At 60.1% G+C, this 56,793-nt stretch carries 55 protein-coding genes (1 of these 55 only partly in view); 54 read left to right on the plus strand and 1 reads right to left on the minus strand.

The window, feature by feature from the left end; translation table 11 throughout:
* The first annotated feature begins 405 nt into the window (after positions 1-405).
* The 42 genes from rfbF (at position 406) to flhB (ending at position 41,883) form a co-directional block, all read left to right on the plus strand.
* On the plus strand, positions 406-1,179 hold the full coding sequence (rfbF, locus tag ACRC4F_RS28035; protein WP_438662263.1) for a glucose-1-phosphate cytidylyltransferase: 774 nt from the start codon (positions 406-408) through the stop codon (positions 1,177-1,179).
* Positions 1,161-2,243, plus strand: a complete 1,083-nt coding sequence (rfbG, locus tag ACRC4F_RS28040) for a CDP-glucose 4,6-dehydratase (RefSeq protein WP_438662264.1) — start codon at positions 1,161-1,163, stop codon at positions 2,241-2,243. The genes rfbF and rfbG overlap by 19 nt, the downstream gene beginning before the upstream one ends.
* On the plus strand, positions 2,240-2,800 hold the full coding sequence (locus tag ACRC4F_RS28045) for a dTDP-4-dehydrorhamnose 3,5-epimerase family protein (RefSeq protein ID WP_438662265.1): 561 nt from the start codon (positions 2,240-2,242) through the stop codon (positions 2,798-2,800). The genes rfbG and ACRC4F_RS28045 overlap by 4 nt, the downstream gene beginning before the upstream one ends.
* Positions 2,797-4,023, plus strand: coding sequence for a methyltransferase domain-containing protein (locus tag ACRC4F_RS28050; RefSeq protein ID WP_438662266.1), 1,227 nt, complete (start codon positions 2,797-2,799; stop codon positions 4,021-4,023). Before ACRC4F_RS28045 ends, ACRC4F_RS28050 begins: the two co-directional genes overlap by 4 nt.
* Positions 4,020-4,877: an NAD-dependent epimerase/dehydratase family protein gene (locus tag ACRC4F_RS28055; protein ID WP_438662267.1), complete on the plus strand. Its 858-nt coding sequence runs from the start codon at positions 4,020-4,022 to the stop codon at positions 4,875-4,877. The genes ACRC4F_RS28050 and ACRC4F_RS28055 overlap by 4 nt, the downstream gene beginning before the upstream one ends.
* Positions 4,867-5,937 (plus strand): class I SAM-dependent methyltransferase, encoded by a 1,071-nt coding sequence (locus ACRC4F_RS28060; protein WP_438662268.1) that lies wholly within the window; start codon positions 4,867-4,869, stop codon positions 5,935-5,937. Before ACRC4F_RS28055 ends, ACRC4F_RS28060 begins: the two co-directional genes overlap by 11 nt.
* Before the next feature lie 17 nt (positions 5,938-5,954).
* Complete coding sequence (locus ACRC4F_RS28065) at positions 5,955-6,692, plus strand: cephalosporin hydroxylase family protein (RefSeq protein ID WP_438662269.1); 738 nt, start codon at positions 5,955-5,957, stop codon at positions 6,690-6,692.
* 51 nt (positions 6,693-6,743) lie between these two features.
* Positions 6,744-9,677 carry a TIGR00180 family glycosyltransferase gene (locus ACRC4F_RS28070; RefSeq protein ID WP_438662270.1) on the plus strand — a complete coding sequence of 978 codons (2,934 nt, stop codon included), beginning with the start codon at positions 6,744-6,746 and terminating at the stop codon, positions 9,675-9,677.
* 29 nt (positions 9,678-9,706) lie between these two features.
* Complete coding sequence (pseB, locus tag ACRC4F_RS28075; protein ID WP_438662271.1) at positions 9,707-10,708, plus strand: UDP-N-acetylglucosamine 4,6-dehydratase (inverting); 1,002 nt, start codon at positions 9,707-9,709, stop codon at positions 10,706-10,708.
* A complete protein-coding gene (pseC, locus tag ACRC4F_RS28080) occupies positions 10,705-11,871 on the plus strand; it encodes a UDP-4-amino-4,6-dideoxy-N-acetyl-beta-L-altrosamine transaminase (protein WP_438662272.1) in 1,167 nt (388 codons plus the stop codon). The genes pseB and pseC overlap by 4 nt, the downstream gene beginning before the upstream one ends.
* A gap of 3 nt (positions 11,872-11,874) precedes the next feature.
* Entirely contained in the window at positions 11,875-12,570 is a 696-nt protein-coding gene (gene pseF / locus ACRC4F_RS28085) for a pseudaminic acid cytidylyltransferase (protein ID WP_438662273.1), read from the plus strand.
* Complete coding sequence (gene pseG / locus ACRC4F_RS28090; protein ID WP_438662274.1) at positions 12,567-14,072, plus strand: UDP-2,4-diacetamido-2,4,6-trideoxy-beta-L-altropyranose hydrolase; 1,506 nt, start codon at positions 12,567-12,569, stop codon at positions 14,070-14,072. Before pseF ends, pseG begins: the two co-directional genes overlap by 4 nt.
* On the plus strand, positions 14,065-15,117 hold the full coding sequence (gene pseI, locus ACRC4F_RS28095) for a pseudaminic acid synthase (protein ID WP_438662275.1): 1,053 nt from the start codon (positions 14,065-14,067) through the stop codon (positions 15,115-15,117). Before pseG ends, pseI begins: the two co-directional genes overlap by 8 nt.
* Before the next feature lie 228 nt (positions 15,118-15,345).
* Positions 15,346-16,272: a ketoacyl-ACP synthase III gene (locus ACRC4F_RS28100; protein WP_438662276.1), complete on the plus strand. Its 927-nt coding sequence runs from the start codon at positions 15,346-15,348 to the stop codon at positions 16,270-16,272.
* Between the two features lie 96 nt (positions 16,273-16,368).
* Positions 16,369-17,661: a motility associated factor glycosyltransferase family protein gene (locus ACRC4F_RS28105; RefSeq protein ID WP_438662277.1), complete on the plus strand. Its 1,293-nt coding sequence runs from the start codon at positions 16,369-16,371 to the stop codon at positions 17,659-17,661.
* Positions 17,658-17,927 (plus strand): hypothetical protein, encoded by a 270-nt coding sequence (locus tag ACRC4F_RS28110; RefSeq protein WP_438662278.1) that lies wholly within the window; start codon positions 17,658-17,660, stop codon positions 17,925-17,927. Before ACRC4F_RS28105 ends, ACRC4F_RS28110 begins: the two co-directional genes overlap by 4 nt.
* 254 nt (positions 17,928-18,181) lie before the next feature.
* The gene (locus ACRC4F_RS28115; protein ID WP_438662279.1) at positions 18,182-19,033 is read left to right on the plus strand and encodes a flagellin domain-containing protein; all 852 of its coding nucleotides are present in this window, start codon (positions 18,182-18,184) and stop codon (positions 19,031-19,033) included.
* Positions 19,034-19,107: 74 nt separating this feature from the next.
* A complete protein-coding gene (locus ACRC4F_RS28120; protein WP_438662317.1) occupies positions 19,108-19,473 on the plus strand; it encodes a flagellar protein FlaG in 366 nt (121 codons plus the stop codon).
* A gap of 82 nt (positions 19,474-19,555) precedes the next feature.
* Positions 19,556-20,962 carry a flagellar filament capping protein FliD gene (gene fliD, locus ACRC4F_RS28125; RefSeq protein ID WP_438662280.1) on the plus strand — a complete coding sequence of 469 codons (1,407 nt, stop codon included), beginning with the start codon at positions 19,556-19,558 and terminating at the stop codon, positions 20,960-20,962.
* 128 nt (positions 20,963-21,090) lie between these two features.
* Positions 21,091-21,486 (plus strand): flagellar export chaperone FliS, encoded by a 396-nt coding sequence (gene fliS, locus ACRC4F_RS28130; protein ID WP_438662281.1) that lies wholly within the window; start codon positions 21,091-21,093, stop codon positions 21,484-21,486.
* Positions 21,487-21,496: 10 nt separating this feature from the next.
* Positions 21,497-21,793: a flagellar protein FliT gene (locus tag ACRC4F_RS28135; RefSeq protein ID WP_438662282.1), complete on the plus strand. Its 297-nt coding sequence runs from the start codon at positions 21,497-21,499 to the stop codon at positions 21,791-21,793.
* A 172-nt stretch (positions 21,794-21,965) separates the two neighbouring features.
* Positions 21,966-23,441 carry a sigma-54 dependent transcriptional regulator gene (locus ACRC4F_RS28140; protein ID WP_131061623.1) on the plus strand — a complete coding sequence of 492 codons (1,476 nt, stop codon included), beginning with the start codon at positions 21,966-21,968 and terminating at the stop codon, positions 23,439-23,441.
* A 128-nt stretch (positions 23,442-23,569) separates the two neighbouring features.
* Entirely contained in the window at positions 23,570-24,775 is a 1,206-nt protein-coding gene (locus tag ACRC4F_RS28145) for a sensor histidine kinase (protein WP_438662318.1), read from the plus strand.
* 5 nt (positions 24,776-24,780) lie between these two features.
* Positions 24,781-26,160, plus strand: coding sequence for a sigma-54-dependent response regulator transcription factor FleR (gene fleR / locus ACRC4F_RS28150; protein WP_438662283.1), 1,380 nt, complete (start codon positions 24,781-24,783; stop codon positions 26,158-26,160).
* A gap of 254 nt (positions 26,161-26,414) precedes the next feature.
* Complete coding sequence (gene fliE / locus ACRC4F_RS28155; protein WP_010456962.1) at positions 26,415-26,744, plus strand: flagellar hook-basal body complex protein FliE; 330 nt, start codon at positions 26,415-26,417, stop codon at positions 26,742-26,744.
* Positions 26,745-26,758: 14 nt separating this feature from the next.
* Positions 26,759-28,546, plus strand: coding sequence for a flagellar basal-body MS-ring/collar protein FliF (gene fliF, locus ACRC4F_RS28160; protein ID WP_438662284.1), 1,788 nt, complete (start codon positions 26,759-26,761; stop codon positions 28,544-28,546).
* Complete coding sequence (fliG, locus tag ACRC4F_RS28165; protein WP_007894195.1) at positions 28,539-29,558, plus strand: flagellar motor switch protein FliG; 1,020 nt, start codon at positions 28,539-28,541, stop codon at positions 29,556-29,558. Before fliF ends, fliG begins: the two co-directional genes overlap by 8 nt.
* 7 nt (positions 29,559-29,565) lie before the next feature.
* Positions 29,566-30,366 carry a flagellar assembly protein FliH gene (fliH, locus tag ACRC4F_RS28170; RefSeq protein ID WP_438662285.1) on the plus strand — a complete coding sequence of 267 codons (801 nt, stop codon included), beginning with the start codon at positions 29,566-29,568 and terminating at the stop codon, positions 30,364-30,366.
* Positions 30,356-31,714, plus strand: a complete 1,359-nt coding sequence (gene fliI, locus ACRC4F_RS28175; protein WP_438662286.1) for a flagellar protein export ATPase FliI — start codon at positions 30,356-30,358, stop codon at positions 31,712-31,714. The genes fliH and fliI overlap by 11 nt, the downstream gene beginning before the upstream one ends.
* 6 nt (positions 31,715-31,720) lie before the next feature.
* The gene (gene fliJ, locus ACRC4F_RS28180) at positions 31,721-32,170 is read left to right on the plus strand and encodes a flagellar export protein FliJ (protein WP_438662287.1); all 450 of its coding nucleotides are present in this window, start codon (positions 31,721-31,723) and stop codon (positions 32,168-32,170) included.
* 211 nt (positions 32,171-32,381) lie between these two features.
* Positions 32,382-32,687 (plus strand): STAS domain-containing protein, encoded by a 306-nt coding sequence (locus tag ACRC4F_RS28185; RefSeq protein WP_438662288.1) that lies wholly within the window; start codon positions 32,382-32,384, stop codon positions 32,685-32,687.
* Positions 32,688-32,692: 5 nt separating this feature from the next.
* Positions 32,693-34,396, plus strand: a complete 1,704-nt coding sequence (locus ACRC4F_RS28190; protein ID WP_438662319.1) for an ATP-binding SpoIIE family protein phosphatase — start codon at positions 32,693-32,695, stop codon at positions 34,394-34,396.
* A 30-nt stretch (positions 34,397-34,426) separates the two neighbouring features.
* Entirely contained in the window at positions 34,427-34,774 is a 348-nt protein-coding gene (locus ACRC4F_RS28195) for an Hpt domain-containing protein (protein WP_438662289.1), read from the plus strand.
* A 105-nt stretch (positions 34,775-34,879) separates the two neighbouring features.
* Positions 34,880-36,256: a flagellar hook-length control protein FliK gene (locus ACRC4F_RS28200; RefSeq protein WP_438662290.1), complete on the plus strand. Its 1,377-nt coding sequence runs from the start codon at positions 34,880-34,882 to the stop codon at positions 36,254-36,256.
* 223 nt (positions 36,257-36,479) lie between these two features.
* On the plus strand, positions 36,480-36,977 hold the full coding sequence (gene fliL, locus ACRC4F_RS28205) for a flagellar basal body-associated protein FliL (protein ID WP_438662291.1): 498 nt from the start codon (positions 36,480-36,482) through the stop codon (positions 36,975-36,977).
* A 9-nt stretch (positions 36,978-36,986) separates the two neighbouring features.
* Positions 36,987-37,955, plus strand: a complete 969-nt coding sequence (gene fliM, locus ACRC4F_RS28210) for a flagellar motor switch protein FliM (protein ID WP_438662292.1) — start codon at positions 36,987-36,989, stop codon at positions 37,953-37,955.
* Positions 37,956-38,021: 66 nt separating this feature from the next.
* Entirely contained in the window at positions 38,022-38,477 is a 456-nt protein-coding gene (gene fliN, locus ACRC4F_RS28215) for a flagellar motor switch protein FliN (RefSeq protein ID WP_438662293.1), read from the plus strand.
* A complete protein-coding gene (gene fliO, locus ACRC4F_RS28220) occupies positions 38,478-38,927 on the plus strand; it encodes a flagellar biosynthetic protein FliO (RefSeq protein ID WP_438662294.1) in 450 nt (149 codons plus the stop codon).
* Positions 38,927-39,685 (plus strand): flagellar type III secretion system pore protein FliP, encoded by a 759-nt coding sequence (gene fliP / locus ACRC4F_RS28225; protein WP_007948917.1) that lies wholly within the window; start codon positions 38,927-38,929, stop codon positions 39,683-39,685. Before fliO ends, fliP begins: the two co-directional genes overlap by 1 nt.
* The gene (gene fliQ, locus ACRC4F_RS28230) at positions 39,682-39,951 is read left to right on the plus strand and encodes a flagellar biosynthesis protein FliQ (protein ID WP_219095676.1); all 270 of its coding nucleotides are present in this window, start codon (positions 39,682-39,684) and stop codon (positions 39,949-39,951) included. Before fliP ends, fliQ begins: the two co-directional genes overlap by 4 nt.
* Positions 39,952-39,954: 3 nt before the next feature.
* The gene (gene fliR / locus ACRC4F_RS28235; protein ID WP_438662295.1) at positions 39,955-40,740 is read left to right on the plus strand and encodes a flagellar biosynthetic protein FliR; all 786 of its coding nucleotides are present in this window, start codon (positions 39,955-39,957) and stop codon (positions 40,738-40,740) included.
* 3 nt (positions 40,741-40,743) lie between these two features.
* Complete coding sequence (gene flhB / locus ACRC4F_RS28240) at positions 40,744-41,883, plus strand: flagellar biosynthesis protein FlhB (RefSeq protein ID WP_438662296.1); 1,140 nt, start codon at positions 40,744-40,746, stop codon at positions 41,881-41,883.
* Positions 41,884-41,973: 90 nt separating this feature from the next.
* Here flhB and ACRC4F_RS28245 read toward each other — a convergent pair whose 3' ends face one another.
* Positions 41,974-43,080 (minus strand): hypothetical protein, encoded by a 1,107-nt coding sequence (locus ACRC4F_RS28245; protein WP_438662297.1) that lies wholly within the window; start codon positions 43,078-43,080, stop codon positions 41,974-41,976.
* Between the two features lie 460 nt (positions 43,081-43,540).
* On the opposite strand from ACRC4F_RS28245, the gene flhA reads away from it, so the two are divergent.
* The 12 genes from flhA to ACRC4F_RS28305 all read left to right on the plus strand — a co-directional run.
* Positions 43,541-45,670 (plus strand): flagellar biosynthesis protein FlhA, encoded by a 2,130-nt coding sequence (flhA, locus tag ACRC4F_RS28250; protein WP_438662298.1) that lies wholly within the window; start codon positions 43,541-43,543, stop codon positions 45,668-45,670.
* A gap of 11 nt (positions 45,671-45,681) precedes the next feature.
* Complete coding sequence (gene flhF, locus ACRC4F_RS28255) at positions 45,682-47,016, plus strand: flagellar biosynthesis protein FlhF (RefSeq protein WP_438662299.1); 1,335 nt, start codon at positions 45,682-45,684, stop codon at positions 47,014-47,016.
* A 116-nt stretch (positions 47,017-47,132) separates the two neighbouring features.
* On the plus strand, positions 47,133-47,963 hold the full coding sequence (gene fleN / locus ACRC4F_RS28260; RefSeq protein ID WP_003222917.1) for a flagellar synthesis regulator FleN: 831 nt from the start codon (positions 47,133-47,135) through the stop codon (positions 47,961-47,963).
* A complete protein-coding gene (gene fliA, locus ACRC4F_RS28265) occupies positions 47,960-48,700 on the plus strand; it encodes an RNA polymerase sigma factor FliA (protein ID WP_007894214.1) in 741 nt (246 codons plus the stop codon). The genes fleN and fliA overlap by 4 nt, the downstream gene beginning before the upstream one ends.
* 168 nt (positions 48,701-48,868) lie before the next feature.
* The gene (locus ACRC4F_RS28270; RefSeq protein WP_003183998.1) at positions 48,869-49,240 is read left to right on the plus strand and encodes a chemotaxis response regulator CheY; all 372 of its coding nucleotides are present in this window, start codon (positions 48,869-48,871) and stop codon (positions 49,238-49,240) included.
* Between the two features lie 22 nt (positions 49,241-49,262).
* Positions 49,263-50,051 carry a protein phosphatase CheZ gene (locus ACRC4F_RS28275; RefSeq protein WP_438662300.1) on the plus strand — a complete coding sequence of 263 codons (789 nt, stop codon included), beginning with the start codon at positions 49,263-49,265 and terminating at the stop codon, positions 50,049-50,051.
* Between the two features lie 46 nt (positions 50,052-50,097).
* Positions 50,098-52,326, plus strand: a complete 2,229-nt coding sequence (locus ACRC4F_RS28280) for a chemotaxis protein CheA (RefSeq protein WP_438662301.1) — start codon at positions 50,098-50,100, stop codon at positions 52,324-52,326.
* A gap of 50 nt (positions 52,327-52,376) precedes the next feature.
* Entirely contained in the window at positions 52,377-53,516 is a 1,140-nt protein-coding gene (locus ACRC4F_RS28285) for a protein-glutamate methylesterase/protein-glutamine glutaminase (protein ID WP_438662302.1), read from the plus strand.
* A complete protein-coding gene (locus ACRC4F_RS28290) occupies positions 53,516-54,256 on the plus strand; it encodes a flagellar motor protein (protein WP_438662303.1) in 741 nt (246 codons plus the stop codon). The genes ACRC4F_RS28285 and ACRC4F_RS28290 overlap by 1 nt, the downstream gene beginning before the upstream one ends.
* A gap of 15 nt (positions 54,257-54,271) precedes the next feature.
* The gene (gene motD, locus ACRC4F_RS28295) at positions 54,272-55,162 is read left to right on the plus strand and encodes a flagellar motor protein MotD (RefSeq protein WP_438662304.1); all 891 of its coding nucleotides are present in this window, start codon (positions 54,272-54,274) and stop codon (positions 55,160-55,162) included.
* A 40-nt stretch (positions 55,163-55,202) separates the two neighbouring features.
* On the plus strand, positions 55,203-55,991 hold the full coding sequence (locus tag ACRC4F_RS28300; RefSeq protein ID WP_109628602.1) for a ParA family protein: 789 nt from the start codon (positions 55,203-55,205) through the stop codon (positions 55,989-55,991).
* Position 55,992: 1 nt separating this feature from the next.
* Positions 55,993-56,793 carry the 5' portion of a CheW domain-containing protein gene (locus tag ACRC4F_RS28305; RefSeq protein ID WP_438662305.1) on the plus strand. It continues 96 nt past the right edge of the window, so only the first 801 of its 897 coding nucleotides appear in the window; its start codon is at positions 55,993-55,995; the stop codon falls past the right edge of the window.

Below are 56,793 nucleotides of genomic sequence, written 5' to 3' on the forward strand. Positions count from 1 at the left end.
CCCCTGATGGACACCGTAGCGAGGGAACGCGGAGCCTCAGCGAGGCGCCGTACGCCGGGGCGAAGCCTTTTGGTTCCTTTTTGGCGTTTGAAAAAGGGACTCGCTGTAAGAGCGAAACCATAAGTAGCCGTTACCGCAGAAACGGATATGTACGCAAATCCCAAATCCCAAATCCCAAATCCCAAATCCCAAATCCCAAATCCCAAATCCCAAATCCCTCCAAACCCCACCAGTCGCCGACCCCAGACAATTGGCTCACTTCCTGCAAGTCCCCCGCATATCGCCATAAAACCTTCACCTAAAAACACGTGAAGGCCCCAGTGGCTGCGGGTAAATGATGTGCATCTGACGGTTCGCCAACCCTCGCGGGGGTAGCCGGGCCGCGCGAAGAGCAAGAGGACAGCGATGAAGGCAGTAATTCTGGCAGGTGGTCTCGGTACGCGGATCAGCGAAGAGTCGCACCTCAAGCCCAAGCCAATGATCGAAATCGGCGGCAAGCCAATTCTTTGGCACATTATGAAACAGTACTCCGCCCACGGGATTCACGACTTCGTGATCTGCCTTGGCTACAAGGGCTACGCGATCAAGGATTTCTTCGCCAACTACTTCCTGCACACCTCCGACGTCACCTTCGACATGTGCAACAACCGCATGGACGTTCACCAGAACTACAGCGAACCGTGGCGCGTGACCCTGATCGACACCGGCGAAGACACCATGACCGGTGGCCGCCTGCGTCGCGCCGCCCGGTACCTGGAAGGCGAACAAGCGTTCTGCTTCACCTACGGCGACGGCGTCTCCGACCTCAACATTGGCGCGTTGGTGGACTTCCACCTGACCCACGGCAAGCTCGCGACCGTGACCGCCGTGCAGCCACCAGGCCGTTACGGCGCCCTTGAACGCGACGGTGACAGCGTCAAAGGCTTCATTGAGAAGCCGCGCGGTGACGGCGGCTGGATCAATGGCGGCTTCTTCGTGTTGTCGCCCAAAGTGCTGCCGTACATCGCCGACGATCAGACCTCCTGGGAAGCCGAGCCGCTGGCAGCGTTGGCCAGCGAACAGCAACTGCAAGCCTTCCAGCACGATGGCTTCTGGCATCCGATGGACACTCTGCGCGACAAAAACCACCTTGAGCAACTGTGGCTGAGCGGGGAGGCCCCATGGAAACAATGGGACTGAGTCCGGAGTTCTGGCGCGGCAAGCGGGTTCTGCTGACCGGCCATACCGGCTTCAAGGGCAGCTGGCTGACGTTGTGGTTGCAAAGCCTGGGCGCCAAAGTCAGCGGGTTTTCCCTTGATCCTTCGACCGAGCCAAGCCTGTTCGAACTGGCGCGGGTGCACGAAGGCATCAACGATCAGCGCGGTGACCTGCGTGACCTCGGCGCGTTACTGGAACTGATCGCCGAGACCCAGCCGGAAATCGTCATGCACCTGGCGGCCCAGCCGCTGGTGCGCGAGGGTTATCGCGACCCGCTGGGGACTTATTCCAGCAACGTCATGGGCACCCTCAATCTGCTCGAAGCGATCCGCCAGGTCGGCGGTGTGCGCGCCTGCGTGCTGGTGACCACCGACAAGGTCTACGCCAATCAGGAATGGCTGTGGCCGTACCGTGAAAACGAAGCCCTTGGCGGACACGATCCTTACAGCAGCAGCAAAGCCTGCTGCGAGTTGCTGGCGCAGTCTTACGCCGCTTCGTTCTTCCCGGCCGACAAATATGCCGAACACGGTCTGGCCCTGGCCACGGCGCGTGCCGGCAACGTCTTGGGTGGTGGTGATTTTGCCCCGGAACGTTTGATTCCGGATGTGCTGAAAGCCTGGTCCGCCGACGAACCCGTGACCCTGCGCTACCCGCAAGCCGTGCGCCCGTGGCAGCACGCGCTGGAGCCGCTGGCCGGTTACCTGCAACTGGCCGCCGGCCTCTATGAAAAAGGTCCCGAGTTTGCCGGTGCCTGGAACTTCGGCCCGAGCGAAGCGGACATGTGCAGCGTCGGCGAAGTCGTCGAATTGCTTGCCAACCGCTGGCCGCAAGCTCGTGGTTTGCGCATCGAGCCGAGTGATTTGCATGAGGCCGGTCTGCTGCGCCTGGACAGCAGCCGTGCCCGTCAACTGTTGGCCTGGCAACCGCGCTGGTCATTGCAGCAGTGCCTGACCCAGACCCTCGACTGGCACCTGGCGTGGCAAAACGGCGACGACATGCGCGCCATCACCCTGGGCCAGTTGAACCTGTACCGAGGCGCGCTGTGAGCGAGTTTCTGTTGAAAGCATTGCCGCTCGCCGGGTTGTTCAGCGTGCAGCACAAACGCTTCGAAGATGAGCGTGGACACTTCGCGCGGCTATTTTGTGAAGGCAGCCTCAGCGCGTTCGGCGAGCCGTTTCATATCCGTCAGATCAACCATTCCTGCACCCGCGAACGCGGCAGTGTGCGCGGGCTGCATTACCAGAACGCCAGCGCGCCGGAAGCCAAGTTGATCACCTGCCTGCGCGGTGAAGTCTGGGACGTGGCGGTGGATTTGCGCCCCGACTCCGAAACCTTCCTGCACTGGCACGCCGAACACCTGCACGCCGGTGACGGTCGCAGCCTGTTGATCCCGGCCGGCTTCGCCCATGGCTTCCAGACCCTGACCGACGACGCCGAACTGCTCTACCTGCACAGCGCGGATTACACGCCTGCGCACGAGGGCGGTTTGAGCGTGAACGATCCACGGCTGGCGATTGCCTGGCCGTTGCCTGTCAATAATCTGTCGGCCAGGGATTCCAGCCATCCCTTGCTCGATGAACACTTCGCTGGAGTACGCGTATGAACTGCCGTGGTTGCGGGACTTCTCTGGCCTTGCCGCTGATCGATCTCGGCACCTCGCCGCCGTCCAACGCCTATGTGCGCGCCGATCAGCTTGAGAAAGCCGAACAATGGGTGCCGTTGAAAGTGGCGGTGTGTCAGCAATGCTGGCTGGTGCAGACCGAGGATTACACCAGCGCTGACAGCCTGTTCGACGCCGAGTATGCGTATTTCAGTTCGTTCTCCAGCACCTGGCTGGCCCATGCCGATCAGTATGTGGCCGAGATGGTCGAGCGCTTCGGCCTGACCGCCGACAGCCGTGTGGTAGAAATCGCCGCCAACGACGGTTACCTGTTGCAGTACGTCGCCGGACGCGGCATCCCTTGCCTGGGCGTCGAGCCGACCCGCAGCACCGCGCAAGCGGCGCGGGAAAAAGGTCTGGAGATCCGCGAGCTGTTCTTCGGTCGCGACACGGCTTCGCAGTTGATCGCTGACGGTTGGTCTGCCGACCTGATGGCGGCCAACAACGTGCTGGCCCATGTGCCGGACATCAATGATTTCCTTGGTGGTTTCGCGACGTTGCTCAAGCCGACCGGCGTGGCGACGTTCGAGTTTCCGCAATTGCTGACCCTGATGGCCGGCCAGCAGTTCGACACGCTGTATCACGAGCACTATTCCTACCTGTCGCTGACTGCGGTGCAAACACTGTGCGAGCGCAACGGTCTGGAAGTGTTCGACGTCAGTCAGCTGTCGACCCATGGCGGATCGCTGCGGGTCTTCGTCCAGCGTGCCGATGGCGTGCGCCGCGACGTGCAGCCAGCGGTTGCCCAACAGTTGCAAGCCGAACTCGCCGCCGGGGTGAAAACCCCCGAGTACTACGCGACCCTCGCGCCCGCCGCCGAACGCATCAAGCACGAACTGCTGCGTTTCCTGTTGCAGGCGAAAGCCGACGGCAAGCGCGTGGTCGGCTACGGCGCTGCGGCCAAGGGCAACACCTTGCTCAACTACGCAGGCGTCAAACCGGACCTGCTGGCCTGGGTGGCCGACGCCAACCCGCACAAGCAGGGCAAGTATCTGCCGGGCAGTCGCATTCCGATTGTCCCGCCGGCGCAGATCGATCTGGAAAAACCCGATTACGTCCTGGTGTTGCCGTGGAACCTGTTGCACGAAGTCAGTCAGCAATTGGCCCAGGTGCGCGAGTGGGGCGGCCGCTTTGTCATCGCCGTGCCTGAGTTGACCGTCCTGTGAAGGTCCTGGTCACAGGGGCGACCGGGTTCGTCGGCCGTCATCTGGTCGAGGCCTTGCTCGCCCGTGGCTGCGAAGTCCGCGCCGTGGCACGCAACGCCGAGACCGCTGCGAACATGCCGTGGATCAATGCCGTGGAGTTTATCGCCGCGGATATTCACGCCGACGATGTGAACATCGCCGCGCTGACCGATGGCATCGATGCCTTGGCGCATCTGGCGTGGCCAGGGTTGCCGAACTATCAGGCGCTGTTTCACTTCGAGCACAACCTGATGGCCGATTACCGGTTCATCAAGAGCGCGGTCGAGGCGGGTGTATCGCAAGTGCTGGTCACCGGCACCTGTTTTGAATACGGCCTGCAGAGTGGGCCGCTCAGCGAGCAGACCGCGCCGCAGCCGAGTAATCCTTACGGCTTGGCGAAGAACACCCTGCGCCTGTTCCTCGAAAACCTGAAGCGGGTTCAACCGTTCACCCTGCAATGGGCAAGGCTGTTCTACCTGCACGGCGAGGGGCAGAACCCGAACAGTTTGCTGGCGGCGCTGGACCGGGCCATCGATGCCGGTGACGACAGTTTCAACATGTCCGCCGGCGAGCAGTTGCGCGATTACCTGGCCATCGAAACAGCCGCCGGCTACCTCGCCGACATCCTGCAACAGCGTGATTTCGACGGCGTGATCAATTGTTCCAGCGGCCAGCCGATTTCGGTGCGGGCGTTGGTCGAGCAACGACTGAGCGAACGTGGCGCAGCGATCCGTTTGAACCTCGGTCACTACCCATACCCGACCCACGAGCCGATGGCGTTCTGGGGCGTGGCGGACCGTTTGCAACAGCTACTGGGAGCAGAGCATGAGGCATGAGTTGTATCGGGTTGTCGACCTGCCGGTGTTGCAGAACCGCACCTTTGCCGACCCTGCGTCGGCGAAAGCTTCGGCGTGCGCCGACATGGTCTTGGTGCAGGACGAAAAGAGCGGGTTGATCTTCAACCAGGCCTTCGATGCCGACAAGCTCAGCTACGACGCTGACTACCAGAACGAACAGGCGCACTCGGGCCAGTTCCAGAAGCACTTGAGCGATGTCGAAGGCATCATTGCCCGCCACTTCAAGGGCCAGGAGCTGATCGAAGTCGGCTGCGGCAAAGGCTACTTCCTGGAGCTGCTGAAAAGCCTTGGCTACGCCATCACCGGCATCGACCCGGCCTACGAAGGCAACAACGCCGATGTGATCAAGGCGCCGTTCACTCGAGGCCTCGGGCTGGCAGCGGACGCCATTGTGCTGCGCCATGTGCTGGAACACATTCAGGACCCGGTGAGTTTCCTCGCCGAAATGACCGACGCCAATCAGGGCGGGCAGATCTACATCGAAGTGCCGTGTTTCGACTGGATCCTGGAGCACCGCGCCTGGTTCGACCTGTTCTACGAGCACGTCAATTACTTCCGCCTCGATGACCTGCGCCGGATGTTCGGCACGGTGCATGAAGCCGGTCACCTGTTCGGTGGCCAATACCTATACATCGTGGCGGACCTGGCGACCTTGCGCCTGACCCCGGATCAGCCGGTGCCGCGCCTTGAGTTGCCGCAGGGTTTCACCAGCAGCCTCGAGCGCGCGGTGCAGATTATCCAGGCCGCCCCCGAGCAAGGTTCGGCGATCTGGGGCGCGTCGTCCAAAGGCGTGATCTATTCGCTGTTCCTGCAACGGGCCGGCGTGGCGGTGGATCGCGTGGTGGATATCAACCCGGCCAAGCAGGGCCGATATCTACCGCTGAGCGGCGTGCTGGTGTCCTCGCCGCAAGAGGCGATGGATGCTCTGCCCGAAGGCGCCAACCTGTTTGTGATGAACTCCAACTACCTCGAAGAAATCAAGCGGATGACCGATGGACGCTACGTCTATCACGCCGTCGACAGCGCTTCGTTCCAGTGACTATTGAGATTAGAAAAATGACCGACAACACCATCAATACAGCCTTCGAAGCCGAATGCCAGGCAGAAATCGCAGCCCAGGGCGACGACCAGAAACTCACCGGCCTGGCCCAGGATTTCTTCAACCAGTCGGCCAAGCACAAGTACAGCTACCACTTCTCGTGGATGGGCCGTCCGATCATTCAGTTGCCGCAAGACATGATGGCGATGCAGGAAATCATCTGGCAGGTCAAACCCGACCTGGTGATCGAGTGCGGCATCGCCCACGGCGGTTCGATCATCTACTACGCGTCCTTGCTGGAGCTGCAAGGCCACGGTGAAGTGCTGGGCATCGACCTCGACATTCGCCCGCACAACCGCGAAGCCATCGAAAGCCACCCGATGAGCAAGCGCATCAAAATGATCGAAGGTTCGAGCATCGACGCCGCCATCGCCGAGCAAGTGCGCGCGGCGGCCGAAGGCAAGAAAGTCATTCTGGTGCTGGACTCCAACCACACCCACGACCACGTGCTGGAAGAGCTGCGCCTGTACGCACCACTGGTGTCGGTCGATAGCTACTGCGTGGTGATGGACACCGTGGTTGAAGACATGCCGGCCGACTTCTTTCCGGATCGTCCATGGGGCCCGGGCGACAACCCGAAGACCGCCGTGTGGAAATACCTGGAAGAAAACGCCGACTTCGAAATCGACCGTCAGTTGCAGAACAAGCTGCTGATCACCGTGGCGCCGGACGGCTACCTGCGTCGCATTCGTTAATTATTATTGAATCTGGGTTCTCGGCGCTTGGCCGGTTGTGGGGATAGAGATATGCGCGTTCAAAACACTGCTCGTAACGATGTGGCACCGCTGAAAGAACGGTTGACGGTGGTGGTGATTTCCCACAATCGCAACGCCTATCTGCGGCGCACCTTGCAGTATTACAGCAGCTATCCCTGCACGATTCTGGTCCTGGATTCTTCGCTCAAAAGCGACGACGACATCACCCGGGATTACCCGATGGTCGATTACCGGCACCTGCCGCAGTTCACCTACACCGGGCTTCAGGAAAAACTCGCCTATGGCGTGAACCAGGTGACCACGCCTTACATGGTGCTGGCGGCCGATGACGATTTCCTGATTCACGATGCGGTCACCGAGTCGCTGGAATTCCTCGAAGATAACGCCGACTACGGCATGGCTCACGGCTACGGAATCATGTACCTGGCCCGCGCCACGGAAGTGAATTACTTTCGCCGCGACCGCAAAGGGCCGGAAGATTATTGCTCGGATAAAGCCGAAGATCGCCTGACGCAATTCATGGGGCATTTCCTGCCGCCGTTCTATGCGGTCAGCCGCACCGAGCTGCTGCAAGACTGGCACAACGCGCTGCTGCCGGGCACCAGCTTCGAGTGGCAGGAAATAGGCCATGCCTATTACATGCTTGCACGGGCCAAGGCGCGAATCTTGCCGATCCCGTTTGCCGTGCGGGAAATCCCTTACGGTGTCTCGGAGCACAACACCAACGTCCTGACGGTGTTGACGCTCAAGGACGCGAAAACCGTGGCTGACCGCGAGCGCTTTGCCGAGTTTCTGGCTTCGCTGCCGACCGGCATGAGCCACAAGACGCTGGCCGAGGGCAAGCAGGTGGCGCTGGACAGTTTCGCCACCATGGCCGACTGCCTGACTAACATGCGTTCGTTGCAGGGGACGATGATTTTCACATCGGCCTGGCATGGGGCGGGTAAAGAGCCGGTGCGCCAGTTTGGTCAGCAGCAGTTCGTCGAAATGCCGTTCTACAACGAGCCGGTGTTTGACCTGCTGACCGAATTCGAATTCCTCCTGCACACCATGCCCGCCGGCAAATTGCAGTTGCAGGAACTGGAAGGCATTTTGCTCAAGCAGCATGAGCTGTTGCGCGTTCACCCTAACGACAATGACCGCACCCTGCGTGCCCGTTTGTGGGAAGCGCTGAGCCTTTATGCGTTCAACCGTACCGTGGTTGCGCGTCTGGCCGAGTCGTTGCAGGGCACCGAGGAAGAGGAAGAGGGCGTCAGGTTGCAAGCCTGGGCCAAGCGCCTGGCGTCGGTACCGGCCCAAGACGAACAGTCGTTGTTCGAGAACATGCCGTCCGGTCGCCTGCTGAGCTGGATCGACGCGCGCAACCCGGATGCCAGGCAACTCAAGTCAATCAGTGCGCACCTGGCCAAACACAACGGCGGTCCACAATTCGGCATTCTGTTGCTGGACCTGGACGCCGACATGGTCAAGTTGCAGGCCACCTTCGACAGCCTGGTCGGTGGCCACTGCAAGGCGTTCAAGCTGGTGGTGTTCACCACCGGCGATTTGCCGGCAACCACCACGCCGCGTGACACCGTGCACTTCGTTAAAGTCACTGCCGGCAACTACGTCGAACGCATCAACCAAAGTGTGACCCAGTCCACTGTCGACTGGCTGGTGCTGGCCGAGGCCGGTGATCAGTTCACCGCCAGTGGCTTGCTGCGTACCAGCCTCGAATTGCACGGTGCCGAAGGCATACGTGCAGTAGCCATGGACGAAATCCAGCGTCAGGAAAACGGTTCCCTGAGCGAAGTGTTCCGTCCGGGCGTCAACCTCGATCTGCTGCAAACCGTGCCGTCGCTGATGGCCCGTCACTGGCTGATCCAACGTGATGTATTGGCTGAGGTCGGTGGTTTCTCGACTGAATACGCGTCGGCGCTGGAATTCGATCTGGTGCTGCGCCTGATCGAAAACGGCGGCCTGGGTGGCCTGGCCCATCTGGCCGAGCCGCTGCTGATCTGCAACGCGCCATCTGTCGAGGAAAACCCTCACGAACGTCAGACCCTGACCCGTTCCCTGACGGCCCGCGGCTACCGCGGCCGGGTCAGTTCCGAGTTGCCGCAAACCTGGCAGATCGACTACCAGCACGCCAAGCGCCCGAAAGTGTCGATCATCCTGCACAGCCAGGACAATTTCGAGTCCCTGCAACGCGCCGTGGTCAGCGTGCTGCAACGCACCCGTTATCAGCAGCATGAAATCCTGATTGCCGATAACCACAGTCAGTCCGAAGAACTCGCCACCTGGTTGGCCAGCCTGGAAGGCAAGGGCGATCGCCTGCGTATTTTGCGCAGCGGCAAGCGCCTGAGCGCCTCGGCGCTGCATAACTTTGCGGTGCGTGAGGCCAAGGGCGACTACGTGGTGCTGATGTCGGCCGACGTCGAAGTGGTCAACTCCAACTGGCTCGATAGCCTGCTCAACCAGGCCCAGCGTCCGGAAGTCGGGATTGTCGGCGCCAAGCTGATGGATTTCCGCGGCGTCACCACTCAGGCCGGTCTGGTACTGGGCTTTAACGGTGTGCTGGGCTCGGTGTTTATCGGTGAGCGCAAAGATGCCAAAGGCTACATGAACGGTCATCAGGTGGAGCAGAACTACTCGGCGGTTTCCGGGGCTTGCATGATGGTTCGCAAAGACCTTTATGAAGCCGTCGGCGGTCTGGACGAGGAGCATTTCGACGAGGCCTTCGCTGACATCGATCTGTGCCTGAAAGCGGCCGACGCCGGTTACCTGATCGTCTGGTGTCCGCAGGCGCAAATGCTGCACCCGGGCTTGTTGCCTGACGCGCCGCAGACCGCCGCGGCCCTGCAAGACAAGTGGCAAGCGCGTTTCGCACAAGATTCGGCTTACAACCAGAACCTGGCCTTGACCGGCAAGGGCTTTACCCTCGGCGACGCTTCCAGTGTGAACTGGGCGCAGTTGCTTGCTTAAGCCTGCTGACAGGTAAAAGGACTCAAGGCATGTTCAACGGTAAATCGATTTTCATCTCGGGCGGTACCGGCTCCTTCGGGCGCAATTTCATCCGTCGCCTGTTGGAGCAATACCAGCCTAAACGAGTGGTGGTGTTCTCGCGCGACGAACTCAAGCAGTACGAGATGCAGCAGACGTTCAATGCACCGTGCATGCGCTACTTCCTCGGCGATGTGCGTGACGCAGAGCGTTTGCGTCAGGCCATGCGCGGTATCGATTACGTGGTGCACGCCGCTGCCCTGAAGCAAGTGCCGGCGGCGGAATACAACCCCACCGAATGCATTCGTACCAACGTCAACGGCGCGGAAAACATCATTGCCGCGGCCATCGATAACGGCGTGAAAAAAGTCGTCGCGCTGTCCACCGACAAGGCGGCCAGCCCGATCAACCTGTACGGCGCAACCAAATTGCTGTCGGACAAACTGTTCGTGGCCGCCAACAACATTGCCGGCGAACAGCAGACTCGGTTTGCCGTGGTCCGCTACGGCAACGTGGCCGGCTCGCGGGGCTCTGTCGTGCCGTTCTTCAGCAAGCTGATCAACGAAGGCGCAACAGAATTGCCGATCACCGATGAGCGCATGACGCGTTTCTGGATCACCCTCGATCACGGCGTGCAGTTCGTACTCGACAGCTTCGCTCGCATGCACGGTGGCGAAGTGTTTGTGCCGAAAATTCCATCGATCCGCATCGTCGATCTGGCGCTGGGCATGGCGGAACACTTGCCGCACAAGAACGTCGGTATTCGTCCTGGCGAAAAACTCCATGAATTGATGGTGCCGCTGGACGACGCGCGCATGACCCTGGAATTCGCCGACCACTACACCATTCAGCCGTCGATTCGCTTCACCAGCGTCGACGTGGATTTTGCCGTCGATAACACCGGCGAGCAGGGCCTGCCTGTGGGTGAAGACTTCGAATACCGCTCCGACACCAACCCGCACTTCCTGTCGGTGGGCCAGATCGCCGACCTGCACGCCGGGTTGCCGGCATGATTCCCTATGGTCGGCAATGCCTCGATCAGGCAGACATCGACGCGGTGGTGGCGGTGTTGCAGTCTGACTGGCTGACTCAAGGGCCGACCATCGAGCGGTTTGAGCAGGCCATGGCCGAGCGTTGCCAGGCTGATTTCGCGGTGGCGGTGTGCAACGCCACTGCCGCGTTGCACATCGCTTGCCTGGCAGCGGGACTCGGGCCGGGCGACCGCTTGTGGACCACGCCGAACACCTTTCTGGCCTCCGCCAATTGCGGTCGCTACTGCGGCGCCGAGGTGGATTTCGTCGACATCGATCCGCTGACCTGGAACCTCGATGCCTACGCGCTGGAATCGAAACTGGCAGACGCCGAACGTGACGGGACGTTGCCGAAGGTGTTGGTGGCCGTGGCGTTTTCAGGCCAAAGCTGCGACATGCGCAAGATCGCCGGACTGGCCGAGCGTTATGGCTTCACGGTCATCGAAGATGCCTCCCACGCGGTGGGTGCATCCTATGCCGGGCGTCCGGTGGGGTGCGGCGATTTCGCGGCAATGACGGTGTTCAGTTTTCATCCGGTGAAGATCATCACCAGCGCCGAAGGCGGCATGGTCCTGACCAATCGTGCGGACCTGGCTGAACGCTTGCAGCGCTTGCGCAGCCACGGCATGACCCGCGATCCGCAGCACATGACCGAGCCGAGCCACGGTCCCTGGTACTACCAGCAAGTGGAGCTGGGCTTCAATTACCGGATCACCGACCTGCAAGCGGCCCTCGGGCTGTCACAGCTGAACAAGCTCGACGACTTCATCGGGCGCCGTCGTGAACTGGCGGCGCGTTATGACCGGTTGTTGGCCTACTTGCCGCTGACCTTGCCCAATCCGCAGCCCGAGGCTGAGTCGGCATGGCATCTGTACGTGGTGCGGTTGCAGGCTGATCGCATCAATCTCAGCCATCGACAAGTGTTCGAAGGCTTGCGAGCGGCGGGTGTCGGTGTGAACCTGCACTATATTCCGGTGCACCTGCAGCCTTACTATCGCGACCTGGGTTTTGCTGAAGGTGACTTCCCGCAGGCGGAGCGTTATTACGCCGAGGCTATCAGCCTTCCGCTGTTTCCTTTGCTGACCGATGAACAACAGGATTATGTGGTCGAGCAATTGCGGCGGCTGGTTCTAGAGGAGGAGTGACTGTTGAGTTGCATCGCCATCATTCCGGCCCGGGGCGGCAGCAAACGCATACCGCGCAAGAACCTCAAGCCGTTCGACGGCGTGCCAATGATCGTTCGTTCGATCCGTACGGCGCTGGATTCGCAGCTGTTCGATCAGGTAATCGTCAGCACTGACGATGAAGAAATTGCCGCGGTCGCGCGGGCGCACGGCGCTCAAGTGCCGTTCATGCGTCCGGCGTCGTTGGCCGACGATTTCACCGGCACCGCTGCGGTGATGGTGCATGCCTTGAATGAGCTTCCGGCGTTCGACTATGCCTGCTGCCTCTACGCCACCGCGCCGCTGTTGCAGGCGCGGTTTCTGCGTCAGGGATTTGAATTGCTGGAGCAGCACCCGGATAAATCCTTCGCGTTTTCCGTGGCCGGTTTCGGTTTTCCCGTGCAGCGTGCCCTGACCCTCGACGAGCAGGGCGCATTGACGTCGCTGTACCCGGAATTTCGCAATAGCCGCTCGCAAGATCTGGCCGAAGCCTTTCAGGACGCCGGTCAGTTCTACTGGGGGCGCAGCGAGGCCTGGTTGCGCGGTGATGTGTTGTTTTCCCCGGCGAGTCTGCCGGTGATTCTGCCGCGGCATCTGGTGCAGGACATCGACACCCTCGAAGACTGGAAGCGCGCTGAATACCTGTACGCCGCGCTGAAGGCCGGGGGTGAATTGCAATGAGAGTGCTGATTCGCTCCGACGCTTCGCCGACCATTGGCAGCGGGCATATCGCTCGCTTGTTGCCCCTGGCCAGAACCTTGCGCAAGCAGGGCTCGCACGTTGCCTTTGCGTGTCGCCTGCTGCCGGGCCATCGGTTGGACACGCTGGCGGCCGAAGGTTTTGAAACCTTCGCGTTGCCAGAGCGTTATCCCGGTGAAGATCCGCAGCAAGCCATCGAATCCATGCTGCCGTGGCAGGCGGACATCGACGCGTTGGCGCACGCGCTGGAAAACCATCCGGTGTTCGACTGGATCATCGTCGACCACTATGGCCTCGACCATCACTGGCAGACGGCGGCCCGGCGCTGGGCGCCACGGATCGCCGCAGTGGATGACCTGGCCACTCGGCAATACGCGGTCGATCTGCTGCTCAACCAGAATCTGTCGGGCACGCCCGAGGCTTATGAGTCGCTGCTCGCGCCCGGCTGCCAGACGTTGTTCGGCCCACGTTTCGCAATGCTGCGCGATGAGTTTCGCTGCCCGGCAATTCCGATCAAGCCGCAAGCCAAGCGAGTGCTGGTGAACTTCGGCGGCTTCGATGCGGCGATGCAGACTCATCACGCGATGTTGGCGATGGCGGATTTCGATGCGCTGGAAGTCGATTTTGTGGCCGGTGCCGACAACCCGGCCTGGGACGCCATGCACGCCATGGCGGCGAAGCGACCAAACTGGCGCTTGCACAGTTTCGTCAGCGACTTCTACCGGCTGATGACCGAGGCCGACCTGTTTGTCGGTGCCGGCGGCGGCACCAGTTGGGAGCGGGCGGCCATGGGGCTGCCGACGATTTGCATTGCGGTGTCGAATAATCAGCAGGCCAACGGCGAGGTCATGGCGGCCTCGGGTGCCCATGTGTTTCTGGGGGCTCGCGAACAAGTGAGCGTCGAGCAACTGCGCGAGGCCATTGGTTTTGTCGCGGGCAATCAGGGGATACGCCAAAGCCTGGCCGACCATTCGCGGCAACTGGTCGATGGTCGCGGCGCGCAGCGCGTGGCGGCCGCCTTGGCCGGTGCGGTGCTACAGATCCGCCCCGCGACCGCTGACGATGCGCAGCTTCTGTTCGACGGACGCAATGCCGAGGCGGTGCGGCGCTGGTCACTGGAGACCGGGGTGGTCGAATGGTCGTCGCATCAAAACTGGCTGACCGCCAGTTTGAGCAATGCGCAGCGCTTGCTGCTGATCGCTGAGGCCGATGACGGCCCGGTGGGTGTGTTGCGTTATGACTTGCGCGGCGTTGAAGCCGAAGTCTCGATTTATCTGTTCGAAGATCGCATCGGCCTGGGCTGGGGCAGGGCGCTGCTGGCCCGTGGCGAGACGTTCGTGAGGGCCCGTTGGCCGCAACTGGCTGCCATCACCGCCCAGGTGTTGCCGGCTAACCAGCCGTCGTTGAAGGTATTTCGCGAAGCCGGTTTTACTCAGAGTGCCTGCGCGTTCACGCGCGTATTAAAGGATCATCAGAATGACTAGCTTCAAGATTGGCGACCGCTTGATCGGTGCCGACGCGCCGCCGTTTATCATCGCCGAGATGAGTGGCAACCATAACCAGTCGCTGGACATGGCGCTGCAAATCGTCGAAGCCGCGGCCAAGGCCGGCGCACATGCCTTGAAGCTGCAAACCTACACCGCAGAGACCATGACCCTGGACTTGGCCGAAGGCGAATTTTTCATCAAGGACCCCAACAGTCTGTGGGCCGGGACCTCGTTGTACGCGTTGTATGAGAAAGCGCATACGCCGTGGGAATGGCATGCGCCGATTTTTGCCCGGGCCAAAGAGCTGGGCATGCTGGCGTTCTCCACGCCGTTCGATGACAGTGCCGTCGACTTCCTCGAAAGCCTGGACGTGCCGGCGTACAAGATCGCCAGTTTCGAAAACACTGACCTGCCACTGATTCGCCGGGTTGCGGCTACCGGCAAGCCCTTGATCATTTCCACCGGCATGGCCAGCATCGCCGAGCTCGATGAAACCGTGCGCGCGGCCCGTGAGGCGGGGTGCAAGGATCTGGTGTTGCTCAAGTGCACCAGCACCTACCCGGCGACACCGGCCAACAGCAACGTGCGGACCATTCCTCATTTGCGTGAATTGTTTGGCTGCGAGGTCGGGCTGTCCGATCACTCCATGGGTGTCGGCGTGTCCGTGGCGGCGGTGGCGCTGGGGGCGACGGTGGTGGAAAAGCACTTCACCCTCGACCGTTCGGCCGGTGGTGTGGACGCCAGTTTCTCCCTGGAGCCCGCCGAACTCGAAAGCCTGGTGATCGAAACCGAGCGTGCCTGGCAGGCCATGGGCCAAGTGCATTACGGGGTGACCGAGGCTGAGCGCAAGTCCCTGGTGTACCGCCGCTCGCTCTATGTCACGCAAGACATGGCTGCCGGCGAGGCGTTTACCGATACCAATCTGCGTGCCATTCGCCCTGGCCTGGGACTGGCGCCCAAACACGCTGAAACCCTTCTGGGCCGCCGTGCTCGCCACGCCATCAAGCGTGGAACCCCGCTGGACTGGTCGTTGGTCGAATAACGCCTTGTCGGTCTGTTTCGGCAAAATAGCGTGACCTGCGAGTCATAACGCGCATCTTCACTGTATTGTATTGATCGGGAAGGTGGCGCCTGGCCTCTGTTTGGCCCAGTGATAGCCTTTTATTCTTCCCGTTGTTGCCTCCCTGGGGCGACATTTTTCTCTGTTTGTCGGCGCCCCTCGAATCATTACGAGCGGTGGTATTGGGCTGTTTATTATTGGGAAGCCGTAATGATTGGCATAAAAAGCATTGCGAGCTACGTTCCTGTAGCCGGCGTGGACAATTACGCACAAGGTGCAAAATTCGAAAAGGATGAAGAGTTCATCCTGGGCAAAATCGGTTCGGCCTTCCTGCCGCGCAAAGACGCCGGGCAAGAAACTTCGGACCTGTGTGTCGAAGCAGCCAATGCGCTGTTCGCCAACAACCCCGATCTGAAACGCGAATCCATCGACGTACTGATTGTCGTCACCCAGAACGGTGACGAAGAAGGCTTGCCACACACGGCCGCCATCGTTCAGGACAAGCTCGGCCTGCCGACCACCGTGGCCGCTTTCGATATTTCCCTGGGCTGCTCCGGCTACGTTTACGGCATCTATGCGATCAAAGGCTTCATGGAAGCCGCCGGCCTGAAGAATGGCCTGCTGATCACCGCCGACCCTTATTCGAAGATCGTCGACCCGGAAGACCGCAACACCACCATGCTCTTTGGCGATGCCGCCACCGCGACCTGGATGGGTGAAAACGCGCCATGGCAGCTGGGCAAAGCCAAGTTCGGCACCGACGGTTCCGGTGCGCCGCACCTGAAAGTCACCGACGGCGTGTTCTACATGAACGGTCGCCAGGTGTTCAACTTTGCCCTGCTCAAAGTCCCGGCGCATTTGCATGAACTGCTGGCTGACTCGCAACTGACCGCTGATGATATCGACGCCTTCTGCATTCACCAGGGCAGCGCAGCGATTGTCGACGCCGTGGCGCGTCGCTTCGAAGGCGAGCCGGAGAAGTTCATCAAGGACATGGTCGAGACCGGCAACACCGTGTCGTCGAGCATTCCGTTGCTGCTGGAAAAGCACGTGCTGGACTCCGACTGGAAGCGCGTTGCGCTGAGCGGTTTCGGCGTTGGCCTGTCCTGGGGCTCGGCGATCATCTATCGCCCTTGAACCCGGTGCTTCAGTCGAAGAAAGCCAGACACAAAAATAGCGCTCAAGGTGTAATCTTGAGCGCTATTTTTTTGCCCGAACCAAAAGCGAGGCTCCATGAGCGAGTTCTTTGAGCACAACTTCGATGTCATCCAGCAACGCTGGCCGGCGCTGGCTGTGCGCTTGCTGGTCGAAGACACGAGCCTGCTGCAGGCTGATCTGGTGGAAGGCCTCGGCTCGACGTTGAGCATCAACGGCATTCAGCTGACCAGCCGCCATGATCGCAGTCGCGAGGCCGTGCTTCAGGCCGACAGCTTGCCGGTCGACAGCCCGGTGGTGCATGTCTACGGCACCGGGCTCGGCGACCTGCAAATGGAGTTGCTGCAACGTGCCGGTCTTCAACGGTTGTACGTGCACATCCTCAACGGCGCCGTGTTTGCGCTGGTGCTGCAACTGCTCGACCAGCACACGTGGCTCAGCGATCCGCGGGTCGAGCTGCTGTATGCCGGCGATCAGGGAGAAATCCAGCTGCCGTTTTTTGCCCTGCCATCCGAGCTGGTACTGGCCGACGATTTCAACGCGAAGATTCGGGATCGGCTGATCAGCGAAACCCACCTGGCGTTCAATAATCGTGAGTTCGATCCGCAGTCGCCTGAAGTCATCGAGCGCCTGCAGGCCAGTCTCAAATGGGTGCAGGCCGATCACAACGTGGCCGAGTTGTTCGGTTCGCAGCCGGGGCAGGAGGTCTTTGTCATTGCCACCGGACCAAGCCTGGAACAGCACTTCACGACCCTGCGCGCGATTCGTAATGAAGCCGCGCGACCGTTGTTCATCTGTGTCGACACGGCCTATCGTCCGCTGCTCAAACACGGTATTCGCCCCGATATTGTTGTCAGCATCGACCAGCGCATTTCCGACCGGCACCTGCCGTCAGAAGGCACGGCCGACATCACGCTGGTGTACATGCCCATGCTGGATCCGGTGGTGATTGAAGCCTGGCAGGGCCCGCGATATGCCGGTTACTCCGCCAGCCCGATCTACCAGCAGTTGCGTCGGCAATTGCCCAGGGGCGAGTTGTATGTCGGTGGCAGCGTGATTCATCCGGCGGCGGACCTGGCGGTGAAGATGGGCGCGGCACAGATCACGCTGTTTGGCGCCGACTTCGCCTTCCCGGGCGACAAGACCCACGCCGGCTGGAGCGACGGGGATCTGGGGCCGCAACTGGGCGCCGCCAAACACTGGGTGCTGGACGGTCACGGTCAGCGCATCAAGACTCAGCTCAACTTCCGCAGCTATCTGTGTGAACTGGAGCGTTTTATCGCGGGCCATCCGCAGGTGCGCTTCTATAACAGCAGTCGGGCAGGAGCGATGATCGCCGGCACGGTTTTTCATCCGGAGTTCGCGTCATGAGCGTGCTTGAAACCTTCGTCGTCGACGCGCAGCACTGTGCAGCCTTGTTCCGTCTGGGGCGTGATGTGGAAGCCGGACTGGCGATGACCGAACTGGTCGCCGCCGTACACCCGACGTTCGATTCGGGATCGCTGGAGGCTCGGCAGCAGTGGGCATTTGTGCTCGGCGAACTATTCGCGTGTCAGGAGGCGCAGAACTGGCTCGCACTGGCGGATTACCTGGAATATGAGCTGGTCGAGATGCTCACCGAGAATCTGTCCGTTTAAGCAATTTATCTTCAGTCGGTGCCGGCGAGTCCTCGCCAACCTTTCGCCGACATTTCCCTGACGTCATTTTTTTCGCTGTCGGAACGTCGCCAACCCCTTGAATTACCGGGGGTGGCAACGTGATGGCAAATATTTTTGAAAATCCCCTAAAGCAAGTTGCGTTGGCGACGATAACTATTACGAAGGTTCTCTAGGCCATACCCGGCGGTTGCCAGGGCCGGAAGCCGCAGTACCCAACCAACGAGGAATTCGTCATGGCTTTAACAGTAAACACCAACGTCACATCGTTGAACGTTCAGAAGAACCTCAACCGTGCTTCCGACGCTCTGTCGACTTCGATGTCTCGCCTGTCTTCCGGCCTGAAAATCAACAGCGCTAAAGACGACGCCGCCGGCCTGCAAATCGCTACCCGTATGACTGCACAAATCCGCGGTCAGAACATGGCGATCAAAAACGCCAACGACGGTATCTCGATCGCTCAGACCGCTGAAGGCGCGATGCAGGAATCGACCAACATTCTGCAGCGTATGCGTGAACTGGCAATCCAGGCACGTACCGACTCGAACGGCACTGCAGACCGCGTCGCTCTGAACAAAGAGTTCATGGCTCTGTCGGACGAAGTGACTCGTATCGCCCAGTCGACCAACCTGAACGGCAAAAACCTGATCGACGGCACCGCCGGCACCATGACCTTCCAGGTTGGCGCCAACAGCGGTGCTTCCAACCAGATCACTCTGACTCTGGCCAGCGGCTTCGACGCTGCAACCTTGTCCGTTGGTTCGGCTACCCTGCAAATCACTGGTAACAGCTCGGCTACCGCTCAGGCTTCGTTCACCGCTGCTATCACCCGTATCGACGCTGCTCTGGCAACAATCAACGCCAGCCGTGCTGACCTCGGTGCTGCACAAAACCGTCTGACCAGCACCATCTCCAACCTGCAAAACATCAACGAGAACGCTGAAGCTGCTCGTGGTCGCGTACAAGATACCGACTTCGCTGCTGAAACTGCTCAGCTGACCAAGCAACAAACTCTGCAACAAGCTTCCACCTCCGTTCTGGCTCAGGCCAACCAGCTGCCATCCGCTGTACTGAAACTGCTTCAGTAATAGCTGATTGAGTTTTGGCGAGGGGTGTGCGCTGGTCGTGCCCTCTCGCTTTTTTACTTTTAGAGGTGATGGACATGGATATGAGCGTGAAGCTGAACTTGTCTTATCCGACGGCGAAGCACGCAACCCCGGTTGCCGAGACGCCTGCGGAAAAGCCTCGAGCGGAGCCCGCGAAAGTGGTCGACGTCAAGGAGGTGCGCAAGAGCGCGCAAGCCGAGCAGGACAAACTGAAAATGGCTGTTCAAGAAATTGAAAAGTTCGTTCAGTCGGTCAAGCGCAATCTGGAGTTCTCGATTGACGAGCCTTCAGGCCAGGTGGTTGTGAAAGTCATTGCCAGTGAGTCGGGTGAGGTGGTTCGTCAGATCCCCAACGAAGAAGTCCTGAGACTGGCCAACAGTTTGAATGATGCAAGCAGCTTGTTGTTCAGCGCTAAAGCCTGACAGCTGGCACGAATTTTGTTGTTATGTTCTTTTGGGCGTTGTAGTGGTCAAAAGACCGGCGACACACTGAAGGGAGTTCTACATGGCAAGTCCAATTTTACCGGGCACGGGTTTAGGCTCCGGCCTTGATACCGGTGCTATCGTCAAAGCCTTGGTAAACGCCGATAAAGCGGCCAAGCAAGGTCAGATCGACCGTGGGACCGCTACCAACTCGGCGAGTATTTCCGGGGTCGGTACCTTGAAATCGCTGCTGGCCACGTTCCAGGCCGCGCTCAAGGATCTGGGCAGCACGACATCCCCTCAGTTCACCGGTTTTGCAGCGACCTCCGCCAACACCAAGGCTGTCACCGCAACTGCGAACAACTCGGCGGTCGCTGGTACCTACACCATCGCTGTCACTCAACTGGCGACCAGCTCGAAAGTGGCCAGTGCCGCCTTCGCTGGCGGTGCAACCAGCCCGATCGCGCAAGGTACCCTGACGATCAATCAGGGCAGCAAGAGCTACGCCGTTGACGTTCCGGCGGGTGCCACCCTGCAATCGGTTCGCGACTCCATCAACAGTAAGTACCAGGCTGACGGCCTCAGCGCCAACATCGTGACCGACAGTTTCGGTTCACGCCTGGTGCTGGGTTCCAGCACCACGGGTGCCGGGTCCGAAATCAAGGTCAGCGGTATTGCCGGTCTGGACATGGACGGTACGGTGAAAATGGCGGCAACGCCGACTGCGACGTCTTCGGGCGCCATCGGCGAATTGCCCGTGGACGCGCTCTACAGCGTTGATGGCTTGGCCATGAGCAGTCCTTCCAACACCGTGAGCAACGTTTCCGGGTTGTCGCTGACGCTGCTGGCCAAGGACACCACCACCACCGTTACCGTCGCAGGCAACAACGATGGCCTGAAGGCTTCGATCCAGAAGTTTGTCGACGCGTATAACGCTGTCGCCAATGCTGTGACGTCCTTGACCAAGCCGTCGCTGGACGACGATGGCAAGCCGACCGTCCCGGCCGCGCTGACCGGTGATGCGATGCCGCGTGCGCTTCTGGCTGCTCTGCGTGGCCCCTTGACCACGGCCGGTGCCGGCGACAAGCTGACCGTGCTCTCGCAATTGGGGATCAACACTGACCAGAAAACCGGCGCACTGAACTTCGACACCGCCAAGTTCACCGCGGCCATGAATGACAAGAAGCTCGGTGGCGAGGTTCAGACCCTGTTTACCGGTACCAACGGTCTGCTCGAGCGCATGAACAATGTGATCAAGCCGTACACCGATACCGGCGGCATTCTGGATGCTCGCACCTCCAGTCTGAATAAGGCCAAAACCAAACTGGCCGATGATCAGGGAGCCCTGGACCGTCGAATCGAGACCCTGACCGCTGTACTGACCAAAAAGTACAACGACATGGATACACTCGTTGGTAAGTTGAAGGCGACCGCTAACAACATTACCTCGATGTTTGAGGCGATGGCTGCGCAGCAGAAGAACTCGTAACACGCATAACGCCAAAAGCCCGGCAGCGTTTTCAAGCGCTCCGGGCTTTTTGCATTTGAATCTAAAGTTTTTTGACGCGTCGTCGATACATTGGTTAGACGAACTACAGCATTTTGATGAGGTACAACATGAATCCAATGTTAGCCCTTCGCCAATACCAGAAGATTGGCGCTCAGGCGCAAACTTCAGAAGCCAGCCCGCATCGCCTCGTGCAGATGTTGATGGAAGGCGGTCTTGATCGTATCGCCCAGGCCAAAGGCGCGATGGAGCGCAAGGACATCCCGAACAAAGGTGTTCTGATCGGCAAGGCCATCGGCATCATCGGTGGTTTGCGTGAAGGTCTGGACCTCGAGAATTCCGCTGAAACGGTCGGTGAGCTGGACAATCTATACGCCTACATGATGAAGCGTCTGGCCGAAGCCAACATCAAGACCGATCCGAAGATCCTCGACGAAGTCGCTGATTTGCTTCGTACTGTCAAAGACGGTTGGGATGGAATTGCCGCACCGGGTCCGCAGTTTTAAGGAGATCACCATGAGTCTTGTATTGCAGCGAATCGAACACACCCGCGATGCCCTGGTCGGTGCATTGGCCGAGCGAAACTGGGAGGCCATCGGTGAGTTGGACCTGGCGTGTCGTTCCTGCATGGAAGACGTCTTGAGTGAAGCTTCGGTGGACGAAGCCGCGTTGCGCGATAACCTTGAGGAGTTGCTGGGGGTGTACAAGCAGCTTCTGGAGGCGGCGATGGGGGAGAGGCAGGCGATAGTCGACGAGATGTCGCAGATCCATCAAGCACAGAGCGCGGCAAAGGTTTACCATCTGTTTGGTTAATTAACCCTCAGTTAATCCAAACATAGTGCGCCATAAATTTGACTGTGCACGGTTTTTTGACTTAACTAGTGGCTGGTTCCAGATTTCAGGCGTCTACAGGCATAACGTGTCTGCAAGCGTCTAGCTTGCCCCATCATTTGGGCATTGAGTTGACTAGGGAAGTTGCTATTGCATGTGGCGTGAAACCAAAATTCTGCTGATTGATGACGATAGCGTCCGCCGCCGCGATTTGGCGGTGATTTTGAATTTTCTTGGCGAAGAAAATTTACCCTGCGGTAGCCATGACTGGCAGCAGGCTGTCGGCTCTTTGTCATCAAGTCGTGAAGTGATCTGTGTCCTGATCGGGACGGTGAATGCTCCTGGCGCGCTTCCGGGCTTGTTAAAGACACTCGCAACCTGGGATGAGTTCCTTCCGGTTTTGTTAATGGGCGATAATTCTTCCGTTGACTTGCCTGAAGACCAGCGTCGCCGAGTGCTTTCGACCCTCGAAATGCCACCCAGCTACAGCAAATTGCTCGACTCGCTGCACCGCGCCCAGGTCTATCGCGAGATGTATGACCAGGCCCGCGAGCGCGGTCGTCATCGCGAACCCAATCTTTTCCGTAGCCTCGTCGGCACCAGCCGGGCGATCCAGCACGTCCGTCAGATGATGCAGCAAGTGGCCGACACCGACGCCAGCGTGCTGATCCTCGGCGAGTCCGGCACCGGCAAGGAAGTGGTCGCGCGCAACCTGCACTACCACTCCAAGCGGCGTGACGCGCCGTTCGTACCGGTCAACTGCGGGGCGATCCCGGCCGAGTTGCTGGAAAGCGAATTGTTCGGCCACGAAAAGGGCGCCTTTACCGGTGCGATCACCAGCCGCGCCGGGCGTTTCGAACTGGCCAACGGCGGCACCCTGTTCCTCGACGAAATCGGCGACATGCCGTTGCCGATGCAGGTCAAATTGCTGCGCGTGTTGCAGGAGCGCACCTTCGAGCGCGTGGGCAGCAACAAGACCCAAAGCGTCGATGTGCGCATCATTGCGGCGACGCACAAGAATCTCGAAAGCATGATCGAGATCGGCACCTTCCGTGAAGACTTGTACTACCGCCTGAACGTGTTCCCGATCGAGATGGCGCCACTGCGCGAACGTGTCGAGGACATCCCGTTGCTGATGAACGAGTTGATCTCGCGCATGGAGCACGAGAAGCGCGGTTCGATCCGTTTCAACTCGGCGGCGATCATGTCGCTGTGCCGTCATGGCTGGCCGGGCAACGTTCGCGAACTCGCCAACCTGGTAGAGCGCATGGCGATCATGCACCCGTACGGGGTGATCGGCGTGGTCGAATTGCCGAAGAAATTCCGTTACGTCGATGATGAAGACGAGCAGTTGGTCGACAGCCTGCGCAGCGATCTTGAAGAACGAGTGGCCATCAACGGCCATACCCCGGACTTCACCGCCAACGCCTTGCTGCCGCCGGAAGGCCTCGACTTGAAAGACTATCTCGGTGGTCTGGAGCAAGGTCTGATTCAGCAGGCGCTGGATGATGCCAATGGCATCGTGGCGCGCGCTGCGGAACGCCTGCGTATTCGTCGTACCACGCTGGTGGAAAAGATGCGCAAGTACGGCATGAGCCGTCGCGACGGTGATGAACAGGCGGATGATTGACGCCTGTTTTTCAAGTCGTTCATTTGTAGGCGGTTTTTTTTAGGCACGGGTATTGCTACATCCCTCGCAACGTTCCGTTTAACTGACGGTCAGCCAAGCGAGAGAGCACGATGCCCCAAGCCGCCCAGATGTCTCCTGTCCCTGATGTTTCGGGGCAACCGTCGTCCGTAGAGCAGGCAAGCCGGCTTGGCCTTGAACAGGCGTTCTCGCTGTTCAACCAGATGTCGAGCCAGTTGACTGATTCCTACAGCATGCTTGAAGCGCGGGTCACTGAGCTCAAGGGTGAGTTGGCGGTGGTCAGTGCCCAGCGCATGCAAGAGCTGGCGGAAAAAGAACGCCTGGCCAACCGTCTGCAAAATCTCCTTGATTTGTTGCCTGGCGGCGTCATCGTCATCGACGCCCAGGGCATCGTGCGCGAAGCCAACCCGGCGGCCTGCGAGTTGCTCGGTCTGCCCCTCGAAGGCGAGCTGTGGCGCCATGTCATTGCGCGCTGCTTTGCCCCTCGCGAAGACGACGGTCACGAAATCTCCCTCAAGGACGGTCGGCGTCTGTCGATTGCCACTCGCTCGCTGGATGCCGAGCCGGGTCAGTTGGTGTTGCTCAACGACCTGACTGAAACCCGTCATCTGCAAGATCAGCTTGCCCGTCACGAACGCCTGTCGTCCCTCGGTCGAATGGTGGCGTCACTGGCTCATCAGATTCGTACGCCATTGTCCGCCGCGCTGCTCTACGCCAGTCATTTGACTGAGCAGGAATTGCCGGTCGCCACGAAGCAGCGTTTTGCCGGGCGCCTGAAAGAGCGTCTGCATGAGCTGGAGCATCAAGTTCGCGACATGTTGGTGTTCGCTCGCGGCGAGTTGCCGTTGACCGACCGTGTCACCCCCGGGCAACTGATGCAGTCGCTGCAATCGGCAGCGCTGACCCATGTTCAGGACCTGCCGATTCGCTGGCAGTGCGACAGTCACGCCGGTGAGTTGCTGTGCAACCGCGACACCCTGGTCGGGGCGATTCTCAACCTGATCGAGAACGCGATTCAGGCCAGCGCTGGCGATGTCCGGTTGAAGGTGCATTTCTATGCCCGTGAAAACAACTTGCGCGTGTGCGTCAGTGACAGCGGCAGCGGCATCGACGGCAAGGTTCTGGCGCGACTGGGCGAGCCGTTTTTCACCACCAAAACAACCGGAACCGGCCTGGGCCTGACCGTGGTCAAGGCAGTGGCCCGTGCTCATCAGGGAGAATTGCAGTTGCGCTCACGGCCGGGTCGCGGCACGTGTGCGCAGGTCATCCTGCCGCTTTTTTCCGGTGAACAGCCCAACGCTCAGGGAGCGGAGTGAAGGACATGGCAATCAAGGTTCTGCTGGTCGAGGACGACCGCGCGCTACGCGAAGCACTGGCCGATACACTGCTGCTCGCGGGGCACGACTACACGGCGGTCGGTTCGGCGGAAGAGGCGCTCGCGACAGTCGGCAATGAGGCGTTCAGCCTGGTGATCAGCGACGTCAACATGCCGGGCATGGACGGCCATCAATTGCTCGGCCTGCTGCGGGCACGCCAGCCGCAATTGCCGGTGTTGCTGATGACCGCGCACGGCGCCGTCGAGCGGGCCGTCGATGCGATGCGCCAGGGCGCGGCGGATTATCTGGTCAAGCCGTTCGAGCCCAAGGCCTTGCTCGATCTGGTGGCGCGGCACGCCCTGGGCAATCTCGGCGTGAGCGAGAGCGAGGGGCCGATTGCCTTCGAGCCGGCCAGTGCGCAATTGCTGGAACTGGCCGCGCGGGTCGCGCGCAGCGATTCGACCGTGCTGATTTCCGGCGAGTCCGGTACCGGTAAAGAAGTCCTGGCGCGCTATATTCATCAGCATTCCCGTCGCGCCAGTCAGCCGTTCATTGCGATCAACTGCGCGGCGATCCCTGACAACATGCTCGAAGCCACGTTGTTCGGTCACGAAAAAGGTTCGTTCACCGGTGCCATCGCGGCGCAGGCCGGCAAGTTTGAGCAGGCCGATGGCGGCACCATTCTGCTCGACGAAATTTCTGAAATGCCCCTCGGGCTCCAGGCCAAGTTGCTGCGTGTATTGCAGGAGCGCGAAGTCGAGCGAGTCGGCGCGCGCAAGCCGATCACCCTGGATATTCGGGTGGTCGCGACGACTAACCGTGATCTCGCCGGGGAAGTGGCGGCAGGGCGATTCCGTGAAGACCTTTACTATCGACTGTCGGTGTTTCCATTGGCCTGGCGTCCGTTGCGCGAGCGCACCGCCGACATCCTGCCGCTGGCCGAGCGTCTGTTGGCCAAACACGTCAATAAAATGAAGCATGCAGTGGCGAAACTCTCGCCCGAGGCGCAGGCGTGCCTGATCGGTTATCCATGGCCGGGCAACGTGCGTGAGCTGGATAACGCGATCCAGCGCGCCTTGATTCTGCAACAGGGTGGTTTGATCCAGCCTCAGGATTTCTGTCTGTCCGGGCCGGTGGCCTGCGCACCGTTGCCGGCCTTGGCGCCGGTGCGGGCCGTGGAAGTCGAAGCTGAATCGGCCGGGGCTTTGGGCGATGACCTGCGCCGCCGTGAATTCCAGATGATCATCGATACCTTGCGCACTGAGCGCGGCCGTCGCAAAGAAGCCGCCGAGCGATTGGGCATCAGCCCGCGCACCTTGCGCTACAAGCTGGCGCAGATGCGCGACGCCGGCATGGATGTGGAAGCGTATTTGTTCGCCACTTGAAAACTGATGTACGCAAAGTCCCTGTGGGAGCGAGCCTGCTCGCGATGAGGGCGTGACAGATACAGACATGTCGGCTGACATGACCTCATCGCGAGCAGGCTCGCTCCTACAGAGGGCTGCGGCAATTTTCGATCAGGATGAAGCCGGGACGGCTTTTGTTCAGAGCGGCCACGGAGCTGGCACCCTTGTTGCTAACACCTCACTACCCGCCGAGTGAGTGTCAAAAAATTGCGGGTCGCCAACGAGAGTAGACGATGAGCCAAGGTATTGAATTTAATCGGTTGATGCTCGACATGCGCTCCATGCAAATGGATGCCATGTCTGCGCCTAAATCGACTGCCGCAGTCCCTGAACTGGGTGGCAGCAGCTTTTCCGACATGCTCGGTCAGGCCGTCAATAAAGTGAACGACACCCAGCAAGCGTCCAGTCAGCTGGCCAGTGCCTTCGAGATCGGCAAGAGCGGCGTCGACCTGACGGACGTGATGATTTCCTCGCAGAAGGCCAGCGTGTCTTTTCAAGCGTTGACCCAAGTGCGCAACAAGCTGGTTCAGGCATACCAAGACATCATGCAGATGCCGGTTTAAGGACGAATTGAGTCATGGCAGAAGCAATCGCCGATAACGTTCCGGCCAAGGCCACCCCAGTAGACGGCAAACCGCCGCTGTTCGGGTTGTCCTTCCTGGAAAACCTCTCCGAGATGACCATGTTGCGTCAGGTAGGCCTGTTGGTCGGCCTGGCTGCGAGCGTGGCGATTGGTTTTGCCGTGGTGCTGTGGTCGCAGCAGCCGGACTACCGGCCTCTGTACGGCAGCCTTGCCGGCATGGACGCCAAACAGGTCATGGATACCCTGGCCGCCGCTGACATTCCTTACACCGTGGAACCCAACTCCGGTGCCTTGCTGGTCAAGGCCGAAGACCTGTCCCGTGCGCGGCTCAAGCTCGCGGGCGCTGGTGTCACTCCCAGCGATGGCAACATCGGTTTTGAAATCCTCGACAAGGATCAGGGCCTGGGGACCAGCCAGTTCATGGAAGCGACCCGTTATCGTCGCGGCCTCGAAGGCGAACTGGCTCGCACCATTTCCAGCCTGAACAACGTCAAGGGCGCTCGCGTGCACCTGGCGATTCCGAAAAGCTCGGTGTTCGTGCGTGATGAACGCAAGCCAAGCGCTTCGGTTTTGGTTGAGCTGTATTCCGGCCGCTCGCTGGAGCCGGGTCAGGTAGTGGCGATCATCAACCTGGTCGCGACCAGCGTTCCCGAGCTCAGCAAATCCCAGATCACCGTGGTCGATCAGAAGGGCAACCTGCTGTCGGATCAGGCGGAAAATTCCGAACTGACCATGGCCGGCAAGCAGTTCGATTACAGCCGTCGCATGGAAACCATGCTGACCCAACGTGTGCACAACATCCTGCAACCGGTGTTGGGCAACGACCGCTATAAAGCCGAAGTGTCGGCCGACGTGGACTTCAGTGCCGTCGAGTCGACCTCCGAGCAGTTCAACCCGGACCAACCGGCGTTGCGCAGCGAGCAGTCGGTCAACGAACAACGCACCGCCAGCAATGGCCCGCAAGGTGTGCCGGGTGCCCTGAGCAATCAGCCGCCATCGCCAGCCTCCGCACCGCAAACCACCGGTGGCAGCACCGCGGCAGCCGGCATGGTTCAGCCAGGCCAGCCGTTGATCGATGCCAACGGTCAGCAAATCATGGACCCGGCCACCGGTCAGCCGATGCTGGCGCCGTACCCGGCGGACAAGCGTCAACAATCCACCAAGAACTTCGAACTCGACCGTTCCATCAGCCACACCAAGCAGCAGCAGGGTCGTCTGAACCGCCTGTCGGTGTCGGTCGTTGTGGATGATCAGGTCAAGATCAACGCCGCCAATGGCGAAACCACCCGTGCGCCGTGGAGCGCCGATGAATTGGCGCGCTTCACTCGTCTGGTGCAGGACGCCGTCGGTTTCGACGCCAGCCGTGGTGACAGCGTCAGCGTAATCAACATGCCGTTCTCCGCCGAGCGCGGTGAAGTGATTGCCGATATTCCGTTCTACTCCCAGCCGTGGTTCTGGGACATCGTCAAGCAAGTGCTGGGTGTGTTGTTCATCCTGGTGCTGGTGTTCGGCGTGCTGCGTCCGGTGCTCAACAACATCACCGGCGGCGGTAAAGGCAAGCAGTTGGCCGGCATTGGCAGCGACGTGGAACTCGGTGGCATGGGCGGCCTGGACGGCGAACTGGCCAACGACCGCGTCAGCCTCGGTGGCCCGCAAAGCATCCTGCTGCCGAGCCCGAGCGAAGGCTATGACGCACAGTTGAATGCAATCAAGAGTCTGGTGGCAGAAGATCCGGGTCGTGTGGCCCAGGTCGTGAAAGAGTGGATTAACGCAGATGAGTGATAACCGAGCCGTTGCCGCCAAACTGACCAAGGTCGACAAAGCCGCGATTCTGCTGCTGTCCCTGGGTTCGACCGATGCTGCCCAAGTGTTGCGCCACATGGGGCCCAAAGAGGTCCAGCGTGTGGGTGTGGCCATGGCCCAGATGGGTAACGTCCATCGCGAGCAGGTCGAGCAGGTCATGAGCGAGTTCGTCGACATCGTCGGCGACCAGACCAGCCTGGGCGTCGGCTCCGATGACTACGTGCGCAAAATGCTCACCCAGGCACTGGGCGAAGACAAGGCCAATGGCCTGATCGATCGCATCCTGCTGGGCGGCAACACCAGCGGCCTCGACAGCCTGAAGTGGATGGAGCCGCGCGCCGTCGCCGACGTGATCCGTTACGAGCACCCGCAGATCCAGGCGATCGTCGTGGCGTACCTCGACCCGGATCAGGCCGGTGAAGTGCTTGGCAACTTCGACCACAAGGTGCGTCTGGACATCATTCTGCGGGTTTCCTCGCTGAACACCGTACAGCCAGCGGCCCTGAAAGAACTCAACCAGATTCTCGAGAAGCAGTTCTCCGGCAACTCGAATGCCTCGCGCACCACCCTGGGTGGCATCAAGCGTGCGGCCGACATCATGAACTTCCTCGACAGCTCGATCGAAGGTCAGCTGATGGACTCGATCCGCGAAGTCGACGAAGACCTGTCCGGTCAGATCGAAGACCTCATGTTCGTGTTCAACAACCTGTCCGATGTCGACGACCGCGGCATTCAGGCGTTGCTGCGCGAAGTGTCCTCCGACGTGCTGGTGCTGGCCCTCAAGGGTTCGGACGAAGGCGTCAAGGAAAAGATCTTCAAGAACATGTCCAAACGAGCGGCCGAACTGTTGCGCGACGACCTCGAGGCCAAAGGCCCGGTGCGTGTCAGCGACGTGGAAACCGCACAGAAAGAAATCCTCACCATTGCCCGCCGTATGGCCGAAGCCGGAGAAATCGTTCTCGGCGGGAAGGGCGGCGAAGAGATGATCTAAGGTCACTATGTCGTCCAAACATGATGAGTCCCAGACCGACCTGATCCGAGGCAAGGACGTCGCCGGTTTCGACGTCTGGGCGTTGCCCAGCTTCGATCCTTTTGTGCCGGAGCCCGAGCCGGAACCCGAGCCTGAACCGCCGGAAATGGAAGAAGTGCCGCTGGATGAAGTCCAGCCACTGACCCTTGAAGAACTCGAAGCAATTCGCCAGGAAGCCTACAACGAAGGTTTTGCCGTGGGCGAGAAAGAGGGTTTTCACAGCACCACGCTCAAGGTTCGTCAGGAAGCTGAAGCGGCGCTGACGCCGAAGATTGCCGGCCTTGAACAGCTGATGGCCAACCTGTTCGAGCCTATCGCCGAGCAGGACACCCAGATCGAAAAGTCGTTGGTTGATCTCGTGCAACACATCACCAAACAGGTGATTCAGCGCGAACTGGCCATCGACTCGACGCAAATCGAACACGTCATGCGCGACGCCCTCAAGCTCTTGCCGTTGGGCGTGGGCAATGTGCGGCTGTACATCAATCCGCAGGATTTCGAACAGGTCAAAGCCCTGCGCGAGCGCCATGAAGAAACCTGGCGCATCGTCGAGGACGTGTCCCTGTTGCCCGGCGGTTGCCGGGTCGAGACCGAACACAGTCGCATCGACGCCACCGTTGAAACCCGCGTTGCCCAGGTCATGGCCAAGCTGTTCGATCAGTTGCACGACCAGGCCTTGCACCCGGCTGCGCCGGATTTGAGCCTGGAACTGCCGGTCGACGAGAAGCCCGCGGTCGAGCCGACCCTGGACGACCCCGATGCGCCTTGATCGCACCAGCTTCGCCAAGCGCCTGGGCAGCTATGCCGAGGTCACGACGCTGGCTGGGGCGCCGATTCTCGAAGGCCGTCTGCTGCGTATGGTCGGCCTGACCCTCGAAGCCGAAGGTTTGCGCGCCGCCATGGGCAGCCGCTGCATGGTCATCAACGACGACAGTTATCACCCGGTGCAGGTCGAAGCCGAAGTCATGGGCTTCTCCGGCAGCAAAGTATTCCTGATGCCGGTCGGCAGCGTCGCCGGCATTGCGCCCGGTGCCCGCGTGGTGCCGATGGCGGACACTGGCCGCTTGCCGATGGGCATGAGCATGCTCGGGCGGGTACTCGACGGCGCCGGTCGTGCGCTGGATGGCAAGGGCGGGATGAAGGCCGAAGACTGGGTGCCGATGGACGGCCCGACGATCAACCCGCTCAAGCGTCATCCAATCAGCGAGCCGCTGGATGTGGGCATTCGCACCATCAACGGTTTGTTGACGGTGGGTCGCGGCCAGCGTCTCGGTCTGTTCGCCGGCACCGGCGTCGGTAAATCCGTGCTGCTGGGCATGATGACCCGCTTTACCGAGGCCGACATTATTGTCGTCGGGCTGATCGGTGAGCGGGGTCGTGAGGTTAAGGAATTCATCGAGCACATCCTCGGTGAAGAAGGGCTCAAGCGTTCGGTGGTCGTTGCCTCGCCTGCGGACGATGCGCCGCTGATGCGTCTGCGCGCCGCCATGTATTGCACGCGCATTGCCGAGTATTTTCGCGACAAGGGCAAGAACGTCCTGTTGCTCATGGATTCGCTGACCCGTTTCGCCCAGGCCCAGCGGGAAATCGCCCTGGCCATCGGCGAACCGCCAGCGACCAAGGGTTATCCGCCATCGGTATTCGCCAAGTTGCCGAAACTGGTGGAGCGGGCTGGTAACGCCGAGAAGGGCGGTGGCTCGATCACCGCGTTCTACACCGTATTGTCCGAAGGCGATGACCAGCAGGACCCGATCGCCGACTCGGCACGAGGCGTGCTCGACGGGCACATCGTGCTGTCCCGGCGCCTGGCCGAAGAAGGTCATTACCCGGCCATCGATATCGAAGCTTCCATCAGCCGGGTCATGCCGTCGGTGGTCAGCCCCGAGCACATGGCGCGCGCGCAGATGTTCAAGCAGTACTGGTCGCGTTATCAGCAGAGTCGCGATTTGATCAGTGTCGGTGCCTATGTGCCGGGCGGTGATCGAGAAACCGACGTCGCGATTTCCCTGCAACCGGCCATGACCACTTATCTGCGTCAGGGCTTGAACGACAACATTGGCATGGGCGCCAGCGAACACCACCTCGCCACCATCTTCGCCCCGGCAGCGGGCGGCTAACCGGCCATGGCCCAGAGCCGCGCGGCACGCCTGGCACCCGTGGTGGAAATGGCTGAAAAGGCCGAAAAAACCGCGGTCATGCGCCTCGGGCACTTCCAGGGCCAGGTTCGTGTGGCGGAAAGCAAACTCGCCGACCTCGAAAACTTCCGCCTCGAATACCAGGAACAATGGATCGTGCGCGGCAGCACCGGCGTTTCCGGCCAGTGGTTGCTCGGCTATCAGGGCTTTCTTGCGCAACTGGGCACGGCCATCGATCAGCAGCGCCAAAGCCTGAACTGGCACCAGAACAACCTGAACAAGGCGCGCGAGTCTTGGCAGCAGGCGTTTGCCCGGGTTGAAGGCTTGCGCAAACTTGTACAACGCTACATGGACGAGGCGCGCAAGCTTGAAGACAAGCGCGAGCAGAAGCTGCTGGATGAGTTGTCCCAGCGGTTGCCGCGGCATGATCCGTATTGAGTCAGGCGGACCGCGTGATCGTTCTTCGCGAGCAGGCTCGTTCCCACAGGTTTTGTGTCGTTTGCAAGTAATGTGGACTTATAACCTGTAAGAGCGAGCCTGCTCGCGAAGGCGATTTCACAGGCTGTACAACTTTTCCCGCCTTGCTCCCATCTCCGCCAAGTGCTAAACCTTGTACACGTACGTTCACCCATGACAAGGAAGCCGATAAATGCCAGTCGTTACAAAATTCTCCCAGGATGGGAAAAAGTTGACGATCTCGATCAAGGGGAAATTCGATTTCGCCAAGCATCAGGAATTTCGTGAGTCCTACGAAAACCTTAAACCGACGCCCGAGTCATTCGAGGTGGATTTGAAAGACGCCACCTACCTCGACAGTTCCGCGCTCGGCATGCTTTTGCTATTGCGTGATCACGCTGGCGGCGACAATGCCAAAATCGATTTGACCAACGCCAACGCCGATGTGCGCAAGATTCTCGCCATCTCCAACTTCGAACAAATCTTCAAAGTTGCATGACCGCCATGCAGCCGGTCGAACCGCTGACAATCCTCATCGCCGAAGACAGTGCGGCCGATCGCATGCTGCTGTCGAGCATCGTCCGTCGCCAAGGCCACCAGGTGCTCACGGCCGCCAACGGTGCCGAAGCCGTCGAAGCATTTCGCGAGCAACGTCCGCACCTGGTGTTGATGGACGCGATGATGCCGGTGATGGACGGATTCGAAGCGGCGCGCCAGATCAAGGCGCTGGCCGGGGAAACCCTGGTGCCGATCATCTTCCTGACCTCGCTGACCGAAAGCGAGGCCCTGGCCCGGTGCCTGGAGGCCGGTGGCGACGACTTTCTGGCCAAGCCTTACAACCAGGTGATTCTCGCCGCCAAGATCAAGGCCATGGACCGCTTGCGCCGGTTGCAGGCCACAGTGCTGCAGCAGCGTGATCTGATCGCCAAACATCACGACTACTTGCTCAACGAGCAGCGAGTGGCCAAGGCCGTATTCGACAAGGTGGCGCATTCGGGCTGCCTGAGTGCGCCGAACATCCGCTACCTGCAATCCCCTTATGCACTGTTCAACGGCGATCTGCTGCTCGCGGCGTTCACCCCGGCCGGCGATATGCACGTACTGCTGGGTGATTTCACCGGTCACGGTTTGCCGGCCGCCGTGGGCGCCATGCCCCTGGCTGAAGTCTTCTACGGCATGACCGCCAAGGGTTACGGCCTGGCCGAAACCCTGCGCGAGATGAATGCCAAGCTCAAGCGCATCCTGCCGGTGGACATGTTCTGCTGTGCCACTTTGCTGTGCCTGAGCTTTCAGCGCCGTTCGGTGGAAGTCTGGAACGGCGGGATGCCGGACGGTTACTTGCACAACATCGCCAGCGGTGAGCGTACGCCGCTGCCGGCGCGACACTTGCCACTGGGTGTATTGAGCCCGCAGACCTTCAATGACCGCACTGAAGTGTTTCCGATGGCCGTGGGTGATCGGGTGTTCCTGCTGTCCGACGGGGTTATCGATACCTGCGATGCCAACGAGCAGTTGTTTGGTGTGGAGCGGTTGCAACGGGTGTTTGCGGCCAATCGTCAGCCAGACGCGCTGTTCGAGGAAATCGAGCAGGCGCTGCGGGACTTTCGTGGTGAGGCTCGCGATGACGTGAGCATGGTCGAGGTCAGTCTGCTGGAGGCGGCGCAACTGATCCCGCCGGCGCCGGTGTACTCCGACAGTGGCCAGTCCTGTCCGCTGGACTGGTCGGTGAGTTTCGAGTTTCGCGCCGCAACCCTCAAACGTTTCAATCCGCTGCCGTATCTTTTGCAGTTGCTGCTCGAGGTTCACGGCCTGCGCGCCCAGAGTGGCGCGCTCTACAGTGTGTTGGCCGAGCTTTATTCCAATGCCCTGGAGCACGGCGTGCTGGGTCTGGACTCAAGCCTCAAGCGCGATGCTTCGGGTTTTTCGCGTTATTATCAAGCGCGCAATGACCGGCTGGAGGCGTTGCACGACGGCTATGTGCGGGTGCATTTGCAGGTCATGCCGACGGGCGAGGGCGGAAGCCTGATTGTGCGGGTTGAAGACAGTGGCAAGGGTTTTGATGTGGCGCGGGTAATGGAGCGTCCCGTCGATGGTGGCCGTCTGTCGGGACGCGGCGTCAGTCTGATCCGTCAATTGAGCCGTAGCGCGAGCTGGTCCGACGATGGTCGTAGTGCTCGCGTGGAGTTTTTCTGGGAGGCTCTGGCATAATTCACCCATTCTTGATCAAGGAGTGAGCAAGTGGCTGACACACATCTGGACCGTGACGTGCTGAGCGCGTTGCAGGAAGTCATGGAGGGCGAGTATCCGACGTTGCTGGATACCTTCATCGCCGACTCCGAAGAACGTTTGCGCGTGTTGCGAAAGGCAGAAGATGCCGCGCAACTCATGAATGCCGCCCACAGTTTCAAGGGCAGCAGTAGCAATATGGGCGCTATCCGCTTGGCTGAGTTGTGCCACGAGCTGGAGCAGCGCGCCAAGCAGAAAAGCCTCGCGGGTATTGAAAAACTGGTGGGAGAAATCGACGGCGAATTCGCCATCGTCCGACCGCTGTATGAGGCGGAGCGACAGCGCTCTCTCACTGAATAAAGTAGCCGTCCGGCGCTTTTAATCTCTATCGAGCCAACCTGGCTCGACCTTTGCAGTCATCTCACTCAACTGTACCTACGATCCCAGTGCAGCGGAGACCGTTTTATGCCCGTTACCCCCAATTCGCTTCTGCAGGCCGCCGCGACGGCCAAGACTCAAGTCGCCTCCGCCAATACCCCGGCGCTGGCCGCTGAGCCAGGGGACAAGGCGTCCAGCTTCGCTGATGTTTACGCCAATCAGGCTCAGAACAAGCCTTCTGCGACAGCTGATAAACCCGCTAAACCTGCCACTGACAACGCCTCGCAAGGCGCCGGCAAACCGGATGTCAGCAGTGACAAGCCTGCCGCCCCGGAACCGGCGGTTGCCGATAGCGGCAATTCCTTGCCCGCCGATAAACCGGCGCCGACCGACGACGCAACGGCCACCGACGATCAGGCCGAGACCACCGAAACGCCAGTGGCCGAAACGACGCCTGCTGATCCGAGCCTCGATCCGGCCCTTGATCCGGCGTTGATGCAGGTTGTGCAGCCGTTGGTGACCGTGCCGGTCGTGCAAACCGCTGCGCCCGTTGTCACGACCGCACAACCACAGGCTGAAGCACCGGTTGCTGCCGCCGTCGTTGTCGCGACCGCACAAGCAACGCCTGCTGCCGATAGCGATTTCGATCCCGAAGCGGATCCGCTCGATGCGTTGCCGGCCGTGCGCATGGCCATGGAGCAGAGCGGTCACGTGTCCGCCAACAGCCAGGCCCAACCAAAAGCCGGTTCTGCTCAAGCCCAGGCTGACGGTGAGCTGACGGCGGCGCAGAACTTTGCCGCCGGCATGGCCAGCATGCTCGACGTGCAAGCCGACAAGGACAGCACCAGCCAGGGCGGCGAGAAAGCCTTCAGCGGTCTGATCGATGGCGGCCTCAAGGATTTGACGTCGGCCAGCAGCGATACCCGAGTCGATGACTTCGCCAACCGTCTGGCGGCACTGACCCAGGCGGCCACACCAAAAACCGCCAATGCCTTGCCGGTGAACCAGCCGATCGCCATGCATCAGAGTGGCTGGACCGAAGAAGTGGTCAACCGCGTCATGTACCTCTCCAGCGCCAACCTCAAGGCAGCCGATATCCAGTTGCAACCGGCGGAGCTGGGGCGCCTCGATATCCGGGTGAACATGGTTCCGGACCAGCAGACCCAAGTCACCTTCATGAGCGCCCATCCAAGCGTTCGCGAAGCACTCGACGGTCAGATGCATCGCCTGCGTGACATGTTCGCGCAACAAGGTATGGGCCAGGTCGACGTCAACGTGTCCGACCAGTCTCGCGGCTGGCAAGGGCAGGGCCAGGATCAGGCTCAGCAGGGGCATGGTGGTCGCACGAGTTCCAACGGCGGACGCCTCGATGGCATGGATGACGAGGTTGCACCGACCGTCGCCGAAGTGGCGGCCACTGCCACCAGCGTGATCGGCTCCAGCGCCGTCGACTACTACGCCTGACCCAACGCAATACCCCCTGTGGGAGCGAGCCTGCTCGCGATAGCGGTGTAACAGTCAATGCATATGTTGAATGTTATGGCCTCATCGCGAGCAGGCTCGCTCCCACAGGGGTTTGTGGTGTGCCGCAACTCCCCGCTCAACTCCCTCCCGACACTTCTGGCATAACACTTGCTCTTGCCTTGCCGTGCGACTGTGAAAACCCGAATAGTGACGGATTATTGGCATGGCGAAGAGCGACGCAGTAGTAAAAGACCCCGCAACCAAAGGCAAGATCAAGCTGATCATTGTGATCGTGGTGGCCCTGCTGCTGGCGATCGGCATGTCCGTGGGGGCGACCTGGTTCTTCATGCATAACGCCCAAAGCAAGCCTGCCGCCGCGGAAACCGCTGTGGTCGGCAAGCAGCCAGCGATTTTCGAGCCCATGGCTCCGGCTTTCGTAGCCAACTACAACGTGAGCGGCCGCCAGCGCTACATGCAGGTGAGCATCACCCTGCAAGGCCGCAACCAGACTGATCTGGAGGCGCTTAAAGTGCACATGCCGGTCATCCGCAATAACCTGGTCATGCTGTTCTCCGGCCAGGACTTTGCCACGCTGGCAACCCCGGTCGGCCAGGAGATGTTGCGTCAGAAGGCCACGGCCAGCGTCCAGGAAGTGGCGCAGAAAGAACTCGGCAAAGTGGTTATCGAACAGCTGCTTTTCACTAATTTCGTACTGCAGTAGGAACACGACATGGCCGTGCAGGACCTGCTGTCCCAGGATGAGATCGACGCGCTGTTGCATGGCGTCGACGATGGTCTGGTACAGACCGATAACGTTGCTGAACCCGGCAGCGTCAAAAGCTACGACCTGACCAGCCAGGATCGCATCGTCCGCGGACGCATGCCGACCCTGGAAATGATCAACGAGCGTTTCGCCCGCTACACCCGCATCAGCATGTTCAACATGCTGCGCCGCTCGGCGGACGTTGCCGTCGGTGGTGTGCAGGTGATGAAGTTCGGCGAATACGTGCACTCGCTGTACGTGCCGACCAGCCTCAACCTGGTCAAGATCAAGCCGTTGCGCGGCACCGCGCTGTTCATCCTCGACGCCAAACTGGTGTTCAAGCTGGTGGACAACTTCTTCGGCGGCGACGGCCGTCACGCCAAGATCGAGGGGCGTGAATTCACCCCTACCGAGCTGCGTGTCGTGCGCATGGTGCTGGAGCAGGCCTTCGTCGATTTGAAGGAAGCCTGGCAGGCGATCATGGAAGTGAACTTCGAGTACATCAACTCGGAAGTGAACCCGGCCATGGCCAACATCGTCGGCCCGAGCGAAGCGGTGGTGGTGTCGACGTTCCACATCGAACTCGATGGTGGTGGCGGCGACCTGCACGTGACCATGCCGTACTCGATGATCGAGCCAGTGCGCGAAATGCTCGACGCCGGCTTCCAGTCGGATCTGGACGATCAGGACGAGCGTTGGGTCAACGCCCTGCGCCAGGACGTGCTGGACGTCGACGTGCCGATCGGTGCCACGGTTGCCCGTCGCCAGTTGCGCTTGCGCGACATCCTGCACATGCAGCCGGGTGATGTGATCCCGGTCGAGATGCCGGAAGAAATGATCATGCGCGCCAACGGCGTGCCGGCCTTCAAGGTCAAGATGGGCTCGCACAAAGGCAACCTCGCGTTGCAGGTGATCGAGCCGATCGAGCGCCGCTGACCGGCGCTCCCAACCCCCTATTAATTGGCTGCTCTTGATTGAGCAGTAGCCCGCCGAGGACACATGATGAACGACGATATGAACGCCCAGGACGACCAGGCACTGGCTGACGAATGGGCCGCCGCCCTGGAAGAAACCGGTGACGGCCAAGCCGATATCGACGCTTTGCTGGCTGCCGACGCTGCCGGTTCGCCATCCAGCCGTTTGCCGATGGAAGAGTTCGGCAGCGTGCCGAAAAACAACGACCCGGTCACCCTGGACGGTCCGAACCTCGACGTGATCCTCGACATTCCGGTGTCGATTTCCATGGAAGTGGGCAGCACCGACATCAACATCCGCAACCTGCTGCAACTCAACCAGGGTTCGGTGATCGAGCTCGATCGCCTGGCCGGTGAGCCGCTGGACGTGCTGGTCAACGGTACCTTGATCGCCCACGGCGAAGTGGTCGTGGTCAACGAAAAGTTCGGCATCCGCCTGACCGACGTGATCAGCCCAAGCGAACGTATCAAGAAGCTGCGCTAAGTGAAAAAGGTTCTAGGGCTTCTGCTTGCGTTGCCGTTCAGTGTTCTGGCAGCCGAACCGGTGGCCACGGCGGCAACGGTCGCGGCTACGCCAGCGGCCGGTAGCGGTGTGGCCGGGCAACTGACGCAGTTGGTGTTCGGCTTGCTGCTGGTGCTGGGGTTGATCTTCTTCCTCGCCTGGCTGTTGCGCCGGGTCCAGCAAGCCGGGCCGGCCGGCAAAGGGCAGGTGATCGAGATTGTCGGTTCCCGTGCCTTGGGGCCCCGTGACCGCTTGATGCTGGTGCAAGTCGGCAACGAGCAGATTCTGCTTGGCCTCAGCCCTGGCACGATCACCGCGCTGCATGTGCTTAAAGAGCCGATTGAAGTGCCGACCACCACCGCGAGCGCGACTCCGGAGTTTGCCCAGCATCTGTTGAAGATACTCGGCAAGGATCAGAAGGATAAGAAGTAATGGGTGCGTTACGCATCGTCTTGACGCTGGCCCTGATGCTGGCTGCGCCGCTGGCGTTCGCCGCCGATCCGTTGTCGATCCCGGCGATCACCCTGGGCACCAACGCCGACGGCGCTCAGGAATACTCGGTCAGCCTGCAGATCCTGCTGATCATGACCGCGCTGAGTTTTATCCCTGCGTTCGTCATGCTGATGACCAGCTTCACCCGGATCATCATCGTCTTCTCGATCCTGCGCCAGGCCTTGGGCCTGCAGCAGACGCCGTCGAACCAGATCCTCACCGGCATGGCGCTGTTCCTGACGCTGTTCATCATGGCGCCGGTATTCGACCGGGTGAACCAGGACGCCTTGCAGCCGTACCTGGCGGAAAAACTCACCGCTCAGGATGCCGTGGCCAAGGCTCAGGTGCCGATCAAGGACTTCATGCTGGCGCAGACGCGCAGCAGCGATCTTGAGCTGTTCATGCGCCTGTCCAAACGTACCGACATCGCCTCGCCGGATCAGGCGCCGCTGACCATTCTGGTGCCGGCCTTCGTGACGTCGGAGCTGAAAACCGCGTTCCAGATCGGCTTCATGATCTTCATTCCGTTCCTGATCATCGACCTGGTCGTGGCCAGTGTGCTGATGGCCATGGGTATGATGATGCTCTCGCCGCTGATCATTTCCCTGCCGTTCAAAATCATGCTGTTCGTGCTGGTGGACGGCTGGGCGTTGATCATCGGCACTCTGGCAAGCAGCTTCGGCGGTGTGTCGCCATGACGCCGGAAGTAGCGGTCGACATCTTTCGCGAAGCGCTGTGGCTGACCACGATGATGGTTGCCGTGCTGGTGATTCCGAGCTTGCTCGTGGGCCTGCTGGTGGCGATGTTCCAGGCCGCCACGCAGATCAACGAACAGACGCTGAGCTTCCTGCCGCGCTTGTTGGTGATGCTGGTGACGCTGATCGTCGCCGGTCCGTGGATGGTGCAGACGTTCATGGAGTACATCCTGCAGCTGTACGGCAGTATTCCTCAGGTCATCGGCTAAACCATGCCGTCGCTGCTGCAACTGACCGATACCCAGATCAGTACCTGGGTGGCGACGTTCATGTTGCCGCTGTTTCGCATCGGCGCGTTGCTGATGGTCATGCCGATTTTCGGTACGAGCCTGGTGCCCACGCGGGTGCGCCTGTACTTCGCCCTGGCGATCACCGTGGTCATTGCGCCGGGCCTGCCGCCAATGCCGCCAATCAATGCACTGGATTTGAGTGCGCTGTTACTGATCGCCGAGCAGATCCTGATCGGTGCAGTGCTGGGCTTTTCCTTGCAGCTGTTCTTCCAGGCCTTCGTGGTGGCGGGGCAGATCGTCTCCATTCAGATGGGCATGGGCTTCGCGTCGATGGTCGACCCTACCAACGGCGTTTCAGTCGCGGTGATCGGGCAGTTCTTCACCATGCTCGTGACGCTATTGTTCCTGTCCATGAACGGCCATCTGGTGGTCTTCGAAGTCCTGACCGAAAGCTTCACTACGATGCCGGTGGGCAGTGGCTTGATGGTCAATCATTTCTGGGAGCTGGCCGGCAAGCTCGGTTGGGTCCTGGGTGCTGCGTTATTGCTGGTGTTGCCGGCGATCACGGCGTTGCTGGTGGTCAACATTGCGTTTGGCGTGATGACCCGGGCGGCGCCCCAGCTGAACATCTTTTCCATCGGTTTCCCGCTGACCCTGGTGCTCGGTCTGTTCATCGTCTGGGTCGGGCTGGCGGACATCATCAATCAGTATCAACCGCTGGCCTCTGAGGCCTTGCAGTTGTTACGCGAACTGGCACGGGCGCGCTGAGTCATGGCTGAGAGCGAAAGCGGTCAGGACAAAACAGAAGACCCCACGGAGAAACGCAAAAAGGACTCCCGGGACAAGGGCGAGGTGGCGCGCTCCAAGGAACTCAGCACCCTGGCGATCATGCTTGCCGGTGCCGGTGCGCTGCTGATTTTCGGCGGTGCCCTGGCGCAAGACCTGATGGAACTGATGCGGATGAACTTCACGCTGTCGCGGGAAGTGATTCTGGATCAGCGCAACATGGGCACCTTCCTGATGCACTCGGGGCTGATTGCCCTGTTGTCGGTTCAGCCGGTGATGATCACTTTAGTGCTGGCGGCGTTGATCGGCCCGATTTCTCTCGGCGGCTGGCTGTTCTCGGCGGGCTCGATGGCGCCGAAATTCAGCCGCATGAACCCTGGCGCAGGGCTGAAACGAATGTTCTCGGCCAAGGCCCTGATCGAGCTGCTCAAGGCCCTGGCGAAGTTTTTCATCGTGCTGTTCGTGGCGCTGGCGGTATTGTCTTCCGACATCGACGACCTCATGCGCATCGCGCACGAGCCGTTGGACATGGCGATCATTCACAGCCTGCAAGTGGTCGGCTGGAGCACCTTGTGGATGGCCTGCGGGCTGATCATCATCGCCGCTGTCGACGTGCCGGTGCAGCTGTGGGAAAGCCACAAGAAACTGCTGATGACCAAGCAGGAAGTGCGCGACGAGCACAAGGATCAGGAGGGGCGGCCGGAGGTCAAACAACGGATTCGCCAGTTGCAGCGCGAGATGTCGCAGCGCCGGATGATGGCGGCCATCCCCGAGGCTGACGTGGTCATCACCAACCCGACGCACTACGCCGTCGCCCTCAAGTACGACCCGGACAAGGGCAGTGCGCCGGTGTTGCTGGCCAAGGGCAGTGACTTCCTGGCGTTGAAGATTCGTGAAATCGCCGTGGCCAACAATGTGCTGCTGCTTGAGTCGCCAGCCTTGGCGCGTTCGATCTATTACTCCACTGAGCTGGAGCAGGAAATTCCCGGTGGGTTGTACCTGGCAGTCGCCCAAGTGCTGGCCTACGTCTACCAGATCCGCCAATACCGCGCGGGCAAGGGCAAGCGTCCGGATCCGCTCAAGGATAACTTGCCGATTCCGCCGGATCTGCGCCGCGATTCTTGATAGCTACGCTGACAAATATTGGCTTCTTTGTGGTCGATCGGCTGGAATGTCCGGGTCGGAGGGGGTAAAAAACCTCCCTTTTTTAGCCGATTATCCTCGGTTGGTAAATTCGAAATTATCGTAAAAGACAATGTCAGTGTGAGTGTTGTGAATTTCTATACGTGCAATACCAGGTGCTGAGAAATCAAGTTGCCAAGGACTGTTGTCGGGATGGTAAGGCTTTAGTGGCTGCTGTCCGAGTCGATTGCCACCTGTGTCATAAAAAACAGCGGTCACAACATTGTGTACATCTCGATACCAGAATCGAACACGTGAAAATGGAGAGTTTAAATCCAGTCGTAATATGGAAATGACTCCTTCGGTGACTAAAGCTTTGCGTTCTATTCTCCCCGGTACGGGGGATCGGCCCACGTCCATGATTCTGACGACTCCCTGTGCTCCTAGATTTGTCACTTTCATACTTGCGAGGGTGAAACTTTGACCCGGAGAGATCGAGCGGTCTGAGTAAGAATCAAAGTTTTCGAACAAATCAGGCTCAGGAACTACTTCGCCCAGTCTCTCCCTCAACACCTTCGAAAACATCAACCGCTGTCCACTTCCCGATTTGTAAACGCTGTAATTGATCAGAGTGTCGATGCCTCGATTTTCTGCGATCCAGTTCGAAGGGAGTGTGAAGGTCGGTGTAACGCCAGTCTGCACTTCGCGCTCGTCGCTTTCCCACGTTGTTTTGCCGGAGGCGCGTATGCGAACGGTGTAACCGTCCTCCATAGCCACGTACCTGACGCTCAGGGTTTTCTGATCTGTTGACAGGGTTGGTGCCAGTAAATCGAACTCGTAAGGGTCGATATGCAGCAGGAGGGTTCTGGAAGGAATCAGCGCGGTGCCTGGTGCGGTGCGCACGGTGTAGTAGACCTTGACCGTATGGCCGATGGCATCGATCACTTCAATGCGTGGGATCCGAATATCAATAGCCCCCGGTGTTCCGACGGTCACCACCTCTGAATGATAGGTGTGCCGAGGATTCTCCCAGGTCACACGAACGGTGTGACCCCGAGCCATGGCGGAGTAATGAGGGACTTGAGCGGTAATGAAATCACGGTAATAGACGCTGTCGAACTCAAGTCGATCCCCTGCGGAACCATGGGCTTCGAGAATTTTCGGATTCGCTGGGTCTGTAACGGCAGTGATCGAGTTCATGAGTTTTTCCCTGTGGGTATGTTGCTCGATTGGGCTGCTCTATCTGGCCTCCAGGGCGCTATTGGTGGCTACTGTCAGATCTGACAGTGGCGACGAGCGGTCGAGTGGTGGGCGGAGGTGGCTCCATCATCCAAAGGCACGCTTTACATGATTGGCAGCAAGCTTGCTGTTGGCGCGATTAGCAAAGAGCAAATCCTGAAAGCAGTTTGATCCTTGTTTCGGGGTCACTGCGCTTAGAGGAGCTGCCTGGTCGGCGAGGCTGCGTTTTAATCGCAGACCTTGCATGAATCCTGCGACTGCTGCGCAGCCGGACGCAACCTCGCAGGCTCGGCAGCTGCTACAAGTCCTTAACAAATCCCTCTATTTCCCACCTCCGCAAAAGTTGGAAGGCTTCTTGCAGTAGCCGCCCTGCGCCTGCTTTGGGCGTCAAAAGTTTGCTTTAAAGGAACGGGGAAAACCGGTGGATCGCTCTCAGTTATTCAACACTGCCCGCACAAACGTTGCCGACTTGAGTCGGGGCAACCTGGGCGTGCCGTTGTTGCTGCTGGTCATGCTGGCGATGATGATGTTGCCGGTGCCGCCGTTTCTGCTGGACGTGTTCTTCACGTTCAACATTGCGCTGTCCATTGTCGTGCTGCTGGTCTGCGTGTACGCCTTGCGGCCGTTGGATTTTGCGGTGTTCCCGACCATCCTGTTGGTGGCGACGCTGTTGCGACTGGCGCTGAACGTGGCCTCCACACGGGTGGTGATGCTCCACGGCCAGGACGGTCACGCCGCCGCCGGTAAGGTGATCCAGGCCTTCGGTGAGGTGGTGATCGGCGGTAACTACGTGGTCGGTATCGTCGTGTTCGCGATTTTGATGATCATCAACTTCGTCGTAGTGACCAAGGGTGCCGGACGGATTTCCGAGGTGAGCGCGCGTTTCACCCTCGATGCGATGCCAGGCAAACAAATGGCGATCGACGCCGATTTGAACGCCGGCCTGATCGATCAGAACCAGGCCAAGCTGCGCCGGATGGAAGTCGCTCAGGAAGCCGAGTTCTATGGCTCCATGGACGGTGCCAGCAAATTCGTGCGCGGTGACGCCATCGCCGGTCTGCTGATTCTGTTCATCAACCTGATCGGCGGCATGGCGGTCGGTATCTTCCAGCACGGCATGACCTTCGGCGACGCCGGCCGGGTGTATGCCTTGCTGACCATCGGTGACGGTTTGGTGGCGCAATTGCCATCACTGCTGTTGTCGACCGCTGCCGCGATCATGGTGACCCGTGCTTCCGGTTCGGAAGACATGGGCAAACAGATCAACCGCCAGATGTTCGCCTCGCCGAAAGCGCTGGCTGTGGCGGCAGGTTTGATGGCGGTGATGGGCCTGGTGCCCGGCATGCCACACTTCTCCTTTCTGACCATGGCAGCCCTGGCCGCCGGTGGCGCATACCTGTTCTGGAAGAAGCAGAACGTGGTCAAGGTCCAGGCCCTGCAAGAGGTCAAGCGTCAGCAGGAACTGCTGCCTTCCCCGGCTCGCGCCATGGAAACCAAGGAGCTGGGCTGGGACGACGTGACACCGATCGACATGATCGGCCTGGAAGTCGGCTATCGCCTGATTCCGCTGGTGGATCGCAACCAGGGTGGTCAATTGCTGGCGCGGATCAAGGGTGTGCGCAAGAAGCTCTCCCAGGACCTCGGCTTCCTGATGCCGACTGTGCACATTCGTGACAACCTCGACCTGGCGCCCAGTGCTTACCGTCTAACGTTAATGGGCGTGATTCTGGCTGAAGCCGAGATTTACCCGGATCGCGAACTGGCGATCAACCCGGGGCAGGTCTACGGCACGCTAAACGGCATAACCGCCAAAGATCCGGCTTTTGGCCTTGAGGCGGTATGGATCGAAATCAGCCAGCGCGCCCAGGCACAATCACTCGGTTACACCGTGGTCGACGCCAGTACGGTCGTGGCGACGCACTTGAACCAGATTCTGTACAAGCACTCCAGCGAACTGATCGGTCACGAAGAAGTCCAGCAACTCATGCAATTGCTGGCCAAAAGCTCACCGAAGCTGGCTGAAGAGCTGGTGCCGGGCGTGGTGTCGCTGTCGCAACTGCTCAAGGTTCTTCAAGCGTTGTTGGCCGAACAGGTGCCAGTGCGCGACATTCGCAGCATCGCCGAAGCCATCGCAAACAATGCTGCCAAGAGTCAAGATACTGCCGCTCTGGTGGCCGCGGTGCGCGTTGGCGTTTCCCGCGCAATCGTCCAAAGCATTGTAGGGACTGACTCCGAGCTACCAGTTATCACGCTGGAGCCAAGGTTGGAACAGATATTGCTCAATAGTCTTCAGAAGGCAGGACAAGGCTCGGAAGAGGGCGTTCTGCTGGAGCCAAGCATGGCAGAGAAACTGCAACGTTCGTTGATCGATGCGGCGCAGCGTCAGGAAATGCAAGGTCAGCCGGTGATTCTGCTGGTGGCCGGCCCGGTTCGCGCGATGCTGTCGCGATTCGGCCGACTGGCAGTCCCGGGTTTGCATGTGTTGGCTTACCAGGAAATTCCTGACAACAAGCAAGTGACCATCGTTGCGACAGTAGGGCCCAACGGCTGAGGTAGTGGTTTATGCAAGTTAAGCGTTTTTTCGCCGCCGATATGCGTCAGGCCATGAAACTGGTTCGTGATGAGCTGGGCGCTGATGCCGCCATTATTGGCAACCGCCGGATCGCCGGTGGTGTCGAGCTGACGGCTGCCCTGGATTACAAATTGTCGGCGCTGGCCCCGCGTGTTCCGAACATGGAACTCGAGGACGAGCTGCGCAAGACCCAGTCGCGGATCGTCACCGCCCAGGCCGAATTGAGCCTGCGTGGCGAAGGCGAGACCGAAGGCGACAAGACCACCAATCGCCAGTTGTTCGCCGGCCTGCCGTTGACCGCCGCCGAGCCGCTGATCGAACCGACCTATGCCGAGCCTCGTCGCGCCGCTCCAGCCCCGGCACCCGCTGCTGGCGGCGTGGACCCACGGGCGTTCGACTCGATGCGTTTCGAGCTCAACAGCCTGCGCGAGCTGATGGAAGTGCAACTCGGCTCCCTGGCCTGGAATCAGCTGCAAGGCAGCCGTCCGGCCCAGGCCAATCTCTGGCGTCGCCTGCAACGCATCGGCCTGTCCGGCCCGTTGTCCCGCGACTTGCTGGCGATGATTACCGACATTGACGAACCCCGTCAGGCCTGGCGCATGTTGCTGGCGCACCTGGCGCGGATGATTGCCACACCGGAAGTCGAGCCACTGGAAGAGGGCGGCGTGATTGCCATGGTCGGCCCTGCCGGCATGGGCAAGACCACCACCCTGGCCAAGCTCGCGGCCCGCTACGTGCTCAAATATGGCGCGCAAAACATCGCGCTAGTGAGCATGGACAGCTACCGTATCGGTGCTCAGGAGCAATTGAAGACCCTGGGCCGGATCCTCAACGTGTCGGTAACTCACGTGGATCCGGGGCAATCGCTGGTGCAGGCGCTGGATCCGTTGCTGCGCAAACGCGTGGTGCTGATCGATACCGCGGGCCTTCAGGCCAGCGATCCGGCACTGCGCATGCAGCTCGAAAGCCTGGCCGGACGTGGCATCAAGTCAAAAAATTATCTGGTATTGGCAACCACCAGCCAGAAACAGGTTCTAACCGCCGCTTATCACAGTTACAAGCGCTGCGGGCTCGCTGGCTGCATCCTGACTAAACTGGATGAAACGGCAAGTCTGGGCGAGGTGTTGAGCCTGGCGATCAGTCATGAATTGCCGGTGGCTTACCTGACCGATGGCCCGCGTATTCCGGATGATTTGCATCTGCCGCGTCGTCATCAGTTGGTCAGTCGCGCCGTAAGCGTGCAAATGCAGGAAGAACCCAGCGAAGAAGCCATGGCTGACATGTTCGCTGATATTTACCACAGCCCGACCAAGCAGGTTGGCTGAGGTACTAATGAACAGTTTTTGTACCTACATCGATGGTCTGCCATGCATTGTTCAGTTGATGAACGCGCAGCCAGTAATGTGGCCTCCGTCTATGCAAGACAAGGTAAAGAAATAACATGGGCAGCATGCATCCCGTACAGGTGATCGCGGTGACCGGCGGCAAAGGTGGCGTCGGGAAGACTAACGTGTCAGTGAACTTGTCCCTGGCTCTAGCTGAGCTTGGCCGTCGCGTCATGCTGCTGGACGCCGACCTGGGGCTGGCGAACGTCGACGTCCTGCTTGGACTGACACCCAAACGTACCCTGGCCGACGTGATCGAAGGCCGCTGTGAGCTGCGCGACGTTCTGTTGCAGGGCCCCGGCGGTATTCGCATCGTCCCGGCCGCGTCCGGCACACAGAGCATGGTTCACCTGAGCCCGGCTCAACACGCCGGCCTGATCCAGGCCTTCAGTGACATCGGCGACAACCTTGACGTATTGGTGATCGACACCGCTGCGGGTATTGGTGACTCGGTAGTCAGTTTCGTTCGCGCAGCGCAAGAAGTCTTGCTGGTGGTGTGCGACGAGCCGACCTCGATCACGGATGCCTACGCGCTGATCAAATTGCTGAACCGCGATTACGGCATGAACCGCTTCCGCGTCCTGGCCAACATGGCCCAGAGCCCGCAGGAAGGTCGCAACCTGTTTGCCAAGTTGACCAAGGTCACGGATCGCTTCCTCGACGTCGCCCTGCAATACGTAGGCGCGGTGCCTTACGACGAAAGCGTGCGCAAGGCTGTGCAGAAGCAGCGTGCGGTCTATGAAGCGTTCCCGCGTTCCAAGTGCGCCCTGGCGTTCAAGGCGATTGCGCAGAAGGTCGACACCTGGCCGCTGCCTGCCAACCCGCGTGGGCACCTTGAGTTTTTCGTCGAGCGCCTCGTGCAACAGACCGCAGGACCCGTCCTATGACAGCCAGTGGCTACAACCTCTACAAGAAGTCGGCACGTGACGCGCAGTACGAGCTGATCGAGCGTTACGCGCCACTGGTCAAACGCATTGCTTACCACTTGCTGGCCCGTCTGCCGGCCAGTGTTCAGGTTGAAGACCTGATCCAGGCCGGGATGATCGGCCTGCTTGAAGTATCAACCAAATATGACGCCAGCAAAGGCGCGAGTTTCGAGACGTACGCGGGCATTCGAATCCGCGGCGCGATGCTCGATGAAGTTCGCAAGGGGGACTGGGCGCCACGTTCGGTCCACCGCAATACCCGCATGGTCAGCGACGCAATTCGCTCGATTGAAGCTAAAACCGGTCGTGACGCTAAAGATCATGAGGTTGCGGCCGAACTCCAATTGAGTCTCGACGATTATTACGGGATTTTGAACGACACCCTGGGCAGCCGGTTATTCAGTTTCGACGATCTGTTGCAGGACGGCGAACACGAAGGGCTGCACGAGGATGGCGCGAGTGCACATCTGGAGCCGTCACGCGATCTGGAAGATGAACGCTTCCAGGCAGCGCTGGCGGACGCGATTGCCAATTTGCCGGAGCGTGAGCGACTGGTGTTGGCGCTGTACTACGACGAAGAGCTGAACCTCAAGGAAATCGGTGAGGTCCTGGGGGTCAGCGAATCTCGGGTCAGCCAGTTACATAGCCAGTGCGCGGCCCGTTTGCGGGGGCGTTTGGGGGAGTGGCGAGCGCGCTGAAGGCAGTGTGGGGACACTGCGAACGAGACCGGTGTGGTTATTGACCCGCACCGGTCGCGATCTGTTGTGCTCCAGACAGTCATCGAGTGCATTGCCGGATTGATTGAAATGGCGCGTCCAGGTGCTGGGCGCGTTTAAGACTGCTTGGAGGTCGAATTGGACAAGAACATGAAAATCCTCATCGTTGATGACTTCTCAACGATGCGGCGGATCATAAAAAACCTGTTGCGTGACCTTGGGTTCACCAACACGGTCGAGGCCGACGATGGCACTACTGCCATTCCGGTTCTCAACAGCGGGAGCATCGACTTTCTGGTAACGGACTGGAACATGCCTGGCATGACCGGTATCGATCTGCTGCGCCACGTACGCGCCGATGAAAAGCTCAAGCACCTGCCGGTGCTGATGGTGACTGCCGAAGCCAAGCGCGAGCAGATTATCGAAGCGGCCCAGGCCGGTGTTAACGGCTATGTGGTCAAACCCTTCACGGCCCAGGCGTTGAAAGAAAAAATCGAGAAGATTTTCGAACGCATCGGTTGATCCACTGCGCCACGGGGGAGCTATGGAGCATAAAGAATCTTCACTGGGCGATTTTGAATCGACCCTGAAAAAACACGCGGTCGAACTGGTCGAAAGCCTTGAAAAAGGCAGGTTCGGCGACGCTGTGCAACTGATCCATGAGCTCAATCAGACCCGTGACCGCGGCCTGTATCAGGAAGTGGGCAAGCTCACTCGCGAGCTGCATAGCGCGATCGTCAATTTCCAGATTGACCCGAACATGCCGCAAGCCGAGGAAGTCTCGCAGATCACGGACGCCACCGAGCGTCTGGGGTATGTGGTCAAGCTGACCGAGGCCGCCGCCAACCGCACCATGGATCTGGTGGAAAACTCCACGCCGCTGGTCAACAGCCTGAGCGACGAAGCCCAGGCGTTGAGCACGGATTGGGGGCGGTTCATGCGTCGCGAAGTCGGGGCTGAAGAGTTCCGCGAGCTGGCCCGGCGGGTCGACGGTTTCCTGACGCGCAGCAGCGAAGACAATCGCACGGTGTCGAGCAACCTCAACGACATCCTGCTCGCCCAGGATTACCAGGACCTCACCGGTCAGGTGATCAAGCGCGTGACCCAATTGGTCACCGAAGTTGAAAGCAACCTGCTCAAGCTCGTGCTCATGGCCAGTCAGGTAGACCGCTTTGCGGGTATCGAACATGACCGTGATGCGATGCTCGCTGAAAAAGATCCGCAAAAACATCTCTCTCAGGGTGAAGGTCCGCAGATTCATGCCGATAAAAGAGAAGACGTTGTGTCCGGTCAGGACGATGTGGACGATTTGCTATCCAGCCTAGGGTTTTAGAATTTTAGGTTTTTTAGGTTTTTAGACCTGTAGGAGCACCCCCTTAATGAGCTTCGGCGCCGATGAAGAGATCCTTCAGGATTTCCTGGTTGAGGCCGGCGAGATTCTAGAGCAACTGTCCGAACAGCTGGTCGAGCTGGAAAGCCGACCGGATGATGCGGATTTGCTCAATGCAATTTTTCGCGGTTTTCACACTGTAAAAGGGGGCGCCGGCTTCCTCCAGCTCAACGAGCTGGTGGAGTGCTGTCACATCGCCGAGAACGTGTTCGACATCCTGCGCAAGGGTGAACGTCGCGTCGACTCGGAACTGATGGACGTAGTTCTCGAAGCGCTGGACGCGGTGAACAGCATGTTTACCGAAGTGCGCGAACGCAGCCCGATTACGGCTGCCACGCCTGAATTGCTCGCGGCACTGGCCCGTCTGGCCGAGCCGCAAACGGCTGATGAATCGGCACCGGTTGCCGAAGTGGTCGAAGCACCGGCCGCTGAAGAATCGGGCGACATCACCGATAACGAATTTGAACAACTGCTGGACTCGCTGAACGCCGTCAAGGCTCAGGCTGAAGCGCCGGCGGCTGCGCCTGTGCAATCCGCTGAAGCGGCAGCCAGCGACGAAATCACCGATGCCGAGTTCGAGTCGTTGCTCGATCAACTGCACGGCAAAGGCCAATTCGCCGTCGATGCGGTGGCGGCACCTGCTGCACCGGCTGCTCCGAAAGCGGCAGGCGATAGCTCCGACATTACCGACGATGAATTCGAAGCACTGCTCGACCAGCTGCACGGCAAAGGCAACTTTGCGGTGGATGCGCTGGAATCGGCCATTGCCTCCGTACCCGCTCCCGCTGCGCCAACCGCTAAAGCGGCCGGCGGCGATCTGATCTCCGATCACGAGTTCGAATCGCTGCTCGACGAATTACACGGCAAAGGCAAGTTCACCGAAGTCGGCACAGGGACTGCGGTGGCTGCTCCAGCCGCCAAGGCTGCTGCGCCGAAACCGGTTGCCAAAGCGCCTGAGCCGAAAGCTGAAGCGCCGAAGCCAGCGGCTCCAGCTCCAGCTCCAGCTCGCGCACCGTCCGCTCCGCCACCGGAAAAACCGGCCAGTGAAGCCGAGACCACCGTGCGGGTTGATACCGCGCGTCTCGACGAAATCATGAACATGGTCGGCGAGTTGGTATTGGTGCGTAACCGCTTGGTCCGTCTGGGCCTCAACAGCGGCGACGAAGCCATGTCCAAGGCCGTGTCGAACCTCGACGTGGTCACGGCCGACCTGCAGACCGCGGTCATGAAGACGCGGATGCAACCGATCAAGAAAGTCTTCGGGCGCTTCCCGCGTCTGGTTCGCGACCTGGCTCGCCAGCTCAAGAAAGAGATCAACCTGGAGCTGGTCGGCGAAGAAACCGACCTCGACAAGAACCTCGTCGAGGCCCTGGCCGACCCGCTGGTCCACTTGGTGCGCAACTCGGTCGACCACGGCATCGAAGAGCCGGCCGATCGCGAAGCGATGGGCAAGCCGCGCAGCGGCAAAGTGATTTTGTCCGCCGAACAGGAAGGCGATCACATCCTGCTGTCCATCTCCGATGACGGCAAGGGCATGGACGCTGACGTTCTGCGCGGCATCGCCGTGAAGAAAGGGTTGATGGACAAGGATGCCGCGGATCGCCTCAGCGAGTCCGATTGCTTCAACCTGATTTTCGCCCCGGGGTTCTCGACCAAGACCGAGATCTCCGACGTGTCGGGTCGTGGCGTGGGCATGGACGTGGTGAAAACCAAGATCGCCCAGCTCAACGGCACCATCAATATCTACTCGACCAAGGGCAAGGGCTCGAAGATCGTCATCAAGGTCCCGTTGACCCTGGCGATAATGCCGACGCTGATGGTCATGCTCGGCAACCAGGCGTTCGCGTTCCCGCTGGTGAACGTCAACGAGATCTTCCACCTCGACCTGTCGCGCACCAACGTGGTGGACGGCCAGGAAGTGGTGATCGTGCGGGACAAGGCACTGCCATTGTTCTACCTCAAGCGCTGGCTGGTCAGCTCCGCCGCTCACGAAGAGCAGCGCGAGGGCCATGTGGTGATCCTTTCGGTGGGCACTCAGCGGATCGGCTTCGTCGTCGACCAGCTGGTGGGTCAGGAAGAAGTGGTCATCAAGCCATTGGGCAAAATGCTCCAGGGAACCCCGGGCATGTCGGGCGCCACCATCACCGGTGACGGTCGCATTGCGCTGATCCTCGATGTTCCGAGCATGCTCAAGCGTTACGCCGCACGGCGTATTTGATTCTGGTGGAGCGGGGCGACTGAGCCTCGCTCCGTCCTAACGGAGTGTTTATGGCAGTCAAAGTCCTGGTGGTGGACGATTCGGGGTTTTTCCGCCGCCGCGTCTCGGAAATTCTTTCAGCGGATCCGAATATCCAGGTCGTCGGTACGGCGACCAACGGAAAAGAGGCGATCGATCAGGCGCTGGCCCTCAAGCCAGACGTGATCACCATGGACTACGAGATGCCGATGATGGACGGCATCACGGCGGTGCGGCACATCATGCAGCGCTGCCCGACCCCGGTGTTGATGTTCTCCTCGCTGACCCACGAAGGTGCCCGGGTAACCCTCGATGCGCTGGACGCCGGCGCAGTGGATTTCCTGCCGAAGAATTTCGAAGACATCTCCCGTAACCCGGAGAAGGTCAAACAACTGCTGTGCGAGAAGATTCTCAGCATTTCGCGCAGTAACCGTCGTGCCAACACCTACAGCGCACCGGCCCCGGTCGCCGCGCCAGCCCCGACGCCTGCGCCTTCGAGCGTCAGCAGCTACGGCAGCAGTGCGCCTGCGCGTCCGGCGCCGGCATCGATTCCGGCGCGTAGCCACGCAGCGGCATCTTCCGGCCCGTCGTCGCCAGCGCCAAAACGCAAAGCCTACAAACTGGTGGCCATCGGCACGTCCACGGGCGGTCCGGTTGCCCTGCAGCGGGTGTTGACCCAGCTGCCGGCCAACTTCCCGGCCCCGATCGTGCTGATCCAGCACATGCCGGCCGCGTTCACCAAGGCGTTCGCCGAACGTCTGGACAAGCTCTGCCGCATCAGCGTCAAGGAAGCCGAGGATGGCGACATCCTGCGTCCGGGCCTGGCGCTGCTGGCACCGGGTGGCAAGCAAATGATGATCGACGGCCGTGGCGCGGTGAAAATCCTCCCGGGTGACGAGCGTCTGAACTACAAACCGTGCGTGGACATCACCTTCGGTTCTGCAGCCAAGTCCTACGGTGACAAAGTTCTGGCGGTCGTATTGACCGGTATGGGCGCCGACGGTCGTGAAGGCGCGCGCCTGCTCAAGCAGGGCGGCAGTGCGATCTGGGCTCAGGATGAAGCGAGCTGCGTGATTTACGGCATGCCGATGGCCATCGTCAAAGCCGACCTGGCCGATGCGATCTACGGTCTGGACGATATTGGCAGGCACTTGGTCGAGGCGTGTATCTGATGGATGTTTTAAGCCTTATCGGGATCATCATGGCGTTTGTCGCCATCATTGGCGGCAACTACCTTGAAGGTGGTCACCTCGGCGCATTGGCCAACGGCCCGGCGGCGCTGATCGTACTCGGTGGGACCATCGGCGCAGCGTTGCTGCAATCGCCGATGAGCGCTTTCAAGCGCGCCATGCAAATCATCGGCTGGATCCTGTTCCCGCCGCGCGTTGACCTGGCCGGCGGCATCGACCGCGTCGTCAACTGGAGCCTGACCGCACGCAAGGAAGGCCTGCTCGGTCTGGAAGGGGTGGCCGATGCCGAACCTGACAGCTACTCGCGCAAAGGCCTGCAACTGCTGGTGGACGGCGCCGAGCCGGAAGCGATTCGCAGCATTCTGGAAGTGGATTTCTACACCCAGGAAGCCCGCGACATCGAAGCGGCCAAAGTCTTTGAAAGCATGGGCGGCTACGCGCCGACCATCGGCATCATCGGTGCGGTGATGGGCCTGATCCATGTCATGGGCAACCTGGCCGATCCGACGCAACTGGGCAGCGGCATCGCCGTCGCGTTCGTCGCGACCATCTACGGCGTGGCCAGTGCCAACCTGGTGTTGCTGCCGATTGCCGCCAAGCTCAAGTCCGTTGCCTTGCGCCAGTCGCGTTACCGCGAAATGTTGCTCGAAGGGATCCTGTCGATCGCCGAAGGTGAAAACCCTCGCTCTATTGAGTTGAAGCTTCAGGGCTTCATGGATTGATGGGAGAGATGGAAGATGGCACGTCGTCGGCAACCTGAAGAACACGTCAATCACGAACGCTGGCTCGTTTCCTACGCCGACTTCATCACGTTGCTGTTCGCATTCTTCGTGGTCATGTACTCGATTTCTTCGATCAACGAGGGCAAGTACAAGGTCATCTCGCAAGCGTTGATCGGAGTCTTTACGGATGCCGATCGCTCGCTCAAGCCGATTCCGATCGGTGAAGAACGACCGCAGACCGTGACCCCGGCCAAGCCGCTGGTCAAGGACAGCGAACAGGTCGACGCCGGTGTTTCCGGTGCCAGCGACCCGCTCAAGAGCATCGCCGATGACATCAGCGCCGCGTTTGGCGACTTGATCAAGTCCAACCAGATGACCGTGCGCGGCAACGAGTTGTGGGTCGAGATCGAGCTCAATTCCAGCCTGTTGTTCGGCAGCGGCGACGCCATGCCCAGCGACATGGCGTTCAGCATCATCGACAAGGTTGCCGGCATTCTGAAACCGTTCGACAACCCGATCCACGTCGAAGGTTTTACCGACGATCAGCCGATCCGCACCGCGCAATACCCGACCAACTGGGAGCTGTCCTCGGCCCGTTCGTCGAGCATCGTGCGCATGCTGGCGATGCAGGGTGTGAACCCTGGCCGTCTGGCGTCGGTGGGTTACGGTGAATTCCAGCCAGTGGCCAATAACGCCACTGCCGAGGGCCGCGCACGCAACCGTCGCGTCGTGCTGGTCGTGTCTCGCAATCTCGATGTACGCCGTAGCCTCACAGGCACCGGAACCGCTCATGCGCAACCGGATGCCGCGTTGAAGCGTGCTGGCACACAAACTGCACCGACCCCGGTCAAGTCGCCGGTACGAGAGAGCGCCGTCAATTCTCCGTCGCCTGCATTAACACGTTGAGCTATTTCCCGGTCGACCCGACCTGGGTGGAACAATCCGAATGAGAGTCTGGGCCGTTGCCAATCAAAAGGGTGGTGTTGGTAAAACCACTTCCTCTATCGCTTTAGCCGGGTTACTGGCCGAGGCGGGCAAGCGCGTGGTCGTGGTCGATCTCGATCCGCACGGCTCCATGACCAGTTACTTCGGCTACGACCCCGACAGCCTGGAACACAGCAGTTACGATCTGTTCCTGCACAAGGGCAGCGTGCCGCAAGGCTTGCCCGGTCAATTGCTTTTGCCCACCAGCGACGAACGCATTTCACTGTTGCCGTCGAGCACCGCTCTGGCCACGCTTGAACGCCAGTCACCGGGCCAGAGTGGTTTGGGCCTGGTGATCGCCAAGAGCCTGGCGCAGCTGTGGCAGGACTTCGATTACGCAGTGATCGACAGCCCGCCGCTGCTCGGCGTGTTGATGGTCAATGCCTTGGCGGCGAGCCAGCAATTGGTGATCCCGGTGCAGACCGAACACTTGGCCGTCAAAGGCCTGGAACGTATGGTCAACACCCTGGCGATGATCAACCGTTCACGCAAAGTGGCGCTGCCGTTCACCATCATTCCGACCCTGTTCGACCGCCGCACCCAGGCGTCCCTCGGCACCCTTCGCGTGTTGCGCGACAAATACCCGGAAGAAATCTGGCAAGGCTACATCCCGATCGACACGCGCCTGCGGGATGCGAGCCGGGCGGGGCTGACGCCTTCGCAATTCGACGGCAAGAGCCGTGGCGTTCTGGCATATCGCGCCTTGCTCAAGCATTTGCTGGCGGCACAACTTGTCCCGCAGGTGGCCTGAAATGAATCGGCCGGTAAAAATCACCTCGCGTCCGCAACTGGCGCTCCAGTCTTACCTGGACAGCCTGCTGATGGAGGCGACTGAAGAGTTGCCGCTGGAAGTCGAAGCGGTAGTTGAAGTCATAGAGGTCGTCGAAGCGGTCGAGGCTGAAGCCGCGCTGGATGAGTTCCAGGCGGCAGTGCTTGAAGAGCAGGCGCGTGATGCGCAGAAGCCGGTTGTCGCTGCCGCGCCTGTCGTAGCGCCAGTAGCTGCTCCGGTTGCAAAAGCCCCGGTGGTGATCGAAGAAGTACCGGCACCGATTCTGGCGCCGGTCTCAACCCTCGCACCGCTGTTGCAAACCCTGGTGCCGCCGGTGGTTGAAGTCCATCTGCCGCCGAGCAACACGCCGCCGCCGGTGGAAGCCGACGGCCGGCCGGCGTGGGCCGCCGAGCCGTTCGAATGCCTGCTGTTTGATGTCGCCGGGTTGACCCTGGCGGTGCCGCTGGTGTGCCTGGGCTCGATTTACTCCCTGGCCGGTCACGAGCTGACGCCGTTGTTCGGTCAGCCGGAATGGTTTCTCGGGATCCTGCCAAGCCAGGCCGGCAACCTGAAAGTCCTGGATACCGCGCGCTGGGTCATGCCCGACCGCTACCGCGACGATTTCCGTCAGGGCCTGCAATACGTTATTTCGGTTCAGGGCTACGAGTGGGGGCTGGCGGTGCATCAGGTCAGCCGCTCATTGCGCCTGGACCCGAACGAAATCAAATGGAGAAGTCATCGAGGTCAGCGGCCATGGCTCGCCGGCACGGTGATTGAGCACATG

The organism is Pseudomonas sp., from assembly GCF_051660785.1.
Lineage (GTDB): Bacteria > Pseudomonadota > Gammaproteobacteria > Pseudomonadales > Pseudomonadaceae > Aquipseudomonas.

What these genes read in the sequence shown, in the direction of transcription:
- fliH (WP_438662285.1), top strand. Translation starts at nt 29,566, where the DNA reads ATGTCGTCCAAACATGATGAGTCCCAGACCGACCTGATCCGAGGCAAG.
- fliE (WP_010456962.1), top strand. Translation starts at nt 26,415, where the DNA reads ATGAGCCAAGGTATTGAATTTAATCGGTTGATGCTCGACATGCGCTCC.
- ACRC4F_RS28245 (WP_438662297.1), bottom strand. Translation starts at nt 43,080, where the DNA reads ATGAACTCGATCACTGCCGTTACAGACCCAGCGAATCCGAAAATTCTC.
- fleN (WP_003222917.1), top strand. Translation starts at nt 47,133, where the DNA reads ATGGGCAGCATGCATCCCGTACAGGTGATCGCGGTGACCGGCGGCAAA.
- ACRC4F_RS28060 (WP_438662268.1), top strand. Translation starts at nt 4,867, where the DNA reads ATGAGGCATGAGTTGTATCGGGTTGTCGACCTGCCGGTGTTGCAGAAC.
- fliD (WP_438662280.1), top strand. Translation starts at nt 19,556, where the DNA reads ATGGCAAGTCCAATTTTACCGGGCACGGGTTTAGGCTCCGGCCTTGAT.
- ACRC4F_RS28300 (WP_109628602.1), top strand. Translation starts at nt 55,203, where the DNA reads ATGAGAGTCTGGGCCGTTGCCAATCAAAAGGGTGGTGTTGGTAAAACC.
- ACRC4F_RS28120 (WP_438662317.1), top strand. Translation starts at nt 19,108, where the DNA reads ATGGATATGAGCGTGAAGCTGAACTTGTCTTATCCGACGGCGAAGCAC.
- pseG (WP_438662274.1), top strand. Translation starts at nt 12,567, where the DNA reads ATGAGAGTGCTGATTCGCTCCGACGCTTCGCCGACCATTGGCAGCGGG.
- ACRC4F_RS28140 (WP_131061623.1), top strand. Translation starts at nt 21,966, where the DNA reads ATGTGGCGTGAAACCAAAATTCTGCTGATTGATGACGATAGCGTCCGC.
- ACRC4F_RS28065 (WP_438662269.1), top strand. Translation starts at nt 5,955, where the DNA reads ATGACCGACAACACCATCAATACAGCCTTCGAAGCCGAATGCCAGGCA.
- fliN (WP_438662293.1), top strand. Translation starts at nt 38,022, where the DNA reads ATGAACGACGATATGAACGCCCAGGACGACCAGGCACTGGCTGACGAA.
- ACRC4F_RS28280 (WP_438662301.1), top strand. Translation starts at nt 50,098, where the DNA reads ATGAGCTTCGGCGCCGATGAAGAGATCCTTCAGGATTTCCTGGTTGAG.
- ACRC4F_RS28135 (WP_438662282.1), top strand. Translation starts at nt 21,497, where the DNA reads ATGAGTCTTGTATTGCAGCGAATCGAACACACCCGCGATGCCCTGGTC.
- flhB (WP_438662296.1), top strand. Translation starts at nt 40,744, where the DNA reads ATGGCTGAGAGCGAAAGCGGTCAGGACAAAACAGAAGACCCCACGGAG.
- ACRC4F_RS28285 (WP_438662302.1), top strand. Translation starts at nt 52,377, where the DNA reads ATGGCAGTCAAAGTCCTGGTGGTGGACGATTCGGGGTTTTTCCGCCGC.
- fliG (WP_007894195.1), top strand. Translation starts at nt 28,539, where the DNA reads ATGAGTGATAACCGAGCCGTTGCCGCCAAACTGACCAAGGTCGACAAA.
- ACRC4F_RS28145 (WP_438662318.1), top strand. Translation starts at nt 23,570, where the DNA reads ATGTCTCCTGTCCCTGATGTTTCGGGGCAACCGTCGTCCGTAGAGCAG.
- fliJ (WP_438662287.1), top strand. Translation starts at nt 31,721, where the DNA reads ATGGCCCAGAGCCGCGCGGCACGCCTGGCACCCGTGGTGGAAATGGCT.
- ACRC4F_RS28270 (WP_003183998.1), top strand. Translation starts at nt 48,869, where the DNA reads ATGAAAATCCTCATCGTTGATGACTTCTCAACGATGCGGCGGATCATA.
- ACRC4F_RS28070 (WP_438662270.1), top strand. Translation starts at nt 6,744, where the DNA reads ATGCGCGTTCAAAACACTGCTCGTAACGATGTGGCACCGCTGAAAGAA.
- fliA (WP_007894214.1), top strand. Translation starts at nt 47,960, where the DNA reads ATGACAGCCAGTGGCTACAACCTCTACAAGAAGTCGGCACGTGACGCG.
- ACRC4F_RS28185 (WP_438662288.1), top strand. Translation starts at nt 32,382, where the DNA reads ATGCCAGTCGTTACAAAATTCTCCCAGGATGGGAAAAAGTTGACGATC.
- fliS (WP_438662281.1), top strand. Translation starts at nt 21,091, where the DNA reads ATGAATCCAATGTTAGCCCTTCGCCAATACCAGAAGATTGGCGCTCAG.
- fleR (WP_438662283.1), top strand. Translation starts at nt 24,781, where the DNA reads ATGGCAATCAAGGTTCTGCTGGTCGAGGACGACCGCGCGCTACGCGAA.
- ACRC4F_RS28050 (WP_438662266.1), top strand. Translation starts at nt 2,797, where the DNA reads ATGAACTGCCGTGGTTGCGGGACTTCTCTGGCCTTGCCGCTGATCGAT.
- ACRC4F_RS28275 (WP_438662300.1), top strand. Translation starts at nt 49,263, where the DNA reads ATGGAGCATAAAGAATCTTCACTGGGCGATTTTGAATCGACCCTGAAA.
- ACRC4F_RS28100 (WP_438662276.1), top strand. Translation starts at nt 15,346, where the DNA reads ATGATTGGCATAAAAAGCATTGCGAGCTACGTTCCTGTAGCCGGCGTG.
- rfbG (WP_438662264.1), top strand. Translation starts at nt 1,161, where the DNA reads ATGGAAACAATGGGACTGAGTCCGGAGTTCTGGCGCGGCAAGCGGGTT.
- ACRC4F_RS28110 (WP_438662278.1), top strand. Translation starts at nt 17,658, where the DNA reads ATGAGCGTGCTTGAAACCTTCGTCGTCGACGCGCAGCACTGTGCAGCC.
- fliL (WP_438662291.1), top strand. Translation starts at nt 36,480, where the DNA reads ATGGCGAAGAGCGACGCAGTAGTAAAAGACCCCGCAACCAAAGGCAAG.
- pseB (WP_438662271.1), top strand. Translation starts at nt 9,707, where the DNA reads ATGTTCAACGGTAAATCGATTTTCATCTCGGGCGGTACCGGCTCCTTC.
- fliQ (WP_219095676.1), top strand. Translation starts at nt 39,682, where the DNA reads ATGACGCCGGAAGTAGCGGTCGACATCTTTCGCGAAGCGCTGTGGCTG.
- fliP (WP_007948917.1), top strand. Translation starts at nt 38,927, where the DNA reads ATGGGTGCGTTACGCATCGTCTTGACGCTGGCCCTGATGCTGGCTGCG.
- motD (WP_438662304.1), top strand. Translation starts at nt 54,272, where the DNA reads ATGGCACGTCGTCGGCAACCTGAAGAACACGTCAATCACGAACGCTGG.
- fliR (WP_438662295.1), top strand. Translation starts at nt 39,955, where the DNA reads ATGCCGTCGCTGCTGCAACTGACCGATACCCAGATCAGTACCTGGGTG.
- fliI (WP_438662286.1), top strand. Translation starts at nt 30,356, where the DNA reads ATGCGCCTTGATCGCACCAGCTTCGCCAAGCGCCTGGGCAGCTATGCC.
- ACRC4F_RS28105 (WP_438662277.1), top strand. Translation starts at nt 16,369, where the DNA reads ATGAGCGAGTTCTTTGAGCACAACTTCGATGTCATCCAGCAACGCTGG.
- flhF (WP_438662299.1), top strand. Translation starts at nt 45,682, where the DNA reads ATGCAAGTTAAGCGTTTTTTCGCCGCCGATATGCGTCAGGCCATGAAA.
- fliM (WP_438662292.1), top strand. Translation starts at nt 36,987, where the DNA reads ATGGCCGTGCAGGACCTGCTGTCCCAGGATGAGATCGACGCGCTGTTG.
- fliF (WP_438662284.1), top strand. Translation starts at nt 26,759, where the DNA reads ATGGCAGAAGCAATCGCCGATAACGTTCCGGCCAAGGCCACCCCAGTA.
- pseI (WP_438662275.1), top strand. Translation starts at nt 14,065, where the DNA reads ATGACTAGCTTCAAGATTGGCGACCGCTTGATCGGTGCCGACGCGCCG.
- ACRC4F_RS28190 (WP_438662319.1), top strand. Translation starts at nt 32,693, where the DNA reads ATGCAGCCGGTCGAACCGCTGACAATCCTCATCGCCGAAGACAGTGCG.
- ACRC4F_RS28200 (WP_438662290.1), top strand. Translation starts at nt 34,880, where the DNA reads ATGCCCGTTACCCCCAATTCGCTTCTGCAGGCCGCCGCGACGGCCAAG.
- ACRC4F_RS28290 (WP_438662303.1), top strand. Translation starts at nt 53,516, where the DNA reads ATGGATGTTTTAAGCCTTATCGGGATCATCATGGCGTTTGTCGCCATC.
- ACRC4F_RS28115 (WP_438662279.1), top strand. Translation starts at nt 18,182, where the DNA reads ATGGCTTTAACAGTAAACACCAACGTCACATCGTTGAACGTTCAGAAG.
- rfbF (WP_438662263.1), top strand. Translation starts at nt 406, where the DNA reads ATGAAGGCAGTAATTCTGGCAGGTGGTCTCGGTACGCGGATCAGCGAA.
- pseC (WP_438662272.1), top strand. Translation starts at nt 10,705, where the DNA reads ATGATTCCCTATGGTCGGCAATGCCTCGATCAGGCAGACATCGACGCG.